The organism is Nocardia sp. NPDC055321, from assembly GCF_053645575.1.
The window spans coordinates 1-57671 of sequence record NZ_JBSHMS010000007.1; the positions used below are offsets into that span (position 1 = coordinate 1).

At 68.2% G+C, this 57671-nt stretch carries 48 protein-coding genes, 2 tRNA genes and 1 pseudogene (1 of these 51 running past the window's edge); 28 read left to right on the forward strand and 23 right to left on the reverse strand.

All coding sequences use genetic code 11. The features are described from left to right. Positions 1 to 78 precede the first annotated feature (78 nt). From ACWIGI_RS13010 to ACWIGI_RS13020, 3 genes are all read right to left on the reverse strand, one after another. On the reverse strand, positions 79 to 1059 hold the full coding sequence (locus tag ACWIGI_RS13010; RefSeq protein WP_454202580.1) for a ribose-phosphate diphosphokinase: 981 nt from the start codon (positions 1057 to 1059) through the stop codon (positions 79 to 81). Beyond that, entirely contained in the window at positions 1056 to 2537 is a 1482-nt protein-coding gene (glmU, locus tag ACWIGI_RS13015) for a bifunctional UDP-N-acetylglucosamine diphosphorylase/glucosamine-1-phosphate N-acetyltransferase GlmU (RefSeq protein WP_454202581.1), read from the reverse strand. Before glmU ends, ACWIGI_RS13010 begins: the two co-directional genes overlap by 4 nt. Positions 2538 to 2646: 109 nt before the next feature. Continuing rightward, a tRNA-Gln gene (locus ACWIGI_RS13020) sits at positions 2647 to 2717 on the reverse strand. Positions 2718 to 3129: 412 nt separating this feature from the next. Here ACWIGI_RS13020 and ACWIGI_RS13025 point away from each other — a divergent pair. From ACWIGI_RS13025 to ACWIGI_RS13045, 5 genes are all read left to right on the forward strand, one after another. Next, entirely contained in the window at positions 3130 to 3744 is a 615-nt protein-coding gene (locus tag ACWIGI_RS13025; RefSeq protein ID WP_354989606.1) for a TetR/AcrR family transcriptional regulator, read from the forward strand. 218 nt (positions 3745 to 3962) lie between these two features. After that, positions 3963 to 4610, forward strand: a complete 648-nt coding sequence (locus tag ACWIGI_RS13030; protein WP_454202582.1) for a TetR family transcriptional regulator — start codon at positions 3963 to 3965, stop codon at positions 4608 to 4610. 115 nt (positions 4611 to 4725) lie between these two features. Further along, the gene (gene mfd, locus ACWIGI_RS13035; protein WP_454202583.1) at positions 4726 to 8340 is read left to right on the forward strand and encodes a transcription-repair coupling factor; all 3615 of its coding nucleotides are present in this window, start codon (positions 4726 to 4728) and stop codon (positions 8338 to 8340) included. Next, positions 8337 to 9074 carry a MazG family protein gene (locus ACWIGI_RS13040; RefSeq protein ID WP_454202584.1) on the forward strand — a complete coding sequence of 246 codons (738 nt, stop codon included), beginning with the start codon at positions 8337 to 8339 and terminating at the stop codon, positions 9072 to 9074. The genes mfd and ACWIGI_RS13040 overlap by 4 nt, the downstream gene beginning before the upstream one ends. 107 nt (positions 9075 to 9181) lie before the next feature. Next, the gene (locus tag ACWIGI_RS13045) at positions 9182 to 9886 is read left to right on the forward strand and encodes a sensor domain-containing protein (RefSeq protein ID WP_454202585.1); all 705 of its coding nucleotides are present in this window, start codon (positions 9182 to 9184) and stop codon (positions 9884 to 9886) included. Between the two features lie 87 nt (positions 9887 to 9973). On the opposite strand, the gene ACWIGI_RS13050 is transcribed toward ACWIGI_RS13045, so the two are convergent. Beyond that, complete coding sequence (locus ACWIGI_RS13050; RefSeq protein ID WP_454202586.1) at positions 9974 to 10549, reverse strand: TerD family protein; 576 nt, start codon at positions 10547 to 10549, stop codon at positions 9974 to 9976. Positions 10550 to 10706: 157 nt separating this feature from the next. After that, positions 10707 to 11198 carry a hypothetical protein gene (locus tag ACWIGI_RS13055; protein ID WP_454202587.1) on the reverse strand — a complete coding sequence of 164 codons (492 nt, stop codon included), beginning with the start codon at positions 11196 to 11198 and terminating at the stop codon, positions 10707 to 10709. 537 nt (positions 11199 to 11735) lie between these two features. Here ACWIGI_RS13055 and ACWIGI_RS13060 point away from each other — a divergent pair. Then, on the forward strand, positions 11736 to 13136 hold the full coding sequence (locus tag ACWIGI_RS13060; RefSeq protein ID WP_454202588.1) for a stealth family protein: 1401 nt from the start codon (positions 11736 to 11738) through the stop codon (positions 13134 to 13136). Positions 13137 to 13194: 58 nt separating this feature from the next. On the opposite strand, the gene ACWIGI_RS13065 is transcribed toward ACWIGI_RS13060, so the two are convergent. The 6 genes and pseudogenes from ACWIGI_RS13065 to ACWIGI_RS13090 all read right to left on the reverse strand — a co-directional run bounded on the left by ACWIGI_RS13065 (position 13195) and on the right by ACWIGI_RS13090 (position 20858). Further along, positions 13195 to 14178 carry a phosphodiesterase gene (locus ACWIGI_RS13065; protein ID WP_454202589.1) on the reverse strand — a complete coding sequence of 328 codons (984 nt, stop codon included), beginning with the start codon at positions 14176 to 14178 and terminating at the stop codon, positions 13195 to 13197. Between the two features lie 131 nt (positions 14179 to 14309). Continuing rightward, a complete protein-coding gene (locus tag ACWIGI_RS13070) occupies positions 14310 to 15716 on the reverse strand; it encodes an MATE family efflux transporter (RefSeq protein ID WP_454202590.1) in 1407 nt (468 codons plus the stop codon). Between the two features lie 353 nt (positions 15717 to 16069). Continuing rightward, positions 16070 to 17116 (reverse strand): annotated as a pseudogene (locus ACWIGI_RS13075) (PLP-dependent cysteine synthase family protein); the annotation flags it as partial. Positions 17117 to 17357: 241 nt separating this feature from the next. Next, positions 17358 to 18743: a Y4yA family PLP-dependent enzyme gene (locus ACWIGI_RS13080; RefSeq protein WP_454202591.1), complete on the reverse strand. Its 1386-nt coding sequence runs from the start codon at positions 18741 to 18743 to the stop codon at positions 17358 to 17360. A 46-nt stretch (positions 18744 to 18789) separates the two neighbouring features. After that, positions 18790 to 19779: an ornithine cyclodeaminase family protein gene (locus ACWIGI_RS13085; RefSeq protein ID WP_454202592.1), complete on the reverse strand. Its 990-nt coding sequence runs from the start codon at positions 19777 to 19779 to the stop codon at positions 18790 to 18792. Further along, positions 19776 to 20858 (reverse strand): TauD/TfdA family dioxygenase, encoded by a 1083-nt coding sequence (locus tag ACWIGI_RS13090; RefSeq protein ID WP_454202593.1) that lies wholly within the window; start codon positions 20856 to 20858, stop codon positions 19776 to 19778. Before ACWIGI_RS13090 ends, ACWIGI_RS13085 begins: the two co-directional genes overlap by 4 nt. A gap of 221 nt (positions 20859 to 21079) precedes the next feature. Here ACWIGI_RS13090 and ACWIGI_RS13095 point away from each other — a divergent pair, with 221 nt between their 5' ends. From ACWIGI_RS13095 to ACWIGI_RS13145, 11 genes are all read left to right on the forward strand, one after another. Further along, on the forward strand, positions 21080 to 21838 hold the full coding sequence (locus ACWIGI_RS13095; RefSeq protein ID WP_454202594.1) for a lytic transglycosylase domain-containing protein: 759 nt from the start codon (positions 21080 to 21082) through the stop codon (positions 21836 to 21838). 297 nt (positions 21839 to 22135) lie between these two features. Further along, positions 22136 to 23422, forward strand: a complete 1287-nt coding sequence (gene eno, locus ACWIGI_RS13100) for a phosphopyruvate hydratase (RefSeq protein WP_454202595.1) — start codon at positions 22136 to 22138, stop codon at positions 23420 to 23422. Between the two features lie 37 nt (positions 23423 to 23459). Next, complete coding sequence (locus ACWIGI_RS13105; RefSeq protein ID WP_454202596.1) at positions 23460 to 24068, forward strand: FtsB family cell division protein; 609 nt, start codon at positions 23460 to 23462, stop codon at positions 24066 to 24068. Continuing rightward, positions 24065 to 24637: a DUF501 domain-containing protein gene (locus tag ACWIGI_RS13110; RefSeq protein ID WP_454202597.1), complete on the forward strand. Its 573-nt coding sequence runs from the start codon at positions 24065 to 24067 to the stop codon at positions 24635 to 24637. Before ACWIGI_RS13105 ends, ACWIGI_RS13110 begins: the two co-directional genes overlap by 4 nt. 5 nt (positions 24638 to 24642) lie before the next feature. Then, the gene (locus ACWIGI_RS13115) at positions 24643 to 25602 is read left to right on the forward strand and encodes a Ppx/GppA phosphatase family protein (RefSeq protein ID WP_454202598.1); all 960 of its coding nucleotides are present in this window, start codon (positions 24643 to 24645) and stop codon (positions 25600 to 25602) included. A gap of 279 nt (positions 25603 to 25881) precedes the next feature. Further along, positions 25882 to 27348, forward strand: coding sequence for a peptide MFS transporter (locus ACWIGI_RS13120; protein ID WP_454202599.1), 1467 nt, complete (start codon positions 25882 to 25884; stop codon positions 27346 to 27348). Between the two features lie 170 nt (positions 27349 to 27518). Further along, a tRNA-Leu gene (locus ACWIGI_RS13125) sits at positions 27519 to 27592 on the forward strand. A gap of 1603 nt (positions 27593 to 29195) precedes the next feature. After that, on the forward strand, positions 29196 to 30983 hold the full coding sequence (locus ACWIGI_RS13130) for a hypothetical protein (RefSeq protein WP_454202600.1): 1788 nt from the start codon (positions 29196 to 29198) through the stop codon (positions 30981 to 30983). A 62-nt stretch (positions 30984 to 31045) separates the two neighbouring features. Further along, the gene (locus tag ACWIGI_RS13135; protein WP_454202601.1) at positions 31046 to 31540 is read left to right on the forward strand and encodes a hypothetical protein; all 495 of its coding nucleotides are present in this window, start codon (positions 31046 to 31048) and stop codon (positions 31538 to 31540) included. A 784-nt stretch (positions 31541 to 32324) separates the two neighbouring features. After that, on the forward strand, positions 32325 to 33047 hold the full coding sequence (locus ACWIGI_RS13140) for a histidine phosphatase family protein (protein WP_454202602.1): 723 nt from the start codon (positions 32325 to 32327) through the stop codon (positions 33045 to 33047). A gap of 173 nt (positions 33048 to 33220) precedes the next feature. Next, a complete protein-coding gene (locus ACWIGI_RS13145) occupies positions 33221 to 34081 on the forward strand; it encodes an SDR family NAD(P)-dependent oxidoreductase (RefSeq protein ID WP_454202603.1) in 861 nt (286 codons plus the stop codon). Positions 34082 to 34137: 56 nt separating this feature from the next. On the opposite strand, the gene ACWIGI_RS13150 is transcribed toward ACWIGI_RS13145, so the two are convergent. After that, a complete protein-coding gene (locus ACWIGI_RS13150; protein WP_454202604.1) occupies positions 34138 to 35064 on the reverse strand; it encodes a 3-hydroxyacyl-CoA dehydrogenase NAD-binding domain-containing protein in 927 nt (308 codons plus the stop codon). After that, positions 35061 to 36035, reverse strand: a complete 975-nt coding sequence (locus ACWIGI_RS13155) for an enoyl-CoA hydratase/isomerase family protein (protein WP_454202605.1) — start codon at positions 36033 to 36035, stop codon at positions 35061 to 35063. The genes ACWIGI_RS13150 and ACWIGI_RS13155 overlap by 4 nt, the downstream gene beginning before the upstream one ends. Positions 36036 to 36283: 248 nt before the next feature. Here ACWIGI_RS13155 and ACWIGI_RS13160 point away from each other — a divergent pair, with 248 nt between their 5' ends. Both ACWIGI_RS13160 and ACWIGI_RS13165 read left to right on the forward strand, forming a co-directional pair. Then, positions 36284 to 37390 (forward strand): NADH:flavin oxidoreductase, encoded by a 1107-nt coding sequence (locus ACWIGI_RS13160; protein ID WP_454202606.1) that lies wholly within the window; start codon positions 36284 to 36286, stop codon positions 37388 to 37390. Between the two features lie 156 nt (positions 37391 to 37546). Then, the gene (locus tag ACWIGI_RS13165) at positions 37547 to 37966 is read left to right on the forward strand and encodes a hypothetical protein (protein ID WP_454202607.1); all 420 of its coding nucleotides are present in this window, start codon (positions 37547 to 37549) and stop codon (positions 37964 to 37966) included. A gap of 95 nt (positions 37967 to 38061) precedes the next feature. On the opposite strand, the gene ACWIGI_RS13170 is transcribed toward ACWIGI_RS13165, so the two are convergent. After that, the gene (locus tag ACWIGI_RS13170; protein ID WP_454202608.1) at positions 38062 to 38469 is read right to left on the reverse strand and encodes a type II toxin-antitoxin system VapC family toxin; all 408 of its coding nucleotides are present in this window, start codon (positions 38467 to 38469) and stop codon (positions 38062 to 38064) included. Positions 38470 to 38474: 5 nt separating this feature from the next. Next, positions 38475 to 38705 carry a ribbon-helix-helix domain-containing protein gene (locus ACWIGI_RS13175; protein ID WP_454202609.1) on the reverse strand — a complete coding sequence of 77 codons (231 nt, stop codon included), beginning with the start codon at positions 38703 to 38705 and terminating at the stop codon, positions 38475 to 38477. A 137-nt stretch (positions 38706 to 38842) separates the two neighbouring features. Between ACWIGI_RS13175 and ACWIGI_RS13180 the strand changes: the two genes are divergently transcribed. Both ACWIGI_RS13180 and ACWIGI_RS13185 read left to right on the forward strand, forming a co-directional pair. Then, positions 38843 to 39364, forward strand: a complete 522-nt coding sequence (locus ACWIGI_RS13180; RefSeq protein WP_454202610.1) for a hypothetical protein — start codon at positions 38843 to 38845, stop codon at positions 39362 to 39364. 307 nt (positions 39365 to 39671) lie between these two features. Continuing rightward, positions 39672 to 41018 carry a lipase family protein gene (locus ACWIGI_RS13185; protein WP_454202611.1) on the forward strand — a complete coding sequence of 449 codons (1347 nt, stop codon included), beginning with the start codon at positions 39672 to 39674 and terminating at the stop codon, positions 41016 to 41018. Between the two features lie 39 nt (positions 41019 to 41057). On the opposite strand, the gene ACWIGI_RS13190 is transcribed toward ACWIGI_RS13185, so the two are convergent. The 5 genes from ACWIGI_RS13190 to ACWIGI_RS13210 all read right to left on the reverse strand — a co-directional run bounded on the left by ACWIGI_RS13190 (position 41058) and on the right by ACWIGI_RS13210 (position 45416). Further along, positions 41058 to 41387, reverse strand: a complete 330-nt coding sequence (locus ACWIGI_RS13190; RefSeq protein ID WP_454202612.1) for a plasmid stabilization protein — start codon at positions 41385 to 41387, stop codon at positions 41058 to 41060. A gap of 293 nt (positions 41388 to 41680) precedes the next feature. Further along, entirely contained in the window at positions 41681 to 42901 is a 1221-nt protein-coding gene (locus ACWIGI_RS13195) for an acyl-CoA dehydrogenase family protein (RefSeq protein WP_454202613.1), read from the reverse strand. Between the two features lie 136 nt (positions 42902 to 43037). Then, positions 43038 to 43967 carry a glycoside hydrolase gene (locus ACWIGI_RS13200; RefSeq protein ID WP_454202614.1) on the reverse strand — a complete coding sequence of 310 codons (930 nt, stop codon included), beginning with the start codon at positions 43965 to 43967 and terminating at the stop codon, positions 43038 to 43040. Positions 43968 to 44102: 135 nt separating this feature from the next. After that, a complete protein-coding gene (locus ACWIGI_RS13205) occupies positions 44103 to 44687 on the reverse strand; it encodes a hypothetical protein (protein ID WP_454202615.1) in 585 nt (194 codons plus the stop codon). A 72-nt stretch (positions 44688 to 44759) separates the two neighbouring features. Then, entirely contained in the window at positions 44760 to 45416 is a 657-nt protein-coding gene (locus ACWIGI_RS13210) for a TetR/AcrR family transcriptional regulator (RefSeq protein WP_454202616.1), read from the reverse strand. Between the two features lie 96 nt (positions 45417 to 45512). On the opposite strand from ACWIGI_RS13210, the gene ACWIGI_RS13215 reads away from it, so the two are divergent. Beyond that, positions 45513 to 47015, forward strand: coding sequence for an amidase (locus tag ACWIGI_RS13215; protein WP_454202617.1), 1503 nt, complete (start codon positions 45513 to 45515; stop codon positions 47013 to 47015). 10 nt (positions 47016 to 47025) lie between these two features. On the opposite strand, the gene ACWIGI_RS13220 is transcribed toward ACWIGI_RS13215, so the two are convergent. Both ACWIGI_RS13220 and ACWIGI_RS13225 read right to left on the reverse strand, forming a co-directional pair. Beyond that, positions 47026 to 48555 (reverse strand): MDR family MFS transporter, encoded by a 1530-nt coding sequence (locus tag ACWIGI_RS13220; protein WP_454202618.1) that lies wholly within the window; start codon positions 48553 to 48555, stop codon positions 47026 to 47028. Positions 48556 to 48801: 246 nt separating this feature from the next. Beyond that, entirely contained in the window at positions 48802 to 49218 is a 417-nt protein-coding gene (locus tag ACWIGI_RS13225; protein WP_454202619.1) for an NYN domain-containing protein, read from the reverse strand. A gap of 227 nt (positions 49219 to 49445) precedes the next feature. On the opposite strand from ACWIGI_RS13225, the gene ACWIGI_RS13230 reads away from it, so the two are divergent. From ACWIGI_RS13230 to ACWIGI_RS13245, 4 genes are all read left to right on the forward strand, one after another. Then, entirely contained in the window at positions 49446 to 50120 is a 675-nt protein-coding gene (locus ACWIGI_RS13230; RefSeq protein WP_454202620.1) for a hypothetical protein, read from the forward strand. Between the two features lie 68 nt (positions 50121 to 50188). Beyond that, complete coding sequence (locus tag ACWIGI_RS13235) at positions 50189 to 50965, forward strand: helix-turn-helix domain-containing protein (RefSeq protein ID WP_454202621.1); 777 nt, start codon at positions 50189 to 50191, stop codon at positions 50963 to 50965. 160 nt (positions 50966 to 51125) lie between these two features. Then, positions 51126 to 51704: a DUF6636 domain-containing protein gene (locus ACWIGI_RS13240; RefSeq protein ID WP_454202622.1), complete on the forward strand. Its 579-nt coding sequence runs from the start codon at positions 51126 to 51128 to the stop codon at positions 51702 to 51704. A gap of 394 nt (positions 51705 to 52098) precedes the next feature. Further along, on the forward strand, positions 52099 to 54837 hold the full coding sequence (locus ACWIGI_RS13245) for an ATP-dependent RNA helicase (protein WP_454202623.1): 2739 nt from the start codon (positions 52099 to 52101) through the stop codon (positions 54835 to 54837). Positions 54838 to 55014: 177 nt separating this feature from the next. Here the strand turns inward: ACWIGI_RS13245 and ACWIGI_RS13250 are convergent, their stop codons facing one another. Continuing rightward, positions 55015 to 55452: an SgcJ/EcaC family oxidoreductase gene (locus tag ACWIGI_RS13250; RefSeq protein ID WP_454202624.1), complete on the reverse strand. Its 438-nt coding sequence runs from the start codon at positions 55450 to 55452 to the stop codon at positions 55015 to 55017. Between the two features lie 156 nt (positions 55453 to 55608). Here ACWIGI_RS13250 and ACWIGI_RS13255 point away from each other — a divergent pair, with 156 nt between their 5' ends. Next, positions 55609 to 56592, forward strand: coding sequence for a hypothetical protein (locus ACWIGI_RS13255; protein ID WP_454202625.1), 984 nt, complete (start codon positions 55609 to 55611; stop codon positions 56590 to 56592). Positions 56593 to 56725: 133 nt separating this feature from the next. Continuing rightward, positions 56726 to 57671: the 5' portion of a glycosyltransferase family 39 protein gene (locus ACWIGI_RS13260; protein WP_454202626.1), read on the forward strand. Its footprint extends 1022 nt past the window's final position; the window shows 946 of its 1968 coding nt (coding positions 1-946); the start codon lies at positions 56726 to 56728; its stop codon lies beyond the right edge, outside the window.

The following is a 57671-nucleotide window of genomic DNA, read 5'->3' on the forward strand; positions in this document are numbered from 1 at the left end:
CACCCTTTGCCGACAATCCACTGCCGCGCCCCCCCGCCGCACCCGGGGGGGGCGCGCTGGGGGAGTACTCGCTCCGAACTACGCGGAACCGTTGAAAAGTCCGGTGACCGAACCGTTCTCGAAGACCTCGCGAATGGTCTGCGCCAGCAGCGGCGCGATCGAGAGCACGGTCAGGGTCGGGAACTTCTTGTCCTCGTCGATCGGCAGCGTATTGGTGACCACGACCTCTTTGGCGCCGCAGTTGGCCAGGCGCTCGGCGGCCGGATCGGACAGGATGCCGTGGGTGGCGGCGATGACGACGTCGCCCGCGCCGGCGGCCTTGAGGACCTTGACCGCGCCGGCGATGGTGCCGCCGGTGTCGATCATGTCGTCGATCAGGATGCAGGTGCGGCCCTCGACCTCACCGACCACGCGGTTGGAGACGGTCTGGTTGGGGACCAGCGGGTCGCGGGTCTTGTGGATGAACGCCATGGGCGCGTCCGCGAGCGAGTTGGCCCACTTCTCGGCGACCTTCACACGACCGGCGTCGGGGGAGACGACGGTGATGTTGGACAGGTCGTAGTTGTTGCGGATGTGCTCGGCCAGCTGGACCTGCGCGTGCATGTGATCGACCGGGCCGTCGAAGAAGCCCTGGATCTGATCGGTGTGCAGATCGATGGTGATGATCCGGTCCACGCCCGCGGTCTTGAGCAGGTCGGCGATCAGGCGGGCCGAGATGGGCTCGCGGCCGCGGTGCTTCTTGTCCTGGCGGGCGTAGGGGTAGAACGGCAGCACCGAGGTGATGCGCTTGGCCGAACCGCGCTTGAGCGCGTCGATCATGATCAGGTGTTCCATGACCCACTGGTTGAGCGGGGCCGGGAAGCTCTGCAGCACGAAGGCGTCGGAGCCGCGAACCGATTCCTCGAACCGGACGAAGGTCTCGCCGTTCGCGAAGTCGCGGGCGGTCTGCGGGGTGACGTGGACGTTGAGTTCCTTGGCCACCGCCTCGGCGAGCTCGGGATGAGCGCGTCCCGAGAACAGCATCAGATTCTTGTGGTTATCGGTAGAGAACGCGGTCACGGACGTTCGCCATCCTTTTGCTCGTCGGGATCCTCATCGGCCGCGATGGCCTTTGCGGCCGCATCGGCGGCAGCGGTGCCGGGCCGGTTGCGCTGCACCCAGCCCTCGATATTGCGCTGCGCTCCGCCGGACACCGCGAGAGCCCCCGGTGGAACATTTCTACGCAGCACAGTACCCGCTGCGGAATAGGCCCCATCACCCACGGTGAGCGGGGCGACGAACATCGTGTCGCTTCCCGTGCGCACGTGCGACCCGACCACGGTGTGGTGCTTGTTGACCCCGTCGTAGTTGACGAAAACGCTCGACGCGCCAATATTGCTGTGCTCGCCGATGGTCGCGTCGCCCACGTAGGTCAGGTGCGGCACCTTGGAGTGCGCGCCGATCGTGGCGTTCTTGGTCTCGACGAACGCGCCGAGTTTGCCCGCGTCGCCGACCGAGGTGCCGGGCCGCAGATAGGTGAAGGGGCCGACGGTCGCGCCCGGCCCGATGCTCGACTTCTCGCCGTGCGTGCGGACGACCTTGGCGCCCGCGCCGACCACCACGTCGGTGAGCGTGGAGTCGGGGCCGATCTCGGCGTCCTCGCCGATGCTGGTGTCGCCCAACAGTTGTACTCCCGGGCGGATGATCGCGTCGCGGCCGATGGTGACCCCGCCGTCGATCCAGGTGGTGGCCGGATCGACGATGGTGACCCCGGCGCGCATGTGCCGTTCCACGATGTAGCGATTGAGCGTGGCTGCCGCGCCCGCCAGCTGCACCCGGTCGTTGACTCCGGTTACCTTGGCGGAGTCCAGAAGTCGGGCGCCGTGCACCGGGTGCCCGGCCTCGCGGGCGAGCTTGAGCACGTCGGTCAGGTACAGCTCGTAGCGCGCGTTGGCGGTGTCGATCCGCGTGATCATCACCCGCAGCACCGCGGCGTCGAAGACGTAGACGCCGGAGTTGACCTCGGTGATGGCGGCCTGTTCCGGGGTGGCGTCGGCGTGCTCGACGATCTCGAGCAGCTGCCCGTCGGCGTTGCGGACGATGCGGCCGTAGCCGTTCGGGTCCTCGGGGGCGAAGGTCAGCACCGTGACCGCCGAGCCCTCGGAGTAGCTGCGGTGCTCGTCGAGCAGCGCGTGCAGGGTGTGCCCGTCGAGCAGGGGCACGTCGGCGTACGTCACCAGGACGTCGCCGGTGAAGTCGTCGGGCAGTGCCGTCAGCGCGCACTGGACCGCGTGCCCGGTCCCGCGCTGTTCTTCCTGTACCGCCAGAACGATCTGGCGGCCGAGCTCCGCTCCCACCTTGCCCACCGCGTCGCCGACCTGTTCGCGGTCGTGGCCGATCACGGTGATGAGGTACGTCGGGTCGATCTCGTTCGCCGCATGCAGCGCGTGCGCGAGCATGCTGCGGCCGGCCATCGGGTGCAACACCTTGGGGGTCTTGGACCGCATTCGGGTTCCGGCTCCGGCGGCGAGAACGACGACGGCGGTCTGCTGTGGCATGGATCTCCCTCGGCTGCGCGTCATCGTGCTGAGTGCTTGTTTTGCGCTGGGCCACAGTTGTGCTGCGTCAGCGATGTGCGGGGCCAACCATAATGACCCCGTTCGCGAGCTCCGCCGCCAGGACTCGAACCTGAACTAACTGAACCAAAATCAGTGGTGCTGCCATTACACTACGGCGGATTGCACACCGGCGGACCGTACGGTACGCCGCTCTGCGTTTGTTAGTGGCACGCGCGTGTAGATACTCGCACATGGGACCGCGTAGTCGAAACTTTTCCCGGCTCCGCCTGTCCGAAATCGTGCGGACCCGCTCGTGACGGCGGTCCCGCCGGCGCGGCCGGGTTGCGCGCCGCTGTCGTGAACGCCGTTGTTTCACCGCTCTTCATCGCTGTACCCCGTTTGCGTGAGATCACTTGCCCCGGCACGGGATGCGGGGCGCCGGTCGTTGTTCGGCATCCGCGTGAGCAGGCTCGATGAGGCCGGTCTGGGACAGTGCGGGGTTGATCTGAAAGAGTTGTCCGAGGTTCGTACGGCATACAGGGAGGCGGAGGCGATGGCTTCGGGTGAGGCGAGCCGGGTGTCGCGTCCACGCATGACCGGGACGCAGCGGCGGCAGCAGCTGATCGAGATCGGGCGGGCGCTGTTCGCCGAGCGGGGGTACGACGCGGCCTCGATCGAGGAGATCGCGCAGCGGGCGCAGGTCTCCAAACCCGTGGTGTACGAACACTTCGGGGGCAAGGAAGGGTTGTACGCGGTCGTCGTGGATCGCGAGATGTCCACGCTGCTCGATATGTTGACCGCGTCGCTCACTCAGAACCGTTCGCGGGTGCGTCTGGAACAGGTGGCGCTGGCGTTGCTCACCTATATGGAGGAGCGCACGGACGGCTTCCGTATCCTGATGCGGGATCAGCCCGCCTCGGCGGCGGAGGGTACGTACTCCTCTCTGCTGAACGAGGCAGTTAATCAGGTGGCGCACATACTCGCCGGTGATTTCGAGCGCCGCGGATTCGATACCAGTCTGGCGGTGCTCTACGCGCAAGCGCTGGTGGGCATGGTCGCGACCGCCGCAACCTGGTGGCTGGACGAGCGGCAGCCGTCCAAGGAAGTGGTCGCCGCGCATCTGGTGAATCTGTGCTGGAACGGGCTCACGCATCTGGAAGCGAATCCTGAGCTGGCCTCGGAATGGCCCAGCGGCACCGGTATATGAGACCTAACGGTATGAGAATGTCCGTCTAATAGGGGCGGAACTGGACAGTTAACCAGTGAATTGCGAAGGAGGACGGGTCGAATGCTCGAATCGACTGGCATACGGCAGCCGGGTGGTACGGTTCACCCATCCTTCGAGTGCTGTTCGAACTGTGATGTCGGTCAACTTCGGGATGTCGGTCTACTTCAGGATGGCTGGTTTGATGACAGGCGGATCTGATGGCTAGGCAAGCGCGTGCGGAGATCACTCGCGATTCCGTGCTCGCGGGCGCGGCCGATGTCTTCTTGCGGCTGGGCTACGCGAACGCGAGCCTGTCGGAGATCATCGCGCAGTCCAATGTGACCAAGGGCGCCTTGTACTTTCACTTCGGCTCGAAGGAAGAGCTAGCTCGCGCGGTGGTCGATCAGGGCAACGAGCGCCTCGTCGGCGCGTGCCAGGGATTCTTCGATCCCAGAGTGCCCGCGCTCGAGGCGTGCATCGGAATCACCTACGTGGTCGCGGATCTGACCATGAACGATCCGATGGTCGGCGCCATGCTCAAGCTGACGCACCAGATCGGCGACTACCGCGGCGCGACGGGCGACAACATCGCCAAGACGTGGGGCGAGACCCATCGCCTGCTCGCCGAGCGCGCCATCGCCCAGGGGGATCTCGAACCCGAGCTCGACCCGGAGACCATCGGCCTGCTGCTGCAGGAGATGACCACCGGCGTGCACATCGTCGCGGTCAGCACCGAGTCCATCGACCAGATGGCCACGCGCATGGAACGCGCCTGGTACTTCCTGCTGCCCTCGATCGTCCCGGACGAGAAGGTGGCCTACTTCCGCGAGTTCGCGGCCCGCCGCCTGCGCCGCTACGTGGTCTGAGGTTTCCGCCCACGGGCGAGTGCGGGGTTCGGCGGGGTGGGTGGGGCCCGGAGCGAGGCTTATAGACTCGTCTGGCCTTCCCCTTACCCGCTGATCCGCGTCAGGAGTCTGCCTCATGTCGACCCATCGTCCACCACTGGCGGGACTGGCCGCGGTGGCCGGTGCCGACACCGCGTTGCAGCAGGTCAAGAAGCTGATCGGGCGCGAATCGGCGATGCTGGTGGCGCCGTCGGCGGTGCGGCCGTTCGTGGCCGCGACCATCGCGGGCGAGCGCCCGCTGGTGGTGGTCACCGCCACCGGGCGCGAGGCCGACGACCTGACCGGCGAACTCACCGAGATGCTCGGCGACAGCGTCGCGCTGTTCCCCTCCTGGGAGACCCTGCCGCACGAACGGCTGTCCCCGGGCGCCGACACCGTCGGCCGCCGCCTGGAGGTGTTGCGCCGGCTCGCCCATCCCGAGGATCCCGGGCACGGTGCGCCGCTGCGCGTGGTGGTGACCACCGTGCGCTCGCTCATGCAGCCCATGGCGCGCGGACTCGGCGACATCGACCCCATCACCCTGCGGGTCGGCGCCGAAGCCGATTTCGACCAATTGCTCACGCGGCTGGTCGAATTCGCCTACGAGCGGGTCGACATGGTCGGCAAGCGCGGCGAATTCGCGGTGCGCGGCGGCATTCTCGACCTCTTCCCGCCCACCGCCGATCACCCGGTGCGCGTGGAGTTCTGGGGTGACGAGGTCAGCGAGCTGCGCGCCTTCTCGGTCTCGGATCAGCGTTCGCTGCACGAGGTTCCGATCGAACTCGTCATCGCCCAGCCCTGCCGCGAACTGCTGCTCACCGAGGAACTGCGCCTGCGCGCGGCGGAGGTGGCGGCCGAGAACCCGGCGGACGCGGCCCTGCTGGAAATGCTGGAGAAGCTCGCCCAGGGCATCGCCGTGGACGGTATGGAGGCGCTGCTTCCGGTGCTGGCCCCGGGTGAGCTGGAACTGCTCGCCGACGTGCTGCCCGCCGATACCCATGTGCTGCTGTGTGATCCGGAGAAGGTGCGCACCCGCGCCGCCGATCTGGTGCGCACCGGCCAGGAGTTTCTGGAGGCGTCCTGGACCGCGGCGTCCTTCGGCGGCGCCGCCCCGCTGGGCGCGCACGGGCTCGATCTGGCCGCCTCCGGCTATCGGGACCTGGCCGAGGTGCACGCCAATGCCGAACGGCGGCAACTGCCCTGGTGGACCCTGAGCCCGCTGGTCGCGGACGATCCGCGCGAGATCGTGCTGCCGGTGCAGCCCGCGCCGGTCGCGCGCGGCTCCGAGGAACTCATCGCCACCGTCTTCGCCTCGCTGCGCGCGCACGTCGCCACCGGCGGGCGCGCGGTCATCGTGGTTGCCGGACACGGTACGGCGCAACGCATTCTGGAACGCCTGGCCGACGCGGAGGTGCCCGCCGCGGCCCTGGACGCGGGCGCGGAACCGGTGCGCGGTCTGGTCGGGGTGCTGTGCGGCTCGCTGCACGACGGCATCGTGTTCGACGACGCGAAGCTCGTCGTCATCGCCGAATCGGATCTGAGCGGCAATCGCGTCACCGCCGCGGGCGAGGGCAAGAAGCTGCCCGCCCGGCGTCGCAATCAAGTCGATCCGCTGGCCCTGAGCGCCGGCGACATGGTGGTCCACGATCAGCACGGCATCGGCCGTTTCGTGGAGATGATCGAGCGCACCGTCGGCGGCGCGCGCCGGGAGTACCTGGTCATCGAATACGCGCCCGGCAAGCGCGGCCAGCCCGGCGACCGGCTGTTCGTGCCCATGGACTCCCTCGATCAGCTCTCCCGCTACGTCGGCGGCGAAATGCCGAGCCTGTCCAAGCTCGGCGGTTCGGACTGGCAGAACACCAAGCGCAAGGCGCGCAAGGCCGTTCGCGAGATCGCGACCGAGCTGGTGCAGCTCTACGCCGCCCGCCAGGCCGCGCCCGGGCACGCCTTCGGACCGGACACCCCGTGGCAGGTCGAGATGGAGGACGCCTTCGCCTTCACCGAGACCATCGATCAGCTCACCGCCATCGCCGAGGTGAAATCCGATATGGAGAAGGCGGTCCCGATGGACCGCGTCATCTGCGGCGACGTCGGATACGGCAAGACCGAGATCGCGGTGCGCGCGGCGTTCAAGGCGGTGCAGGACGGCAAGCAGGTCGCGGTCCTGGTGCCCACGACGCTGCTGGCGCAACAGCATCTGCAGACCTTCACCGAACGGCTCACCGGTTTCCCGGTCACCGTCAAGGGACTCTCGCGCTTCACCGATGCCGCCGAGTCGCGGGAGATCATGGAGGGCATGGCCGCCGGTGAGGTCGACATCGTGATCGGCACGCACCGGCTGCTGCAGACCGGCGTGCGCTGGAAAGACCTGGGCCTGACCATCATCGACGAGGAGCAGCGCTTCGGCGTCGAGCACAAGGAGCACATCAAGGCGCTGCGCACGCACGTGGACATGCTCACCATGTCCGCGACGCCGATTCCGCGCACCCTGGAGATGAGCCTGGCGGGCATCCGCGAGATGTCCACCATCCTCACCCCGCCCGAGGAGCGGCACCCGGTGCTCACCTACGTGGGCGCGTACAACGACAAGCAGGTCGCCGCCGCCATCCGGCGCGAGCTGCTGCGCGACGGCCAGGTGTTCTACGTGCACAACCGGGTGTCCTCGATCGACAAGGCCGCCAAGCGGATTCGCGATCTGGTGCCCGAGGCGCGGGTGGTGGTCGCGCACGGCCAGATGAACGAGGACATGCTGGAGAAGACCGTGCAGGGCTTCTGGGAACGCGAGTACGACGTGCTGGTCTCCACCACCATCATCGAGACCGGCCTGGACATCTCCAACGCCAACACCCTGATCGTGGAACGCGCCGACGCCCTGGGTCTTTCGCAGCTGCACCAGTTGCGCGGACGCGTCGGGCGCAGTCGCGAGCGCGGGTACGCCTACTTCCTGTACCCGCCGGAGAAGCCGCTCACCGAGACCGCGTACGACCGCCTCGCCACCATTTCGCAGAACTCGGATCTGGGCGCGGGTATGGCGGTCGCCATGAAGGACCTCGAGATTCGCGGCGCGGGCAACGTGCTGGGCGCCGAGCAGTCCGGGCACGTGGCCGGGGTCGGCTTCGATCTCTACGTGCGCCTGGTCGGCGAGGCGGTGGAGGCGTACCGCGCCGCCGCCGACGGCAGGCCGATCACGGTGGACGAGGAGGCCAAGGAGGTGCGCATCGATCTGCCCGTGGACGCGCACATTCCGCCGGACTACATCGCCTCGGATCGGCTGCGCCTGGAGGGCTACCGCAAACTCGCCGCCGCACAGGACGATTCGGCACTGGCCGCGGTGGTCGAGGAGCTGGTGGACCGCTACGGCCCGCTGCCGGTGGAGGTCGGGCGCCTGGTGTCGGTCGCCAAACTGCGCCTGCTGGCCCGCGAGTACAACATCGTCGAGATCGGCGTCACCGGAACAACTCTCAAGGTGTCGCCGCTGCAGCTGCCCGATTCCAAGCAGTTGCGGCTCAAGCGCCTGTACCCGAACGCGACCTACCGGCCCACCACCGGCATCGTGCAGCTCCCGCTGCCGCGGGTGGAGGACAGCGTCGGCGCGTCCCGGGTGCGCGATGTCCAGGTGCTGCAGTTCGTCGCGGATCTGCTGCTCGCCCTGGACGGCAAAGCCGCAGGCGCGGTGGATGTGCGCGTCGCGCCGGCGGCCGCGGCCCGATGAGCACGCCCGAGGCCGCGGCGGTCGGCGCGTCCGGCGCGCGGGCGGCCGAGACCGACACCGCCCGCATGACGCACGCCCTGGGCGAGGCCGTCGAGGTGATGGACAGGCTGTGGAACTTCGGCGGCTGGGAGGTGACCCAGACCCACGATTCGCTGCGCCCGTACCTGCTCGAGGAGACCTACGAACTGCTGGACGCGATCCAGGACGCCGACGCCGACACGATCCGCGAGGAACTCGGCGATCTACTGCTCCAGGTGCTGTTCCACTCCCGGATAGCCGAGGCCGCAGGCGAATTCACCGTCGCCGAGGTGGCCGCCGCCCTGGTCGCCAAACTCACCCATCGCAGCCCGCACCTGGCCACCGACGCCATCGACCCGGCGGCGAGCCTCGAAGACAAGATCGCCGCCCAGGAATCGGCCTGGGAGGAGCGCAAGACCGCCGAGAAGTCCCGCCGCTCCTGCCTCGACGGCATAGCGATGGCCCAGCCCGCCCTCGCCCTGGCCGAGAAGGTCCGCTCCCGCAGCACGAAGGCGGGCCTGCCCGACGCCCTGATCCCCCCGGCCCTGCGGACCGTCGATCTCGGCGGCCCCGACAGCGCCGAGGAGCGCCTGCGCAAGGCGACCCGCGCCTTCGCCGCCGACGTCCGCGCCGCCGAGGACGCCGCCGAATCCGCACGCGGCCAACGCCTCCCGCTCGACGCCGAGGACTGGCGTCGCTACTGGCCGACGGCCTGAAATGGGCGCTTGTCCGGTTGTGGTGATGCGGGCGGCTGCCACGACGCCGGGCGATTCGTCCACTGCGCCCGCTATGCTTCTGCTGATTCGGGTGCAGAGGAGGAGCAATGCGGGGGCGTAGTGTCGCCATATGCCTGACGGTGCTGTTCGCGGTCACGGGGTGTAGCAAGGTCGTGAGCGGCACGCCCGCGCCCGACCCGGTGGTGGTGAAGATGCCGAAGCTCACGCCGGACAAGATCCCGGACGTGCTGCTGTCGACCGACGAGGTAGGCAAGATCGTCGCGGCCTCCAACCTGACGCAGAAGTTCGAGAACACGGTGCCGACCGTCCCGAACTTCACGTACAAGCCGGAGGAGTGCGCGTCGATGCTGTACACGGCCAACTCCGATACCTACGGCGACAAGTGGACCGGCTTCCGGCTGCGGTCGCTGCAGGAGCCGGGGGACAGCTACCAGCACGCCATCTACGAGACCGTCACCACCTTCAAGAACTTCCTGGTCGCCGAGGAGATGGTGAACCAGTACCGCGAGGTGCTGGCGCAGTGCGACGGGCGGCAGGTCACCAGCACGCCCAAGGACGGCAAGGACAAGCCCAGCACGCTCAAGGTCACCGCGGTCGAGCACAGCAGCGACCCGTCGGCGTACTCGGTCGACTGGACGCTGTCCTCGAGCGGCAGCGACTGGGTCTGCTCGGACACCATGCGCACCCAGGGCAACGCCCTCATCGAGATCTCCAGCTGCGCCTACGCCGACGCGCGCACCTCGGCGGTCATCGCCGACCGCATCGCCACCAAGATCCGCCAGTTGAACTGAGACGCGAAGGCGCCTGTCCCGCAAACGAAAGCGCTGCCCGGCCGGATGACGTCCGGCCGAGCAGCGCTCGTCATCGCGCGGCGATGATTACACGTTCACCCCGTAGTCGCGAGCGATGCCCCCGAGCCCCGACGCGTAGCCCTGGCCGATGGCCCGGAACTTCCACTCGGGTCCGTGCCGGTACAGCTCACCGAAGACCATGGCGGTCTCGGTCGAAGCGTCCTCGGTCAGATCGAAGCGGGCAAGCTCGGCGCCATTGGACGCGTCGACGACGCGAATGTAGGCATTGCGAACCTGGCCGAACGACTGGCGCCGATTGTCGGCGTCGTGAATCGATACCGGGAAGAAGATATTGGTGATCGTCGGCGGCGTACCGGCCAGATCGACATTGATCACCTCGTCGTCTCCGTCGCCGGCGCCGGTGAGGTTGTCACCGGTGTGCTCGACACTGCCCTCGGGCGAACGCAGGTTGTTGTAGAACACGAAATGCGCATCCGACAGCACACGCATATTCGAGCCACAGATCAGCGCGCTCGCGTCCAGGTCGTAGTCCGCACCGGTCGTGGTGCGCACATCCCAGCCGAGGCAAACCGAGACCTTGGTCAAGTTCGGGGCCTGCTTGGACAGCGAAACATTTCCGCCCTTGGCCAAACTGACGCTCACATCTCTCCTTCCCCGCGGTGCCTTCACACCGCATCCCTCCTGATTATGGTCGAAGAGAAGGCCCATTGTGTGCGTTCAATTCGGCACCGAAGCCCGGTCCGAAGTTCGGTGCCGGAAATGTCCGAATTGGCGCACGCAATGGGCCTCGCTCGCGACCTCAGTTACGCTCTGTCGCCATGGATTTCAGCGTCGATACGCGTCGCTCCAGATAGCGCAGTTCGGTGGGATCCAGCACGGTCCGCTGGATGCCGGAGGCCACCGTGAAGGCGGACTGGCGATGATCATCGATGGTTTCCACCTCGATGGCGACCGCCACGTAATCCTCGGCGCCGGGCAGCGGATCGGCCACCACGCTCGCTCGTCCGCTCGCGCACAGCGCCACATCGCCGCCGCCGAGAATCAGCAGCGCCACCGCGGGCCGCGCACGGAGGCGGGCCAGTGACCCGCGATCGGACTTGAGACTGAGCAGGATCCGTCTGTCCCCGGCGCGCACCGGCCAGGAGACCGGAATCGCGTGCGGGGCCGGATCCGTGGTGACCAGAACCGCGATGGTGTCGAGTGGCCAGTCTGGAAGAGTGTCGAGTTGGGGATGTTCCGCAGGGGCCTCCGTTGTAGAGGGCTCCTGACGCTCCCGCGCTTCGGCTACCATATCGTCACCTCACGATCGGGTATGAACACAGCGGGCTGGACTGTGTTGCCAGCAAGTGTATGCCGTTGCCACAGTGGCGCGCTGGGGTCCGTGTCGCGTGCCCGCCCGCACGTGTGCGTCACAAACGTCGGTTACGGCTGTGAAAACACCTTCGGACCTGCGCGGTAATGGATTGACGCGGGGCCGGATCGGTTGCATCATTCGTTACAGTCCCTCGACTACTCGAGGTCTTGCGAGTAACCGGCCGATGACCGCCCGGTGAAGCCGTCCGCCTGCTCCGGCGTCGACGAACGCAGCTTGTTCCGAACAACACGACGCGTCAGGCGTCCGTCCCAGAGTGAGGTGAGTGCGAATGATTTTCCGGCCGTACCTGCGACGACCGTGGATATCACCGCGCACCGCTCTGCCTGCCCCGTTCTTCTGAATGCCCAAGGGTTTTCGTGGCTCGCGCCGGCCCCCGTGACAGGGGCCGGCGCCGGGTTGCGCCGGTGTGGGGTCCATGACGTGAGGTGAAAGCGCGAGAGAGCGGAGACGGTGATGGTGGAAATGGTTTCGGTGTCGGCGGCGGTGGTCGACGATCTGCGGCATCTGCGCGGGGAGATGACGGCGGCGGAGGTGCCGTACCTGCTGGTGCGCGACGCCGAGAACAGGCCGGTGCTGTCCGTGGACAGCTCCCATCGCGCCGCGCTGCGGCGGGTGCTCGGTGCGGCGGTGGTGGCGGGATTCGCGGTCAACGAGAAGCAGCACAACGTGTTCCGGCTGGGACGCGACCTCGACACCGCGCATCACGTCGAGATCGAGGTGTGGGAGTACCACGGTGACACGGTGGAGTGCCCGCGGCCGAACGCGTTGACCCGCAACGTCTTCGATCTCGCCGATGTCGAGATCTCCACCGTCCTGCTGTACGACGCCAGCTGGCCCACGCTGTCCGGCATGTTCGCGCCGCATCCCACCGACGTGGGTTTCGACATCGACATCGTGTTCTCCTGGGTGGACGGCACCGACCCCGAATTCCGTGCTCGCCGTGCGGGAATGATGGCCCAGGTGGTGGTGGGCGAGGGTGACGAGGCTGATGCCCGCATCCGCCAGATCGACGAACTGCGCTACGCCCTGCGCTCGGTGCACAAGAACGCGCCCTGGATCCGGCGCATCTTCATCGCGACCGACTCGCGGGTGCCGGATTGGCTGGCGGATGATCCGCAGGTCACCATCGTGCGCGCGATCGACCACTTCTCCGACGTGAGCGGCCTGCCGATCTTCAATTCCCATGCGGTGGAATCGCAATTGCAGCACATCGACGGGCTGTCCGAGCATTTCCTGTACTCCAACGACGACATGTTCTTCGCCCGCCCGGTGCGCCCGTCCATGTTCTTCACCCCCGGCGGCATCAGCCGCTACATCGAGGCGGGCACCCGCATCGGCCCGGGCTCGAACAACGAGCGCCGCAGCGGTTTCGAGAACGCGGCACGGATGAACCGGCAATTGCTGAACCGGCGCTTCGGGCACGTCATCACCAGGCACCTCGAACACACCCCGGTGCCTTTGCGGCGCAGCGTATTACACGAGATGGAGCAAAACTTCCCGGAGGATTTCGCGCGCACCCGCACCAGCCGCTTCCGCGCGGCCACCGATATCTCGGTGACCAATTCGCTCTACCACTACTACGCCCTGCTCACGGGCCGCGCGGTACCGCAGGAGGCGGGCCGGATGCGCTACGTCGACACCACGCTGTACACCGGCCTGGCCCTGCTGGAGGGCCTGGAACGGCGGCGCGACGTGGACTTCTTCTGCCTCAACGACGGCAGCTTCCCCGAGGTGCCCGAGGCCGAGCGGGTGCGCGCGGTGTCGCGGTTCCTGGAGACGTACTTCCCCGAGCCCGCGCCGTGGGAGAAGCCGGACACCTCGACCGTGGTGGCCTTCGAATCCGGCGCCGCCTGAACGATTTTCACGGTGGCCCGCCCGCCCGGGGCGGGCCACCGGTCGACCACGTCGTGCGCTATTCGACCCGGTGCGCGGACTCACCGTCGGATTCGACCGTGCCGCGGCCGGATTCGGCGGCGCCGTCGCGGCGGCGCATGACGTGCGGAATGCGCGCGGCCGGCGGAATCACGATGCCGGCGGCGGCGAGCTTCTCGGCCGCCTGGTCCGGCGTCGCGGGCTCCCCGACGGTCGGCCCGGCCCCGATCGGCACCACCGAGTGCACGACGGTGTCCGGGTACACGTGCACGTAGTTGAACGCCTGCGCGGCATCGCGACCGCGCAGCCCGCCGGTGGGTACCGACAGATCCTGGCTGTAGCAGGTCGCCGACGCCACGGACACCGGGATGCCGGCGAACGAGGCGCTGGTCGAGAAGTGCAGGTGCCCGGCCAGAATCGCGCGCACGTCGGTCCCGTCCAGCACGCCGGCCAGGCGGCGCTGATCGCGCAACTCCACCGTCACGGCCAGATCGATGACACAGGGGATGGGCGGGTGGTGCATGGCCAGAATCGTCCCGAAGGGCGCCGGCTCGGCCAGTTCCGCACGCAGCCACTCCAATTGGGCATCGGTGAGCTCACCGTAGTGGTGCCCGGGCACCGAGGTGTCCAGTGCGATGACCCGCAGCCCGTCGAACAGGTGGACGCTGTCCAGCGGTGTGCCCGAGGCCTTTTCGTCGAGCAGCTCCTCGCGCATCGTCTCGCGGTGATCGTGATTGCCCGGCACCCAGACCACCGGCGCCCCGATGCGCCGGGCGACCGGTTCCACCACCGCGCGCAGACGCCGATAGGCCCCCGGCTCGCCCCGGTCGGTGAGGTCGCCGGTGAACACGATCGCGGTGGGCGTGATGCGGCTCGCCTCGGCCTGATCCAGGAGCAGGCGCAGCCGGGCCTCGGCGTCGACGTCGCCGTACAGGTCCTCGTCGGCGGCGATCAGATGGGTGTCGCTGATGTGGAACAGAACATGGTCCGCCCTCGGGTATTCGGCGACTCTCGAGATGTACACGGACATCCTCCCCGGCAGTGTGGGTGCCTCGGCTTGCCGTTTCCGTCCGTCAGAATAGCGAAGCCTTTTCTTTCAGCGTGCCTGCGTCCAGTGACGGCACGCTTGCGAGAAGGTGAGATTTGGATGTCGGCTCAATGCCCGAGGCTACCGGCCAGCACTCGCGGAGTCTGCTGCTCACGTGTCTGCAGCAGAGCGAAGTAGCGGCGCAGCATCAGCGCAGCTGTGGTGGCGAGTCCGGCGGTCAGGCCCCACCAGACCCCCGCCGCGCCGAGTCCCGCCGGGAAGGCGAGCAGCAGCGCGGTGGGCAATCCCACACCCCAGTAGCCGACCAGGGAGAGCCGGAAGCCGGCCTTGGTGTCCTTCAGGCCGCGCAGCAGGCCGACGGCGACGTTCTGGGCCGCGTCGAACAGCTGCAGCACGATCGCGATGAGCAGCAGTCCGTGCGCGAGAGCGACGGTGGCGGTGTCGGAGTCGTCGAGGAAGGGCAGCAGCACCAGGTTCGGCGCGGCGACATAGGCGATGCCGGTGACGGCCGCGACCACCGCGACGTAGCGCAGCGCCAGCCACGCCAACGCACGCGCGTGCGGATACTCATCGCGCGCAACGGCCTTGCTGACCAGGATGGACGCGCCGTGCGAGAGCCCGATCGCGACCTGGAAGACGATGTAGACGACCTGGTAGACCACGTTGTGCGCGGCCAGCGCGGCCGCGCCGAGACTGCCCATGACCAGCGCCAGCACCGAGAACATGCCGGCCTCGGAACCGTAGGTCAGGGCGATGGGCGTGCCCAGTCGCAGCTCGGCGCGCACCGTGGCCCAGTGCACCGGCCACATCCGAAGCGGCAGTGTCGCACCGAGTTCGGCGTCGCGGCGCACCATGACCCAGAAGACGCCGAAGGTGATCAGGAAGACCAGCGAGGTGGCGACGCCGATGCCGGTGAGCCCGAGTTCGGGCAGCGGGTACCAGCCGTGCATGAAGGCAAGAGCCAGTACGACATTGAGCGCCACCGAGCCGAGCGTCACCATGAGCAGGGCCTGCGGCCGCTGCATGCCGACGGTGTACTGCCGCAGCACCTGGAACCACAGGCAGGGCAGCAGGCCCGGCGCCAGCGCGACCATCATGGGCCGCGCCTGATCCAGTACCGCGCCGTCCTGGCCGAGCCATTGCAGGGACCAGCCGAGCCCGATGAGCAGCGCGCCGCCCAGCAAACCGGCGAGGGTGGCGATGAAGAAGCTCGAACGCACCACCTCGCGCACTTCGACATCGGGCTTGCGGCCGCGCTTCTCGGCCCGGCTGACCGCGATCGCCACCTGGTTGCCGGTGCCGGTGATCAACCCGACGCACATGGTGCGAATCTGGTTGAACAGCACCAGCGCCAGGCCGCCCGCGGCCACCTGCCGCACCCCCAGCGTGCCCATCAGGGCGATGTTCGTGGTCGAGATCGCGACCTGGGCCAGCTGGGTGAGCGCGATGGGCGTCGCCAGAGCGGTCAGCTGCCGCCCGTCGGATAGCCGAGCCGGCCGTGCGGCGTATGTCATTGGGCCAGTGCCTCGTCCGGCCGCGGAGCGGTGGCTGCGGGGGGTACCAGGATCGTGTGCGTATCGCCCGGGCCGGGCCCGCCGCGCAGGCCCTCGAGCAGGTCCGAGATCATGGCGGCCCGGTCGACGAGCTGCTTGCGATGCTTCTCCAGGGCGCGGTACACGCCGTCGTCGTCGCCCTGGGCGAGGAGCTCGCCGATGCGATGGGCGGGCATGTCCGTCAGCTCCAGCAGCCGGATCAATTTCGCCTGCGGCAGTTGTTCGTCCACGTAGTCCCGCAGCGCCGTGCCGCCGAGCCCGTTCTCGATGGCGAAGGTGTCCGGCAGCGCGTAGTGCAGATCGCGCAGCACCGCGATCTCGCGGGGATCGGGCCGGGCGGGCGGCGCGCAGGCCCGCAGCCTGGCCAGGATGGCGGCCTCGCGCTCGCGGTCCAGCAGGTCGCGGTCGCTCATCCACTCGTCGTCGAAGACGGTGTCGAGGTACTTCTCGCCGTCGTCGTTGATCACGACCACCACGACCGAGTGCGCGGGGTAGGTCTCGAGCCGGGTCAGGGCGGTGTACACCGAGCTGCCCGAGGAGCCGCCGATCATCAGCCCGAGTTCGGCGGCCAGGACGCGGGTGGCGGCGAAGGCGTCCGCGTCGGAGACCTTCACGCGGTCGCTCGGGTCGATCAGGTGCAGGTCCTCGTCGACGTGCAGGCCCGGCTCGGCGCCGAGCGGGGTGCCGGTTCCGGACTGCCAGTAGTCGTGCGCGGGACCGCCGAAGGCGATCGAGCCCTCGGGCTCCACGCCGACCAGGCGCGGGGTGCGCCCGAGTTCGCGCAGTCCGCGCGCGGTGCCGAACAGGGCGCCGCCGGTGCCGACGGCCGCGATCAGCACGTCGATATTGTCGAGATCGGCGGCCAGTTCGGCGGCGAGCGCGTAATAGCCGATTCCGTTCGCGGAGTTGTGATGCTGCGCGGGGAAGTAGGCGTCCGGGCCCTGCTCGGCCGCCATCTGCTCGGCCAATTCCTCGCGCGCGTTGGTGGACAGGGCGTCGTCGTCGCCATCGCCGACGAATACCAGCTCGGTGCCCATCGAACGCATTGCGTTCAGCTTGGACTTGCACGCGTGGTGGTCGACCACGGCGGTGAACCGATATCCGCGTTCGCGCGCGACCACCGCCAGCCCGAGGCCGGTATTGCCGGAAGTCGACTCGATGATGTGGCCGCCGGGCCGGAGCAGTTCGCGGCGTTCGGCCTCGAGGATCATGGCGCGGGCCATGCGAATCTTGGCCGCGCCGGTGGGGTTCATCGTCTCGAGCTTGAGAAAGACCCGGGATCCGGTCTCGGTGCTGACGGCGAGCTCGAACAGTGGTGTCTGTCCGATCAGCTCAGACACGCGCCTGACGATAACCGGCATTTCAGTAATTCTCCTCGGCGAAGTTCTTCAACGTGGGTGATGTGGGCGAGCCGACACGCGGGCGGTTCATAAGGGATAGCCCCGGTCCGGCGGCAATAACGGGCGGTGGCGGATTTCTCGTCACACCCGCGGAGCGCGGAGGTTCATGTCGTGCATTCGCGAAGCAAGCAAAACGATAGTGCAGTCGGGGAGCGGCTGCCAGTGCTCCGTTGGTGTGGCGATGCCGGAATGGGGCAATTTGTCAGCATTCGTCGGATTTACCGTCCAACGTCCAGCGCAATTCCCCGTTCGCGGTGTGCAGGACCACCTTCGCGGGAACGGGCAGCTCGTGAAAGGCCGACTCATTGCTGTCCATCTGATATCCGGCCGTATTCGGGTATACGAGCAGATCGCCGATTTCGGCGGGCCGGGGCAGCGGAATGCGCCGGCGGCTCAGCATGTCGTCTTCCAGGCAGGAAGCGCCGCCCACGCAGGTGGGGGTGAGCTCGCCCGGGCGCGGCGGCCACAGCACCGGATCGGGCAGGTACTCGCTGGCGAACCACTGCTCGGACAGGCTCAGACTGGTGCCGTTCACGGTCAGGATGGCGTACCGATGTCCGTGCGCGGTCCGGGTTTTCACACCCTGCACCCCGAAGACCGAACAGCCGGCCCGATCCAGCAGGGCGCGCCCGGGCTCGATCGCCAGGCGAATTCCGGACGCGCGCAGCTGATCCGCCAGCTGCCGGTACTCCAGGATGGCCGCGAGCATGGCCGGACCCGGCACCGGGCAGTGGTAGGGGTAGTACGTCTCGGTGCGCGGCGCTCGATCGCCGTGGAACCAGCGCGGATTCACCCCGTCGAGGAAGGCACGCCAGGTCTCGGCGGCGACGTAGTTCACCCCGAAGCCGCCGCCGATGGAGATGGTGGTGACCGGATGTCCGAGTCCGCGCGCCTCGCGGCAGCGCTCGATCAGGGTCAGCGCCAACTCGGCGCGGTCGGCCACGTCGTAGCCGGTCAGGTGAAAGCTGAAGCCCTCCAGTCGAATCGATTTCTCGTCGGCCGCGGTGAGCGCCAGATCGAGTTCGTCGCAGGTCAGGCCGAAACGGCTGCCGCTGTTCGGCGGCATGACGCGCAGCATGACGCGCGCGGGTTCGTTCCCCTTCGCCACCGCGCCCAGTCGCGCCAATTCGCCGAGGTCGTCGATCGCCACCAGGGCCCGATGCCGCGCGGCCAGCTCCAGCAGGCGCGCGGACTTCGACGGTCCGGTGACCATGAGGTCGGCGCCGCGCACGCCGCCGCCCAGGGCCGCGACGAACTCCTGCGCGCTCGAAACATCCACGCCCGCACCGGCTCGGGCGCACGCGCGCACCACCGACGGCGACTTGTTCGCCTTCTTGCCGTAGTAGATCGCCCCCACCACGCCGTGGCCGGTGAACACGCGCTGGAAGTCGCGGATGTTGCGGACCACGCGCTCGGGATACATGAGATGGAACGGGCCGCCGATCGCGTCGGCCAATTCGCGCAGCAGCGCCGGATCCGCGAGCATCCTCCGTTCCCAGGCGTCGCGGTGCGCGGGCATCGGCGCCGCGGTGATGGGGGATGCCTCGTGCACCGACTCGTTCCGCACGGTCGCGGTCTCGCTCTTCACGGTGTCGGTCAGCGCTGTCTCCGTTCCTCGGGCGCGCGGGCGGCGGTCAGTCCCACAGCGACACCTCGGTGCCGCGGCCCTCGGCGATGGCGCGGGTGGCCAGGGCGTGCGCGACCGCGATATCGGTCAGCACCAGGCCGCTGTTGTAGACGAAAACGCGTTCCTCGTCGGCGATTCGGGCGCTGGCGCGGCGGCTCAGGATGTGCGGTAGCTCGGCGTCGACCCGGCGTAGGTTGCCGTCGGGCCCGGCCATGTCGGTGCCGGTGAGCGCCATCTGCTCGGCGCTGGTGGCGACCACCCGATCGGCCTCGTTCAGGGTCGAGGGCGCCAGGCCGTAGCCGACCAGGACCACCGTCGAACCGGGGGCCAGATCCGTGGCCTCGATGGCGACCCGGGTGCCGGGGCCCGCGGTGGCCAGCACGATGTCGGCGGCGCCCGCGGCGGCCCTCGGATCGGTCACCAGCTCCAGGTCGACGTGCGGATTGTGGTGCCCCAGTTCGCGATACACCGACTCGATGCCCTCGGGGTGGGTGCCGTAGAGCATGAGCCGGTTCAGGTGCGGGTTGGCGGCCAGCAGATGCGGCAGCGCGTTGCGCCCCTGGGTGCCGGTGCCGACCAGCAGGACCGAGCGGGCGCCGGGGCGCGCCGCCTCGCGGGCGAGCAGCGCCGAGACCGCGGGCGTGCGCAGCGCGCCGACCCGCGCGCAGTCCATCATGGCGATGGGAATACCGGTGGCGTCGTCGTACAGGGTGATCGTGGTGTAGTACCGCTTGGTGCTGCGATCGTGGTGCGGATCGAACTTGTACGAGGTCTTCATGGCGACCACCCGGCGGCGGCCGTCGCGGCCGAGCATGGCGTAGGCCACCGACCAGCCGTCGGGGTGGGCGACGCTGAGTTTGCGCGGATTATCCGAATCACCGGATGCCAGTGCGAGATACGCGTCCTCGACGGCGCGCACCACCTCGGCCGGGCTGATCGGAACATCGGCTAGGTCGCTGCGGCTGAGTACGCGCAGCGGGGTGGGTCTGGTAGTCAACTGCGGTGTCCTCGGATCGTACGGAAGGGGGCCACCACCCGCTGGCCGTATCCGTTCTCGGTGGCTTCTGCCGCGGCGCGGCGGCGCTGGGGCAGCCGGATGTTCACTCGCTTGAGCCAGCGATCGGTGCCGTCGTAGCGGGGGGTGAACGGCACCCGTCCGTGCACCACGACATCATTGTCCACGAGCAACAGTTCCCCCGGGGCCAAAGCGGCGGTGATGCAGACCCTTTCGAGTTCCGTTGCCAAACGGTCATAGGCGGCCAGGAATTCGCCGTCCGCGCCGTCCAGCGGGGTGTAGGCCGGGTCGAAGCGCAGGGTCAGCTCGCCCCCGTCCTCGCCGAGGGTGGCGACCGAGGGCGCGGGTTCGGTCTCGAAATCGTCGCCGTAGGAGATATCGGGCAGAATGGGCAACTCGCGCCGGCTCAGCCGTTCCCGTTGCGCCGCATCGAGTTCCACCCGCCGCACCGAGGAGACCGTGGTGCCGACCAGGTCCGGATTGCGCAGGCAGCCCAGCATGAGCAGGTTGGCGCGCTGGGGGTGGAAGGCGTCCTCGGTGTGCGGGCTCAGCAGGGTGGTGCTGCTGGCGCCGGATTGCTCCTGTTCGTGGCCGGGCGTCGGCACGATGTTGTTCACCAGCCGCCCGCCCTGCTGGCCCTGCCAGCCGAACGGTTCGCCCGCGCACCGCGCGAGCAGCAGCATGGTGACGTCCAGGGCGAAGGAGGTCGATGCCCGGTCCGGGTCACCGGCCCATTCGGCGGCCTGACGCCAATCGACCGGCGTCGTACCGAGTTCGGCATCGCTGAGCGGTAGCTGTCCGATGACGGTGACACCGGCGGCGGTGGCGGGCGCGCGCATGACCTGATGCACGACTTCGGGCAATTCGACGTAGCGGTCTTCGATGTGGCGCAACAGTGTCGCGTCGGAGAGGGTGGTGGTTATCGCCGGGCTAGCGCCCAGTGTGACGGTGATCTCATGCGCGAGCGCGCGTACCGTGCGTCCGGCGTCCGCTGGCAGCTCGCGTCGTTCGAGTTCCGAAGGGTGAAGCGTCTGACGTTCGGAGAGAACGCTTTTCGCCAAGGGGGTGCCTTCCTGGCCTCGGAGTGAAGTGCGGTTGTATGGGTCCCGCAGGGAAGCTAGTGCGCCCCGGTAAATTTGGCAAGGCTTACCTAAGCGCATGTCAGAAAAATAGCTGAGAGGTATCAAAGAATAGCCGTGCGGGTCACCGGCACGTATCGATCAGGCCGACTCCTGCGCGCCCGCGTTGACGTTCCTGGAAGACGCGCCGATCCATATGCATGATGGACAGGGTGCGTTCCACCAAGGCCGGTCTCGGCGCTGTCATGTCCCGCGCCGGCCTGCTGGGCACGGCCTCCCTTCTGATTCTGCTGACCGGTTGCGGCTCAGTCGATCTCACTCCTATTCCCGAGGGCACGCCACCCGGGCCGGGCGCCGCCCTGCCGGTGATCGATCTGGATGCTCCGGGCCGCACCGCGATTCAGCTGCACGCCTGGGCCGAGGACCAAGCCGACAGCATGGGTATGCCCGCTGTCTCGTTGCAGGCGTACGGCTATGCCGCCGCGGTCATGGCGCGCTCGCGGCCCGACTGCGGCATCGGCTGGACCACCATCGCGGGCATCGCGAGCGTGGAGAGCAGGCACGGCACCCATCGGGGCGCGAAGGTCGCCGACGACGGGAAGGTGTCGCCCGCCATCCGGGGCATTCCCCTGGACGGTTCGCCCGGTGTGGCCCTCATCAAGGACAGCGACGGCGGCAAGCTCGACGGCGACACCGTCTACGACCGCGCGATGGGCCCGCTGCAGTTCATTCCCGAGACCTGGCAGCGTTTCGGCGTCGACGCCAACGGTGACGGGATCGCCGATCCGGACAACATCGACGACGCGGCCCTGACCGCCGCTCGCTACCTGTGCGTCAGCGGCGGCGACCTCACCGGCGCGCCCGGCTGGGAGAAGGCGCTCATGACCTACAACCAGTCGACCGCCTATATGAAGAAGGTCCGCGACCGCGCCGCCGCCTACAGCGTCGGGCGCAAGGCGTAGCGGCGAGTCGCACCAGGCTGCAAGGCGTAGCGGCGAGTTGCGCTCACCACGAATGGCGTAGCGGTGAGTCGAGGTCGACGCGCCGGGTTCGCGGCCGTCTCGTTCTGGACTGAGTGGAGCGGGGGAGCGAAGCGGAGGAGCGGAGGGAGGGAAGAACGAGACTTCGGGGCCGCGAACCACGCCGGAGCGAAGCGGAGGCCAATGGCACAGAGGGCGAAATAGGCACTGCTAGGCTCGGGGCCTGCACGGGTTGTTCCGTGCGACCTGCCGAGTCAGTAGCCGAAGGAGTGTCGTTTCGTGGCCATCATCGAACAGGTCGGAGCCCGCGAGATCCTGGATTCGCGTGGTAACCCCACCGTCGAGGTCGAGATCGCTCTCGACGACGGCACCCTCACCCGCGCGGCCGTGCCGTCCGGCGCGTCCACCGGTGAACACGAGGCCGTCGAGCTGCGTGACGGTGGCGACCGCTACAACGGCAAGGGTGTGCGCAAGGCCGTCGAGGGCGTCCTCGACGAGATCGCGCCGGCCATCATCGGCCTGGACGCCGTCGAGCAGCGCACCGTCGATCAGGCCCTGCTGGACCTGGACGGCACCCCGGACAAGTCGCGCCTGGGCGCCAATGCCCTGCTGGGTGTTTCGCTCGCGGTGGCCCGCGCCGCCGCCGAGTCCTCGGGCCTGGAGCTGTTCCGCTACATCGGCGGACCGAACGCCCACGTGCTGCCCGTGCCCATGATGAACATCCTCAACGGTGGCGCGCACGCCGACACCGGCGTGGACGTGCAGGAATTCATGATCGCCCCGATCGGCGCACCGACCTTCAAGGAAGCGCTGCGCTGGGGCACCGAGATCTACCACTCGCTCAAGTCGGTGCTCAAGTCCCAGGGGCTGTCCACCGGTCTGGGCGACGAGGGCGGCTTCGCCCCGGATGTCGCGGGCACCCGCGCCGCGCTGGACCTGATCTCCACCGCCATCGACAAGGCCGGCTACAAGCTGGGCACCGATGTCGCGCTCGCGCTCGACGTCGCCGCCACCGAGTTCTACACCGCCGGTTCGGGTTACAAGTTCGAGGGCGAGGTCCGCACGGCCGCCCAGATGATCGAGTTCTACAGCGAGCTCATCACCCAGTACCCGATCGTCTCGATCGAGGATCCGCTGGACGAGGACGACTGGGACGGCTGGGTCGCGCTCACCGATCTCATCGGCGACAAGGTGCAGCTGGTCGGCGACGACCTGTTCGTCACCAACCCCGAGCGCCTGGAAGAGGGCATCGCCAAGGGCGCGGCCAACGCGCTGCTGGTGAAGGTCAACCAGATCGGCACCCTGACCGAGACCCTGGACGCGGTCGACCTGGCGCACCGCAACGGCTACAAGACGATGATGAGCCACCGGTCCGGCGAGACCGAGGACACCACCATCGCCGATCTGGCCGTCGCCGTCGGCTCGGGCCAGATCAAGACCGGCGCCCCGGCTCGTTCCGAGCGCGTCGCCAAGTACAACCAGCTGCTGCGCATCGAGGACGCCCTCGGTGACTCGGCGCGCTACGCGGGCGATGTCGCCTTCCCGCGTTTCGCGTTCGAAGGCTGATCGATCCAACGAATACCGCCGAGTATCGAGGGGTGAGATGACGGAGCGACGGGCGCGCGGCACCAGTCCGGCAGGACGCGGTGACCGCCGCCCGTCGCGTTCGGCCAAACCCCGCTCCGGCGGCGCCAAGACCACGCGCGCGGGGTCGGGCGACGGCACACGGCGCGGCGGTGCGAGCGCGGCCAAGGCCGCGGTCGGCCGGCGCACCGCCCGGGCGAAGAAGCAGCGGCCCGAACGCAAGATCCTCGGCCTGTCCACCGGCCGCGCGGTCCTGCTGGCCGCGGTGCTGTGCGGGCTCGCGCTCACCCTGGCCGTGCCGCTGCGAACCTACTTCACCCAGCGCACGGAGGCCGCCGAACTCGCGGCCCAGCGCGAACAACTCATCGACGATGTCGCGCGCCTGCGCGATCGTCGTGCCGAACAACAGGATCCGGCCTACATCAAGCGTGAGGCCAAGGACCGATTGCGGCTGGTCATGCCGGGCGAGACCGCCTACATCGTGCAGGTGCCGGGCATGGAACAGCCCGCCGTGCCCACCCAGCCCACCAAGACCAGGGAACCCGATCCCTGGTACACCGAGCTGTGGCGCAGCATCTCCGCGCCGCAGCCCGCAGCAAGCACAGTCGAGGAAGGACAACCCAGGTGACCGCATCCGAGAACAGCCGCCCCGGGGACGAAGCGCCCAGCGAGCGGGATCTCGAGATCGTCGCCAAACAGCTGGGACGTGAGCCGCGCGGCGTGCTCGCCATCGCCTATCACACCCCCGACGGTCAGCCCGCCGTGGTGAAGACGCAGCCGAAACTGCCCGACGGCACGCCGTTTCCGACCCTGTACTACCTGACCGACCCCCGGCTCACCGCCGAGGCGAGCCGGTTGGAGACCACCGGTCTGATGAAGGAGATGAGCGAAAGGCTCACCCGCGACGCGGAATTGGCGGCCTCCTACCGCGCCGCGTACGACAGCTTCATGGCCGAGCGCAACGCCATCGAGGATCTCGGCACCGATTTCGCCGGCGGCGGCATGCCCGATCGGGTCAAATGCCTGCACGTGCTCATCGCGCATTCGCTGGCCAAGGGCCCGGGCCTGAACCTGCTCGGCGACGAGGCGGTGGCGCTGGCGGCCGAGAACGGGTTGCGCGGCAGCGCGATTCCGGCAGACTGGCCGCAGGCCGAGCAGTATCGGGGCACGCCGGAAGATTCGATCTCGGAGGAGTAGTTGGCATGAGTGAGCGGATCGCCGCGATCGACTGCGGCACCAACTCGATTCGACTACTGATCGCGGACGCGGTCCGCGAGGGCGAGGCGCCGCCGCGGCTGACCGACGTGCATCGCGAGATGCGCATCGTGCGGCTCGGACAGGGCGTGGACGCGACCGGCGCGCTGGCCCCCGAATCCATCGAGCGCACCCGGGTCGCGCTGGCCGACTACGTCGATCTCATGATCGAGCACAAGGTGACCCGGGTCCGGATGACGGCCACCTCCGCCACCCGCGACGCGAGCAATCGCGAGGACTTCTTCGCCATGACCGCCGCCGAACTCGGCCGGGTCGTGCCGGGCGCGCAGGCCGAGGTCATCACCGGTGACGAGGAGGCCCGGCTGTCCTTCGCCGGCGCGGTCGGTGAATTGTCCAGTGCGCAGGGGCCTTTCGTCGTCGTCGATCTGGGCGGCGGTTCCACCGAGGTGGTGCTGGGGGACAGCTCCGGCGTGCAGTCCGCGTATTCGGCCGACATCGGCTGCGTGCGCATCACCGAGCGCGCGCTGCACGGCAACCCGCCCACCCCGGAGGAAGTGGCCGCCGCGCGGTTCTTCGCCTCCGAGCGGCTCGCCCAGGCGTTCGGTGTGGTCCCGGTCGAGCGGGCGCACACCTGGGTCGGGGTCGCCGGAACCATGACCACGCTGGCCGCGGTCGCGCTCGATCTGCCCGAATACGACTCGGAGCGGGTGCATCTCACCCGGCTCTCGGGCGCGGATCTGCGGGCGGTCTGCGACCGGCTGATCAAGATGAACCATGACGAGCGGGCCGCGCTCGGGCCCATGCACCCGGGCCGGGTGGACGTGATCGGCGGCGGTGCGGTCATCGCCGAGGTACTCGCCGACGAGCTGGCGCGGCGGGCGGGGATCGACGAGTTGATCGTCAGCGAACACGACATCCTGGACGGGATCGCGCTGTCCATCGCGTAATCGGCGATCGAGCGCGGCGCGGCGGCGGGTGTCGGCGCCGGTTCGAGTGGCTTCTTCGGGGCCGTGGCTACCAGCCGCGGCCCCGTTTCCCATGTCCGGGACCACCGCGCGAGTGCGCCACAACTCGCGATCGGACAACGGCAGCTATTTTTTGCCCGGACTGGCAAACTGAGGACTGCTGCCGATTCTGATTCGACCTGTATGCACGCGGGAATTCTCGAGACATACGTCAACAGCTGAGGTTGCTGTCAGATTGCCCGATATGGGAGGGTCTGGATTATGTCGGAAGTAGCACGTGAGGACGTCGCGCCGGTCGAACGGACGCTGTTCGGGCATCCCATCGGACTCACGAATCTCTTCGGTGTGGAGCTGTGGGAACGGTTCTCGTTCTACGGCATGGTCGCGATTCTCGGCTATTACCTCTATTACTCCACCACCGAGGGCGGCCTGGATCTGCCCAAGGCCACCGCCACCGGCATCGTCGGCGCGTACGGCGGCCTCGTCTATCTCTCCACCGTGCTCGGCGGCTGGATAGCGGACCGCGTGCTGGGTATGGAGCGCACGGTCTTCTACGGCGGCGTGGTGGTGATGGCCGGGCACATCGCCCTGGCCCTGCTGCCCGGTCTCGCCGGCGTCGGGGTGGGCCTGGTGCTCGTCGCGCTGGGTTCCGGTGCGCTCAAAGCCAATGCGTCCTCGCTGCTGGGCACGTTCTACGCCAAGGACGACGCCCGCGTGGACGGCGGATTCACGCTGTTCTATCTCGGCATCAATCTCGGCGCGTTCATCGGCCCGCTGATCACCGGTGTGCTGCAGCGCAATATCGGCTTCCACTGGGGTTTCGGCGCGGCGGCGGTCGGTATGGCGCTGGGGCTGACCCAGTACGTGGTGTTCCGGCGCAACCTCGGCAACCACGGCCGCGAGATCCCCAATCCGCTGCCGCGCCAGGATATTCCGCGCGTCGTGGGGTTCATCGCGGTGCTGGGGATCCTGGTCGCGGTGGCCGCGCTGACCGGTCTGCTGACGCTGTCGAACCTGCCCGACGTGACCACGGGCGTGATCGCGCTGGCCGCGCTGACCTACTTCGTCATCATGCTGCGCAGCCCCAAGGTCGAGCCGATCGAGCGCACGCGCGTGCGGGCGTTCATTCCGCTGTTCATCGCCAATGCCGTGTTCTGGTCGCTGTTCCAGCAGATCTTCACCGTGCTCGCGGTCTACTCCGACGAGCGCATCAACTGGAACGTCTTCGGCTGGAACGCGCCGCCGAGCTGGATCAGCTCGATGGAACCGGTGTGGATCATCACGCTCTCGCCGCTGTTCGCGCTGCTGTGGACGCGTCTGGGCAACCGCGCGCCGAGCACCCCGCGCAAGTTCGCCCTCGGCGTGATCGGCATGGGCATCGCGTTCATGCTCTTCGTCCTCTACTCCGGCACCGAGGGCAAGGTGGTCCCCATCCTGTTCGTCTTCGTGGTGCTGGGCGGCTTCGCGATCTCCGAGCTGCTGCTGTCCCCGATCGGCCTCGCCGTCACCACGAAACTGGCCCCCAACGCCTTCCGCGCCCAGATGATGGCCCTCTACTTCTTCTCGGTGGGCATCGGCACCTCGATGTCCGGTTCGCTGTCCAAGTTCTACGACCCCTCCCACGAGTTCGCCTATTTCGGACTCACCGGTCTGGTGGCGGTGGCCGTCGGCGTGGTCGTCTGGTTCGTGGCTCCTCGAATCAGCGCACACATGGAAGGCGTCCACTAACCCGCTCCACCCTCCCGAAAAAGCCCTCCCACCACCGAAAACCCGCCCCCACCCCCAACTCCCGGGGAGCCCTCCCCGCGGCCGTCGCGCGCCCACCCCGTTTTTCGCCCCAGAATCCCCGGTCAGCCTCCTTCCAGCCAGACCGTACGGCTCGGTACTCTGACCCAGACGCCCCCGTAGCCCAATTGGCAGAGGCAGCGGACTTAAAATCCGCACAGTGTCGGTTCGAGCCCGACCGGGGGCACTCTTGATGAGGCTCGCCTCGTCGGCGTAGCGGCTGCCGATCATCTCGCGCTCGCGACTGGACCGCGGCACCGGCTCGATTGGCCGGTGGTCCCACCGACGCGTGGAATGTGTTGATCGAGCCGGGGGTGTTCGTCAACTGAGAGCTGCGCTCCTGACCGGGGTCTCGCACCGCAACCATCTAAACCGCGCTCTGCCTGCGATTTTCGGTAACATTCAGTTCTTTCTTGACAACCGTCCGTCACTTACGTGATGATTTTTGCGACGCCAGTCTTGTGCCTTCACTCAGAAGCCTTCGGAATCTGCCCTGTGTGATCAGGGTTCAGTCGTTTCCGGCTACGAGCCCTCGATCCACATCAAGATCGAGGGCTGTGCTGTACGAAGAGCCTACGGTTCTCGTCTCCCTCCTGTCGGCCTGATCGTTGGGCCGATCTCATGCACCCACAGGCGGGTGTCGGTTGTTCGAGGTGCATCGTCTGCGTGGTGCGTACTCAGGCGACCAAATTCTGGCCGAGGGCCGCTCTCGTCTTTCGTCCGGTATCAAATCCACATACCTGTGGTGATCTCTATCTAGCGGCGACCTCAAAGCTGTTGTGAGACCTCAATTCATCCTGTCCAGATCTGAGAGGACGGTCGAACATCTTGTCCGGCGACGATAAAAGAACATCTCTTTACAGCGAGAAATCGCACTTCTGCGGTAAGTCCAGGTTCTGCCTTCTCGGGCGGCAAAGTACCTATTCCGATGAAGCGGTGCGATAATGGGCACACTCTCCGAAACGCGTTGGGAGACTGGCTGGTTGGCCAGCGTGACTCCTGCAATTGCGGTCGATCGTCCGACAGCAGTGACATTCGGCTACGAAGATCCCAAAGTTCATACCTATGATGTGAGGTCCGGGGTCGAGGCAGCCCGCGTATACGCACGAATCCGCGCCTCCCAAGGCATGTTCGACTCGGCACATCGCGAGCAAGCCGGGCGGACGGCTCACTTGGCCGACCCCAAGCCCGCGTCCGTTCTGCCGCAGTCGTCCAGCCCTGATGTGGCTATGCTACAAGCGAAGCCGATCGCTGACCCAGAAGCCGGATCTACGCTCGACGACGATGGATTTGTGGTCCCTAAACCAGGCACCGTGCCCAACCCGGGTGCTCACACACGGCCGAATACCATCCCGGGGCCGAGTCCCGATTCGGAGGGCAACCCAGCTCCGGTAGACGTCGGTGTCGGTGGTGGGCCAACCACCTCGGTGCTGCTCAACGTTGTTACCGGAACTGCGCCACTGCCCTCTGGCGCACAATCTGGGAATCAAGCATTGGAACAGGCAGCACAGTCTGCTCCCGATTCGAACGCAGCGGTGCTGGGCGCGTTGACCAATACCCAGATTCGCCACGATACTACGGGCGGCGGTGGTACTACTGTTACGGTCACTGCCCTTGGACAGCAAGGTACTACGCCTTCTGTTCGATCCCTCCCCTCTGCTTTGGATGGACCGACTTCTTCTGCGTTGCTTAACGGCCTCACCGGAACGGGCCTACTTCCCCCGAGCGTGCGAGCTGGGAATGAGGCGCTACAGCTAGGATTTCGAAACTCGCCCGACTCGAACGCTGCAGTGCTCGGACTACTGACCAACACTCAGATCCAGCAACACACCACCTTCGCGAGTGGGAAGACGGTTACTACAACTGCCGTCGGTGCACCCGACGGGAATGTGTTCATTGGCATCATTGAACGTCCGGTTCCTGCTCCACCTAAGTCGTCTCAAAACAAGATACCGGCCAATCCCCAGGCTCAGGCAACCCGCGATTGGGGGGCAGAGATGTGGAATCTCGCTTTGAGTGCGAGCCGCTTCCAGAATGACCTGAGCGGGGGTGGCGGCTGGTCGAGATTCACAGACAGTTGGAGCAAAGTTGGTCGCAGTATCGCTGACTTTGCCACCTGGTCAAGTTCGGATCCGCAAACCCGCGGTGACGCACTGGTCGAGCTCGGTAGTGCTGTGATCCGTTTGGATGACCTGAAGGAACACGGACCTGAGTATTGGCAGACCAAGCTCGAGCTCGACCTTGCCGCCGGCGTCATTCTCGACGGTGTCTTCGGTGCATTCGCTCGGGGTGCTACCGCTGCCGCAGGCGTGGCAGACGACGCCGCTGTCCAGGCAGGGAAGGGGGCGCGCACTGCTGCTGACGAGGTAGCGGCGCCGCAGGTTAGCAGGGGCGCTGGTCAACAGACTGTGGACAACCGTGCCAAGGTAGTCGAGTCAGAGCAACCTGCCGTAGCGATTCACCACGACCCGCCAGTAACGGGTGAGGTACGTCTCGGCGGTGCCGACTTGCCCGAAGGAAGGCAACCGGGCGTTCCGGCTAGGGAAGCTGATACACCCGCACCAGGACATTTGACTGAGGGTGCCAAGCCCGGAAACAAACCCCCTGGCTCCTATGTCGAGGAGGATCTTACCAATACGCGTACAGTCCACTCCATAGATCCTGAAGAGGATTTTGCTGGAAGCAGTGGAACGCGAGTCCAATCCGATACGCGGGCAGAGTTTGGATTGAGCGAAGGCAATGGAAATACTATTCCAAGTAGAGGAACGAACGATCCTGATGACGTGGTCGAGGCTGCGGCAGCTCGGGCCGCAGCGCGGGCCAGGCTTCTTGCCAACGCCGATAATCGTTTACAGAAAGCCGGTGTAGACCCAGATGATATCTATGGCTCGTTGCCGGCGGATCATGCGGGACGTGACAGGGTGGCAAACGTTGTTGTTAACAACCCATTTAGTAAGAAAGCTCCCGGTATGGATTCTCGGGCATATCAGTTTGCGCTGAATCATGGTGGCAGGGGAAATCCATGGCGATTTGCGAATGCATATGAATACTATAAGACGAAATTTGGAGAATCGATAGATCGGTTCGACCCAAAGCTATATCCAAATCAGTCGAAATACGCGGTCATAACTAGGCAATTCGATGATTCGGCCGTAGCGGCCGATCTGGCGCGTGATGTGGAAGATGTGATAGCGACAGGGCGGGGCTCAATATCTGTGGATCCGAAACTCAAAGGTGATGATCTCGCAGAGGCGGTGCAGAAGGCTGAAAATCTTGGTTTCGGCGATTCGGTGGCGGCCGCGTATCATGCGCCGAAGCACATCGATGAGGTGCCCATAGCGGAGCAGGTTGGTAAGTCCGTTATCAAGGCGTATCAGGACAGTGCGGCCAAGACAGTGCATGCTGGGAGGTTGGTTTCATATGAAGCGAAGGCGGATGGTACTCAGAGACTTGTATACCATCGAGACATATCAGGAGAAGAGGGAGTTAGTGTGACAGAAGCAATTGTTATCGTGGATGCTACTGGGGCCGTGCGAATCGCCACCTATGGGAGTCCAAAGGCGGTGCAGCCCCGATGATTATTTCCTACCCAAGTTCCAGGCGAAGTATGACAGTAGCGTTACATAGTTTCCGTCAGTCCTTGAATATTGATGAGTCGGAATCCGGTGACGATTCACTTCGGATCTCCTACTTTGCTAATGGTATGGCGATGTTGATAGGTGTGCGAGTTGGAATGAAGGGCGAAGACGCGCCATCTTCCGTCGAAGTTGACGATTTTCGTGCGCAGGTCGAATCCTTGTTGATTGCAAATCGAAGAAGCTTCTTCTCCTATCTTTATAGGTCGATGGACTTGGCGATCCGATCCCCCATTGAAGGCTGGTATGAGCCTTGTTTGCGCAGATCCGCCATTCAGCTCGTGCTGGATGATTATCCGAAGGCTGCGGAAGTGCTCGATTCCGAGGACCGTGAGACAGTGGAAGAAATCGATGAATGGCTCAGAGATCGAGCGCCAGAAATCTCTCGGCTGCCAGACAGCGTGATACCCCATGAGATGCCCGCAAGCCACTGGTGGTGGCGACTTCCCTCCATGTCTGCAAAATCGGATACGCCTGACGTAGGCTTGGAACAGTTCTGAACCTGTCTAGTAGAATCGGCATTTGCCCTACAGATGAATCCGAGTGGGTGCTGCAAACAGCTCGCGGCTTTGAGAAAGTTTGCTGGAGAGGTAAATGAACTGCCGTATCGGCACCGCTGAGGCGGCGCGCCTGCTACTGGCCATGTGTAGTTGCTGTGCTCGCCGCCTGTGGGTACTGCCGACACAAAGGCCTGTGCAGCTCCGCGGGTCAGTCGCTACGTCAACGGTATCGGGATATTAGGTGAACACTCAGGTGGGGCCGTGCCGCCGGTTCGAATCGGTAGGATACGGCAGTTCGAACCGACGACCCGGTGCGTTGAAAGACAGGTGTGAATCGGGCAGTCTCGCCAGCAGAGGCGTGGCGACTTGAGGCTGACCAGTCAGTGCACGTCGCCACGGCGCCCGCTCGATAGGTTCGCCGCTTAACCCCTGCATGTAGATGTTGTACGCCCCATCTCGGGGCACGTCTTGTGCGATCACTGGACCCGTCTGCCGGTGAACCGCAGGCGTTCCGTGTGGGTGAATGTGGCGCTGTACATGGGGTGCTGGTCGATAGCCGGGTTGTTCGCGCCGGCTTTCGCCGGCGCGGGTATCGCCCGGGCGCGGTTCGTGTGGGAACGATCCCGATCACTGGGATACCTCATAGTCGATTTGGGTGAATTGCTGTTTTTGTGAGACGCGACACCCCGGATGTCGGCATATCGGCATACCCGGCGTGGCGTTCCCACGATGAAAGGCATTCCCACAGATGCGAATCCGATCTATTCGCTTATCCATTGCGATGATGGCGACCGCGGTCGTGGCCACAACCCTCACCGCCGGCGCGGCGTCCGCCGACCTCGACCTGGGCAGCTCCGGGAGCGGTACGGGCAGCTTCGGCGGCGTCGGCGCCGGCGACATGACCATCACCCTGGTCCGCCACACCCAGTCCGCCGGTAACGCCTCCGGTCTGATCGACACCAAGGTGCCGGGGCCCGACCTGACCGCGCTCGGCCGGACGCAGGCCGACAAGGTCGCGGTCCAGCTGGCGGGCAACGACTACGACTGCGCCTTCGCGTCCAACATGGTGCGCACCCAGCAGACCGCGGGACCGACCATCGCCGACCAGAAGCTGAGCCTCAACGTGCAGCCCGGCTTCCGCGAGATCGAGGCGGGCCAGTACGAGGGCACCCCGGAGGCCGACTCGCTGTCGGGCTACCTGCAGGCGCCGATCAAGTGGCTCTCGGGTGACCTGAGCGCGCGGATTCCGGGCTCCATCGACGGCAAGGAGTTCGACGAGCGCGTCGACCAGGGCCTGCTCGATGTGCAGCGCCGCGGCTGCGCCAACCCGGTGATCTTCTCGCACGGTGGCACCATCATGTTCTGGGCGATGATGAACGCCGACAACGCCGACAAGGGCAAGCTCGGCACCGACCCGATCCGCAACGGCGGCCGCGTCGTCCTCAAGGGCAACCCGCAGAAGGGCTGGACCATCACCGAGTGGGTCGGCCACCCCGACCTGAGCTGATTCCATCGCGCCGCGCCCCGGATGTCATCGACACGATCGATGGCGCCGGGGCGCTGTCGTGTGCGGATCCCGCTGCGGTTCGGGCTCTTCCGTGCGACCGGGCCTATTGTGAAACCGACTGGTGTCAATTAACGTGGCGGGCTCCAGGTTCCGTCGGTGGTTGGGGCAGAGGCATGAAGATCGGTTCCGGTACGAGCAACATCGGCATCGCGAGAGTGCGTGACGCCCGGGTGCTGATCGTCGGCGCGGGCGGGGCGATCGGGCGGCGGGTCGCGGCGCGGTTCGCCGAGCGCGGTGCGCGCCTGGTGCTCGCGGACCGGGACGTCGACGCGCTCGCCGAGTTGCGGTCCGAGCTCGCCGGGCCCGGGCGGTCGATCGCCGTCCTGGGCTGTGATGTGCTCGACGACAACGCGGTTCAGGAACTGATCACCCGCGCCGAAGCCGAGGCCGGGCCCATCGACATCCTGGTCGCGACCGCGGGTGTGGAGTTCAACGCGCAGTTCCACACCTCGTCGTTCGACGATCTCGACCGGCAACTGTCGATGCATCTGCGCGCGCCCATGCTGCTGATCCATTCCGTGCTGCCGGGCATGCTGGAGCGCGGACGCGGGCACATCGTCGTCGTGTCCAGCCTCAACGGCAAGATCCCCTTTCCGGCGAAGGTGCCCTACTGCGCGGCCAAATCCGGTGCGATAGCGATGATTCACGCGCTGCGCCGGGAGTACGCCCACGCGCCGGTCGGGTTCTCGCTCGTACTGCCCGCCATCGTCAGCGGCGCCGGACAGGCGCAACGCGCGCTGGACGAGTCCGGGGCGCGGCTCCCGCGCCTGGCGCCCACCACCACCCCGGAGCGTTGCGCGGACGCCGTGCTGGACGCGGTCGAGCGCGGGCGGGCGGAGGTCGCGGTGTCCTCCAGTCCCAACGCGCCGCTGGCGGGGTTGCAGTGGTCGGTTCCGGTGCTGGTCGACAAACTTCTGGAACTGTCGGGGATGTCGGGGTTCTGGCGCCGGGTGGGTGGGCTGGACGCGCGCTGAGGGTGCAGACTTGCTGCACCACAACGTGATCGGCCGAGTGAGGTGCGTTCTCGAACTCAGTTCTGCTGCGCAGCAAGGGCTTCGAGAACCGCCACCTGTTGCCGGTCGCGGTTCTTCTCCGCCTCGGCGTAGGGCGTCGACCCGAACGACTCGTCGATCTGGGCGAGCAGTTTCCGGCGGAGTCCGGGGGTCAGCAGCACGGGTCGGACGGCCGCGTGCAGCCACAGCAGCTGCATCCCGGTCGCGAAATGTTCGAGGAAACCACGGAATCCGCCCGGGCCGCCGCCCAGGTGGAAGGACCGGAACGGCCCGGCGGTGGCCCAGCGCGGGCCCAGGGAATTGGTCACGATGTCGTCGAGCTCGGACACCGTCACGACCCCGGCGCGGACCAGGGCGACGGACTCTCGAAACACCGCGGCCTGGATGCGATTGGCGACGAACCCGGGGATCTCCTTGCGCAACCGGATCGGCGTCTTGCCGAGGGAGGCGTAGAAGTCGATCGCCTCGCGCACCGCGTCTTCCGACGTCTTCTCGCCCGGCACGACCTCGACCAGTGGAATCAGATGCGGCGGATTGAACGGGTGGCCGATGAGCAGCCGGCTCGGATCCCGCATCCCGGCGGCCTGTTTGGTGGCCGTCGTTCCCGAACTCGAGGACAGCATCAATACATCTGCCCGCGCGTGCTTTTCGACATCGCGCCATAGCCGGACCTTGAAATCGCGGCGTTCGGGCCCGTTCTCCTGGATGACGTCGGCCGCGCGCACCGCGGCGGCGAGATCGCTCTCGCACCGCACGCGCTCGGGCAGGCCCGCCGTGTCGAGTCCGAGCATCCGCAGCGTCGGGATCAGTCGAGCGAGACCGTCCCGAACCCGCTCGTCCACATCGGGCGCGGTGTCGTGCACGGTCACCTCGTGCCCGTGCGCCGCGAACAGCGCAGTCCAGGAGATGCCGATGACGCCCGCGCCGATGACGGTGATGTTCACGAGGTGCTCCCGGGGTTGAGATCGACGACCTCGCCGCGCATCCACGGTTCGAGGTCGGTGAGGAAGACCGAGTCGCCGCCGCCGTTCTCCTGCATGCGAACCCACTCCCGCAGGGCGGCGCGCGCGGGGCCGTCCAGCACCCCGGCCGCGTTGACGGCGGCCTCGTGGCGCAGCCCGGCGGCCGGGGACGATGCGAAGTCCTCGTTGATGATTCGCTTCTGCGCCGCGACGTTGGCCCGGTTGCGCCGGGCGTAGCGCTCGCCCAATTCCAGTGCGCGATCCAGTAGTTCGCCGGGCGCGACGAGCTCGGCGACCAGGCCCATGTCCAGTGCCTCCCGCGCGCTGTAGGCCCGCCCCTCGAGCAGCATTTCCAGGGCGCGGGCCGGTCCGATCAGCTGGGCCAGCCGCTGGCCGCCGACGGTGGTGGTGAGCCCGATCAGCAACTCGGGCAACAGGAATCGCACGTCGTCGGAGTCCGCCGCGATGCGGACGTCGAAGTAGGCCGACAGCTCGAGCCCGCCGCCCCCGCACGGACCGCCGATCGCGGCGATCCACACCGCCGGCGAACGCATGATCGCCAGCGCGAGGTTCCGCAGCCGCGAGACATGCATCAGCCCCGCCAGCGGTGTCCGCTCGAGCATCCGGTGCGCGCCGGGCACCGCCGCGGCGGCGTCGAGCCCCCGCATGAGCCCCTCGAGCACGCCGGGCGAGATCGAGTCCCCGGCGTCCTGCGCGGCATCAAGGATGTCGGCGATATCGAAGTGCGTGATGTAGCGCCCCGCCACCCCGCCGGTGACCACGACCGCCCCGACGCCGTCGTCGATCGCCACCGCCTCGGCGAGCGCGGCGAGGTCGGCCTGCATCCGGGCGGTCATGAAGTTGTAGGGCGGCGCGGTGACCGCGGCGATCAGCACGCGGCCGTGCTGCGTCAGCTCGAGGGTGGTGAGGGCGAGCCCACACGCGTTGCTCACGGGATACTCCTGGGTCGGCGGTCACGACTGCGCCCCATGGTTCCACATTGTTAGACATGAGTGGCTAAAACGTTGGTCACATCGGGATGCGCGAGGCGGGACACCGATGTTCGCGCGTCTTCACCTCCCGAATTCGAGTCGTCGCGCGCCGGACGGGTGACGGGGCGGCCGACTCCGGGAATGCTCGGGACGACGCGGGCGTTCGGCAACTCGACGCCGCGGTGGCGAGTTGGAAGGAAGTTTTGCGTATGTCACAGGAATCGGCCGGGGAACTCTCGATCGCGCTGGACGAGCTGTTCGGGGAGGTTCAGCTGGGTGGGTTGCGGTTGCGGAACCGGTTCGCCATGGCGCCCATGACCCGGAGCAAGTCGCCGGGCGGGGTGCCGAACGCGGAGAACATCGGGTACTACCGGGACCACGCGGCCGGTGGGGTCGGGCTGATCATCACCGAGGGGACCTACGTCCGGGGGCCGGCCGCCGGGCCCGATCTCGCGGTGCCGCGGTTCTACGGGGAGGAGAGCGCCGCCGGGTGGCGCGAGGTCGTCGAGGCGGTGCACGCGCAGGGCTCGGCGATCGTGCCGCAGCTGTGGCACATGGGCGCCTCGCGCGGCGGGAGCCCGAAGTTCGAGCCGGAGGTTCCGACGGTGAGCCCGTCGGGAATCAAGGCCAGTGGCAAGCCCGTCGGCCGGGCGCTGACGCACGATGACCTGGACGCGCTGATCGAGTCCTACGTGGAGTCGGCGCTGCTGGCGCAGCAGCTCGGGTTCGACGGCATCGAACTGCACGGCGCACACGGCTACCTGCTCGACCAATTCTTTTGGGCGACAACCAATCTCCGCACCGACGAGTACGGCGGCTCGCTGCGGGAGCGCGCGGCGTTCCCGGCTCGCGTGGTCGCCGCGGTACGCGAGGCCGTCGGGCCCGCCTTCCCTATCATCTACCGCTTCTCCCAGTGGAAGGGCGACGACTACACCGCCCGCATCGCCGAAACCCCCAGCGAGCTCGAAGAACTCCTCACCCCGCTGGTCACCGCGGGCGTGGACGTCTTCCACGCCTCGGTCCGCCGCCACTGGGTGCCCGAATTCACCACGCACGCCGAGGATGTCAGCCTCGCGGGCTGGACCAAGAAGGTGACCGGCCTGCCCGTCATCACCGTCGGCTCGGTCGGCGTGGACAAGGTCTTCCTGGGCGACGGCATCGACGAGACCCAGGCCCAGCGCTTCGCGGTCCTGCGCGACCAGTTCGCTCGCGGCGAGTTCGATCTCGTGGCCGTCGGCCGCGCCCTGCTCGCGGATCCCGAGTGGGTCAACAAGGTTCGCGACGGCCGCCTCGCCGACATCGTGCCCTTCCGCTGAGCCCCGCTGTCCCGGATGCCGTGCGACCCGGCATCCGGGAATAGGGCATGTGCCCGATGGTGCCGTCCCGGCGCGCGTCATAGGTTCGGAACCGATATTCGAATCGGTTTCCGGCACAGATCGTTCCGGACCCAGACCGGAGGAGATTCACCAGCCATGACGCGAAACATCAAGTCGTTCCATGGAGTTCGCATCGCCGCGGGTGCGGCGGCCCTCGGCGTCGCCGCCGTCGCGAGCGTGCTGACCGCGCCGACCGCCGCCGCCACGGTGACCGGTATCGCGATCGCCCCCGGCCTCACCCTCGGTCTCCACAGCCAGGGCACCGGCTGCTCCTACACCGTCACCGCGACCGTCGACGACAACACCAAGCGCGTCTACTTCTACGAAGAAGGCCAGGGCCCCAGCGGTTTCGCCGATGCCCAGCCCGTCGACGGCCAGGCGAAGGTGACCTGGACTCCCACCTCCACGAAGCCCACCTACATCTACGCCTTCCAGCCCGGCGCGACCGCCCAGATCCGCCAGCCGGTCGACATCGGCACCGGCGTCAACCTCGGCTCCGCCTGCCTCGCCTACTGATTCGGTCGGCGGCCCAACGCTTCGTGGCACACAATGCTCGCGGAAGCCGATGGTCGAATCGGCTTCCGGGGTAAGCGTTTTCGGCGATAGTGTGACTACGGCAGCAACGTGAAGTTATCGACATGACGTGGGCGAACAACCGAGAAATGGCGTCGGTCTGTTGTCGCTATCAGCGATAGTTTTCGGCGTTCGGCCGCCGCGATGACCGACGCGTCGGCTGTGCCCAATGGCAGATCCCGGTACTTCGCAACGAGTTCGGCGATGCGGAGCCAATCGCTCGCATGCACGGGTTCGACCGCGAACAATCCCTCGGCCAGGTCGCCGAGGAACCGAACCTCGGCTTCCGTGCCCAGGCGGGTGCTGATGAGGTACGCGGCTTCGGTGATCACCAGGGTCGGTACGACCAGTGGGCCGCGGTGGGTCTGAAGCAGGTCCAGGCAGGACTCATGGTGTGCATCGTCTGCGTCGACGTAGGCGTACAGCGGGCCGGCGTCGACAATCAAGGCGCCTATCGGCCCCACTCCTTCTTCAGGATTTCATCGATACGGCTCGACACATCCGAACGCCCGCTCCGGCCCGCACCGGCGGCCCCGAACTTTCGTCGTCCGCCGGACGGTACGCACAGGTACTGGGCGATCGCTTCGCGCGTCACCTCCGAGACGGTGACACCGCGGCGCTCTGCCTCGTGGCGTAGCTGCTCATCGAGCTCGTCGGGTAGTTTCACCGTGGTCCGCTTCATGGTATGCCAGCATACCCTCGGTGCTGCAAATGACTTGCGGAACGGCGGACTTGTCGGGAAGCTGTGGTAGCTATTTGCGCGTGAGAAGTGAGCGTGAGCGCCGGTCCGGCGCTGCGAGTTCGAAGGTGGGGAAGACAGTGTCCAAGAGAAGCTGGCTCGTTGGTGCCGTCGCGGTCGTCGCGGTGCTGGTGGCGGGGTGCAACGGGTCGGACACGACCTCGGCCAAGTCGACAACCACCAAGGCGGGCGCCACCTCGACCTCCGCGAAGTCCACGGCGCCGGCCGCGCCGCTGCAGAACCGGCGCGCGGGGAACGGGGAGATCGTGCAGCAGGCCGGGCTCAACGGGTCCGGCACGCTGGAGATCGACAACGGCAACAGCAAGGACTACGCCATCGTGGTGACGACCGGGAGCCCGTCGTCGCCGCAGGCCACGATCTACGTGCAGGGCAACTCCAAGGCCACCCTCTCGGGCATCGCCGGTACCTACTACGTGTACCTGAAGACCGGAACCGACTGGGACCAGGCCGCACTCGGCTTCACGCGCGACCAGGACTTCCAGAAGTTCGACGACTCCTTCGACGCCGACTCCGACTGGGAGATCACGCTGAAGCCGTCGGTCGGCGGCAACGCCAGCACCAGCGACGTGCCCGCGTTCTGACCCGCGTGGCGGACGGGCGAGGCTGAACGCCGAGCTGCCCGATCGCCGAATCAAGGCAACCCGAAATGGGGTGTCCCGTATGGGGCACCCCATTTTTCATGCGCGACAGTCACATTCCCGGCCACGACCTTCTGTGACTTGTGCGCCATCCGGCCCGCTGGGTAATGTGCCCCACATCTTAGATGCTCGTGTCCAACAATGATGCTGGGGTGTACGCGATATGGCCGCATGGAACAGGCGACCGCGGGGGAACGCAACGAGATCGCGGGGGTGGCCGGCGCTCGTTCTCCTGCTGCTCGCGGCGACGATGACGACGGCGGTCCCGCCCGCCGGCGCCGCGCCGTACGACGGCGTCGTGCAGCCCGCCCCGCCCTTCCTGAGCACCCCGGTGATTCCGGAGTTCGACCCCTTCTACCGCCCGCCCGCCGACGTGCTCGCGGCCGCGGCCCCCGGTGAGATCCTGTCCGCCCGCCAGGTCAACGTGGCGACCTACAACGTGCTCCCGCTCAACGTCGACGCCTGGCAGGTCTCGTACCGCTCCAACGACAGCCGTGACCAGCCCATCGGCGCGGTCGCGACCCTGCTGAAGCCGCGCGGCGAGGTACCGCGCGGAACGCGAAACCTGCTGTCCTACCACATGGCCGAGGACTCGACGGGCCAGTACTGCGCCTCCTCCTACGCGATCCAGCAGTGGGCGGTCCCGGGCTTCGTCACCGGCCAGGCGGTCGCCTCCATCGCCTTCCTGGAGGTCCAGGTCGCGCTCCAGCAGGGCTGGGCGGTGGTGGTTCCCGACCACCAGGGCCCCAACGCGGCCTTCGCCCACGGCCCGCTGGCCGGGCGCATCGCCCTGGACGGCATCCGGGCCGCCGAGAACTTCGGCCCGCTCGGCCTGGACGGCACGGCGACGCAGGTCGGCATGATGGGCTACTCCGGCGGCTCGGTCCCCACCATGTGGGCCGCGGAACTACGCAAAACCTATGCGCCGGAACTGAATATCGTCGGCGCGACCTCCGGCGGCACCGACGCCGATCTCGGCGCGCTCGTGGATCTGGCCAACAACAACGCGGCCTCGGGCCTGGTGCTGGCGGGCATCATCGGATTGGCGCACGAGGAACCGGAATTCGCGGCCTTCCTGCGCGAGAACACCAACCCGCTCGGCCAGTTCCTGCTCGCCGCCAAGGATCGGCTCTGCGTGACCTACCAGGCCGCGAGCCTGCCGTTCATGAACATCAAGGGGCTCTTCACGACCCCCGGCGATCCGCTGCTCGCACCCGCCGCCCAGGCGGTGCTCGAGCGCACCCGCATGGGTAGGTCGGTGCCCGACATGCCGGTCTTCCTGTACCAGGCGAACATGGACTGGCTGGTCCCGGTCGGCCCGGTGAACACGCTCTACGGCACCTACTGCCAGGATCCGGACGCGAACATCACCTACACCCGCGACCACGCCAGCGAACACCTCAGCCTGGAGGCGATCGCCCTGCCCAGTGCGATGATGTGGATGCGCGACCGCTTCGCCGGCAAGCCCGTCGCCAGCGGTTGTCAGCTGACGGACGTCGGCTCGATGGCCCTGGACCCCGGCACCTGGGGCGAATGGGTGTCGATCGTCGGCGGCGAACTCGCCGCGTTCCTGGGACAGCCCATCGGCGCTCGCTGATCGGGTGACAGGGCTGATCCGCGTCCCGACCGACGCGGATCAGCCCTTGCCGAGCGCCTTGGACAGCTGCGCCTTGGTCATCGTCGAGCGCCCCTTGATGTTGCGCTGCTTGGCCTCGTTGTACAGCTGGTCCCTGGTCAACCCCTTGGGCCCGCGCGTCCCGGATCGCTGCCCGCCACGCTGCTGCGGCGACTTGCCCTCCAGGGACGTCCGGCTGGCCGTCTTCGTCTGCCCGGCCCGGGCCCGGTTCTTGTTGACCGTGCGCGCGGCGATCTCCTTCGCGCGCTTCTCGCTCGTCCCGCGATCCTCGGCGGAATCACGAATGTGCTCGTACTGGCGTTCCTGCTTGTCGGTCCATTCCTCCGGCATCTCGAACCTCCCGCATCGCATCGGCTCGCCCACGCGTGGGTCCCGCGGCCGCCGTTCGCACGACGTAGTCCGCCGCCCGTACATGGGTTCACCGGCGCGATACCCCGGGCTCGGGTACGCAAACACGGTCCGCGCGGCCGCCGATGTGCGGGCATTCCTGAGCTTCGGGCGGCTCGTCCTCGGCGGTGCGGCTCGCGGCCCGGCCGATTCGAGCGCATCGGGCCGACGGCCGATCTGACAGCGCGCCTCCCCGGCCGCGCGTCGGCCGGGGGCACGCGCGGCCCACTGCGGCGCTACCGCGCGAGCAGCCCCTTCGCGATATGCGTGACCTGGATTTCGTTGCTGCCCGCGTAGATCATCAGCGACTTGGCGTCGCGCGCGAGCTGTTCCACCTTGTACTCGGCCATGTACCCGTTCCCGCCGAACAGCTGCACCGCCTCCATGGCGACCTCGGTGGCCGCGCGCGAGGAGTACAGCTTCATGGCGGAGGCCTCGGCGAGCGAGACCGGCTTGCCCGCCGCGGTCCGCTCGATCGCGTTGAACACCATGTTCTGCACGTTGATTCGTGCGATCTCCATCTCGGCCAGCTTGAGCTGGATGAGCTGGAACTGCGCGATCTCCTTACCCCAGAGCTTGCGGGACTTCGCGTAATCCACACTGAGCCGGTGGCATTCGTTGATGATGCCCAGCGCCAGGGACGCGATCCCGATCCGCTCGGCCGCGAAAGACTCCTTGGCACTGTCCTTTCCATCGCCCTTGGCCGGATTCTCGGTCTCGCCGAGCAAGCGGTCCGGGGTGATGCGGACGTTGTCGAAGAACAGCTCGCCGGTGGGGGAGGAGTTCATGCCCATCTTCTTGAACGGGGCGCTCTGGGTGAAGCCCTCCATACCCCGGTCCAGCACGAAGGTGAGCACCTTGCGGTCGCGCTTGTCGACGCCGTCGCCCTCGTCGAGCTTGGCGTAGACCACGGTCACGTCCGCGTGCGGGCCGTTGGTGATGAAGGTCTTCTGCCCGTTCAGGATGTAGTCCGCGCCGTCGCGGCGCACGTAGGACTTCATGCCGCCGAAAGCGTCCGAGCCCGAGTCGGGTTCGGTGATCGCCCACGCGCCGACCTTGGCCATGGTCACCAGCTCGGGCAGCCAGCGCTTCTTCTGCGCGAGGGTGCCGCGGCTGCGGATCGTGCCGACGGTCAGCCCGAGGCTCACGCCCATCGAGGCCACCAGCCCCAGGCTGATGCCGGCCAGTTCGCTGTTGAGGATGACCCCCATGCTGCCCGACCCGCTGAACCCGCTGCCGCCCTTGCCGGTGGTGCCCGCCTCCTCGCGCGCGAGCGCCTTCTCCAGCCCCTCGCGGGCCATCTCGTCCAGGCCGAAGGTCGCGTACAGCTTGCGGATGATGTCGAACGGCGGCAGCGCGCCGCTCTCCAGCTGGTCGACGTGCGGGCGGACCTCCTTGTCGATGAAGCCGCGCAGAGCGTCGCGGAACATCAGGTCTTCGTCGGACCACTGGTACATGCGCTGAACTCCCGAGGGGATCGCCGGAACTGTCTCCCCGAATATAGAACACGTTCTAGATTGTCCGGCCGTGCGGAGCCCGCCGCGCCCGGTCGGCTCGGCCCGAATCCGCGGCGGTGCCATCGACCTACCGGGCTCAGGGCGCGGGCGGAACCCCGGGGCTCGCCTCGGCCAGCACGGTGACGTGCCGGATGGTGCCCGAGAGCCCCGGCAGTTCGCGCGGCCTACTCCAGGTCTGGAAATTGTCGTAGCTGTCGCTGTAGAGATAGGTCCCGTCGATGTAGGAGTCGAAGAACATGCGCCAGCCCCCGTTCGGCAGCCTGGTGACCGACTGCCCCTCGCGCGGCGTTCCCCATCCGGCCCAATCCTCTTTGGCGACAAAGGTATACGGCCCGACCGGGGCGTCGGCGGTCGCGAGCTCGATGAGCTTGGTCGTCTCGTTCTTCGTGAAGGCGTAGTAGCGCTTGCCGATTCGGGCCACGGTGGTGTCGATGTACCCGTACGAGGTGTCGTCGCCGGGCTCGGGGCACAGCCCGATCATCGGCGTCGGCTCGGTCCACGCGGTCGGGGAGGACGGGTCGGTGGTGGTCATCAGGTTGGGCGTGAAGCGATACCCGTCCGACAGCGACACCATGACGTGGATGCGCCCCTCGCCGTCGATGAGCCACTCCGGGGCCCACGCGGAGGTCACGCCGGGCAGGGTGAACTCGTAGTCGTACAGGTGCGCCCACGTCACCCGGTCCGTGCTGCGCGCGAATCCGATCGTGTGCCCGTCCCAGGCGGTGGTGTACGCGAGGTAGTAGACGCCGTCGGTGTGCCGGAACATGCACGGGTCGCGCATCAATCCGGTCGGCGGGGTGTAGGCCCGCGCTTTCACCAGCTCGAAGGTCATGGCGTCGTTCGACTCGTAGACGTAGAGATCGGTCTCGCTGTCGTTGGTGAACGCCGTCATGGTGTACCGGCGCGAGGGCGCCTGCGCGGTCGACACGGCGGTGGACCCCAGCGCGAACAGGGCGGGCAGACCCACCGCGGACGCCAAGAGTGTGCGCCGACTCATGAACCCCATCAGTCACCTCCGTCTCGCTGGCAACATCGCTTGTCATCATGGCTGGCGATGCGCCTGCGAACGGCGCGCGACACTCCATACGTCACGGACCGAGATCCCGGGGGTGGCGCACTCGGGCGCGGATAGGGCCGCAGGTCAGTTCTGCGGCCAGAGCACCGGGCTGTCCGTCCAGGTCACCGGGTCCTGCGGGCACAGGCTCGCCGACCGGGTGGTGTGCGCGGGACCCGTGCCGGGGTCGAAGGCCCACTGCGCGATCGGCCCGGCGGCCTGCCAGTAGAGCGTGCCGTTCCGCGCGACCACCCGGTACTGCTGTTCCCCGCCGTCGATCAGCTGCGCGCCCACGCAGTAGTCGGTGTACTCCGAGCCCGGCTGTACCGCGCCGGCGCTGAACGACCCGGCGGGCCTGGTGCGCGCCCCGGGATTGGCCACGGTGCTCGGCCCGCCGACCGCCGCGCCGCGCACCCACTCCGGCGCGCCGTGTCCATCCGAGGAGCAGGTGTAGGCGGAACCACCGGCGACGACCCCCGTGCCCGGGGCGTAACCGGTTCCCGCCCAGAGACACTCGGCGCCGGGCGCGGGCGCGGCGGCGACCACGGCCGTGCCCGCGAAGCTCACCGCGGCGGTGGCGGCGATGACCGCGGCCGCGCCGCGCAGCCACACGGGCCGCCGGTTCCGGGTCGAGACGGTGCGGGCGGGGGACTCGAATTCGCTTGTGTGCATATGTCAACGGTAGGAATTCGGACCCCTGACCGGCGTCGAACCGGGGAACTGTTTTCCGCTGATACCCGGGTACTAGGGGTCTCTCGGGGTTCGCCCGGGCATGGCCGCGGTCAGCAATTCGACCGTCGCCTCGAACGCCTCGTTCACCCGCTCGGTGTCGCCGGTGGTGATGAGATCGAGCTGGAGCCCGCGCACCTGCGCCAGGATGAATGTCGCGGTGCGCGAGGTGCTCTCGGCCGGCCAGTCCAGCCGCGCGAGTTCGCGTTCGATGACGGTGAGCCAGTCGGTCACCAGCCGGGCCGCCGGGCGATTCGGGGTGCGCGCCGCGGTGGCCACGAGCTCGAACAGGACCAGAAACTGCCGCTGCTCGCGCGGACGGCACAGGTGCCGCCAGGCCGCGCGCAGCCGATCGGCGGGCGAGTCGATGTCGCGGATCTCCCCGGCCAGCAGGCGCTGTTCGAAGTCGTCCCGAATGTGCTCCAGAACCTCGGCGACGAGAGCATCCTTGGTGGCGAAATGTCGGATCAGGGTGGCATGGCTGACACCGAGGGCCTGTGCCGCCGGACGCAGGGACAGATCGCCTATGCCGTGGTCGAGGACGTACTCCGTGGCGGCCGCGAGCAGCTCGGGGCGGCGGTGCCGGAACCGCAGTGCCCGGCCGTCGACCTTCTTGCCGCTCACCGGCGCGTCATCTCGCTCATCACGCGGCAGCCTATCCGCTTCGCCCATGCGGAAATTTTACCGTTCCAATCGGTTACGTAACCGGTCGGTACGGCTATTCTTCTCAGTGCGCCCCGCCCCCCGGTTGTACGAGGAGAAGAAGCAATGAGGTTCGACGAATACCGCTCCTACGACGCGGTCGGCCTGGCGGAACTGGTCGCCAAGGGTGAGGTGCGCCCCGCCGAGCTGCTGCGCGCCGCGCTGGACCGCTGCGCCGAGGTCGACCCGGCGCTCAACGTGATCAGCCTGCTGATGGCAGAGGTCGGCGCCGAACTCGCCGAGCGGCCCACCGGATCGGGACCGCTGGCCGGGGTGCCGTTCCTGCTCAAGGACCTGGTCCAGGACTACGCCGGATATCCGACCTCCGCGGGCACCGGCCCGCTGCGCTCGGTGCGCGCGACCCGGCACAGCCTGGCCGTCGAGCGCTGGCTCGACGCCGGCCTCGTCGTCTTCGGCAAGACCACGACCCCGGAATTCGGCAGCAAGGCCATCACCGAGACGCGAACCTTCGGCGCCACCCGCAATCCCTGGGATCCCCGGCGCACACCCGGCGGATCCTCCGGGGGGTCGGCGGCGGCCGTGGCCGCGGGCATCGTGCCGGTGGCCGGGGCCAGCGACGGCGGCGGTTCGATCCGCATTCCGGCCGCCTGCACCGGCCTGTTCGGACTCAAGCCGGGACGCGGGCTGGTGTCGAGCGGCCCCAACTACGTCGACCCGCTCTTCGGCGCGGTATCGGAGGGCGTGCTCTCGCGCAGCGTGCGCGACACCGCGGTCATGCTCGACATCCTGAGCGCCCCCGACCCGGGCGCGGCGTTCGCGGTCGCCCGCCCGGACAACCCGTTCCGCACCGCGGTGTCCGAGCCGGCGCGCCGGCTGCGCATCGGGTTCACCCACGAATCCCCCATGGGCACACCGGTGGACGCCGAAGCGGTGCGGGCGGTACAGGACGCGGCGCGGCTGCTGGAGGAGCTCGGGCACACCGTGGAACCGGCGGCCCCGGCCATCGACGGCAACCAGCTCGCCCTGGATTTCATGAAGGTGTGGACGGCACTGGCCGCGGCCGAACTCCAGCACGCGTGCGCGGTGAGCGGTGCGTCCCCGGCCGATTTCGATATCGACACCCAGGTGCTGGCCGCGGTCGGCCGTTCCGTTCCGGCCCCCGACCTCATCGCCTCGCACGCGCGCTGGAACGACTACACCCGCGCGCTCGGCGAATTCCACGGCACCTACGACCTGTTGCTCACCCCGACGCTGGCCGAGCCGCCGCTGCTCATCGGACAGAACCGCACGCCCGTCATCGCCGAGACGGTGCTGCCGCCGCTGCTGCGCCTGGGCGCGGGAAAGATCCTGTCCCGCATCGACTTCTACATCGACCTCGTGACCGCGAGCCTGTCGGCGGTGCCGTTCACCCAGCTCGCCAACATCACCGGGCGGCCCGCCATGAGCGTGCCCACCCACTGGACCGAATCCGGCCTGCCGCTCGGCGTGCAGTTCGTCGGCCCGCCGAGCAGCGAGTATCTGCTGCTGCAGCTGGCCGCCGAAATCGAGAACGCGCGACCGTGGTTCGGGAAGACCCCCGACGACCCCGGCCGCGCGTTCTCGAAATAGGTTCGCCGACTCAGTCCTTGACCAGCATCGGGGCGACGGCCGCCTCGGCGGTGATCGCCTCGGCCCCGCCGGCGACCGATTCGGCGTCGTCACCGGGGACGTCCGACTCGGCGCCGTGGCCGTGCTCCGGATCGGCCGAGCGATTGGGCAGCAGGATCGCGGCCACGATCACCAGCAGCGACAGCGCGGCCGAGACGCCGAACGCCAGGCGCATGCCGTCCAGCTGCGCGGACACCGGGTCCGCGCCGTCCTCGATCAACGACGTACTGCGCGCGGACATCACGGTCACCACCAGGGCGGTGCCCAGCGCGGCCGCGACCTGCTGCAGCGTGCCCAGCATCGAGCTGCCGTGCGAGTACAGCTGCGGCGGCAGCGCGCCCAGGCCGAGGGTGAAGACCGGGGTGAACGACGCGGCCAGCGAGATCATCAGCAGCACATGCAGACCCAGCAGCTGCCAGTACGGCATGGACGCGGAGATCTGCGTGAAACCGGCCAGCGCGGCGGTGATTCCGATGGCGCCCGGGATCACCAGCACACGCCCGCCGAAGCGGTCGAAGATCCGGCCGACGGTCGGTCCGAGCAGGCCCATGGCCAGACCGCCGGGCATGATCAGCAGACCGGTCTCGAGCGGGCTCAAACCGCGCAGGTTCTGCAGGTACAGCGGCAGCAGGATCATCGAGCCGAGCATGGCCAGGAACGCGATCGCCATCAGGGTCAGCGCCTTGGCGTAGGTGCCGACCAGCAGGACGCGCAGGTCCAGCAGCGGAGCGCCCTTGCGCTGCAGGCGCACCTGGCGGACACCGAAGATCACGATGAGCGCCACGCCCGCCAGCACCGTCAGCGCGGGAGCGGTGACATCGTCGGGGCTGAACTTGCTCAGGCCGTACACGAGCGAGCCGAAGCCCAGGGCCGCGAACGCCACGCTCGACACGTCGAGCGCGCCGGTCTGCGGTTCCCCGATGTTCTCCAGCTGCCGCAGCCCGAGCCAGGTCACCACGCCCGCGATGGGCAGCATGAGCACGAACAGCCAGCGCCACGAACCGATCTGCAGCACCAGGCCGGAGATGACCGGGCCCATGGCCGGCGCGACCGAGATGGCCAGGGTGACATTGCCCATGACCCGCCCGCGATCGCTCTCGTGCACGACCGTCATCAGCGTGGTCATCAGCAGCGGCATCATCACCGCGGTGCCGCCCGCCTGAATGACGCGGCCCACCAGCAGGATCGCGAAGGTGGGCGCGATCGCGGACAGCGTGGTGCCGAACAGGAAGACGCCCATGGCGATCGAGTAGGCGCGGCGGGTGGTGACCCGCTGCAGGAACCAGCCGGTGGCCGGGATGACGGCCGCCATGGTGAGCATGAACGCGGTCGAAACCCATTGCGCCGAGCGCTCGGTGACGTGCAGGTCGTCCATGAGGCGCGGAATCGCGTTGACCATGATGGTCTCGTTCAGGATGACCACGAAGGTGGCGAGCGAGAGCACCCGGATGACCGTGGGAGTCCGCCCGCTGGTCGCTGGGACGGATAATTCGGCGGGCATGCGGGTACCTCCGGGGCTGTTCGTGAGCGAGGGCGACAGGTGACCCGAGAACGAGCGAGCTGTCGTTCCGGCGTCACACAGAATGAGACGGGAACTGTTCGCTCAACTAATCGGATGTGCCCGAGTATTCCGGGTCACACCGACAGAATTCACTCGATTTTCCGCGTCAGCTGATCTTCAGCACACTCGGAATCCCATGCTCACCAGCGCTTTCTGGTCACGGTGAGATTCGAAAGGTGGCCCAGGTCACGGCGCCGGCGAGGTATCCGGTCCGGGTGCGGTGGACTCGATGCGGTCCAGCAGCCAGCTCGGTCCCGCGGTGCGCGCACCGAGTTCGGCTACGCGCTCGCGCAATCCCCGGTCCGCTGTCACCACGGTGACCGATCGGCCGGCGGCGCGGGCCGCGGCGACCGCCTCGACGATGGCGTCGTCGCCGGAGGCAGGAGCGGCGATGACCGTGATCGCCGGGCCCGCGGCATCGGCGGCCGCCTTGGCCGCGCCCTCCAGAACCACCGTGATGGCCGCGGGTTCGTCCCGCGCGTACTCCGCGAGCCTGGTCAGCAGGCGGCGCGCGGCGCCCGCGCGATCGCGCCACCACCCGTCGGGCCGGGAGCCGACCACGTTCGCGGCGTCCACCACGATCAGCGCGTGCCCGTTCGTCATGCGGACAGTGTGCGCTGTCGGGTAGCGGGATTCGCCGGCGCGGGGCCGGTGTCGGGATCGGCCTGTGGCGCCATGTGATTCGATGATGTGTCAAATTTTCGTGCCCGCCCAACTTGGGTGGGTACCCCGTGCTGTGGATCGAGCCCGGGTGCTGCAGAATCAGACCAAACGGCACCACGTCTTGGTGCTCACTTGGCGTGCGCGCGTGTACGCGTATCCTCACCCCCGTGTTGGGCTTTAGTCGTCGTATATCCGCGCATGGCACGCTGGCGCGCATGATGGCTGGCGCGAGCGGCACGCAGCGGGACTGTGCGGCGCTCTGTGTTGCCATCGAACGCCGGATGGCGATTCGTTTGACCGTGGGACCCGTTGCGGGAGAAGGGCATCGGGTCGTCGACCTACTCGCCTCCCTGCTGCGGCACAGCCGGACCGTCGCCGGGGTGTGGGAGCTCGATCCCAGCCTCGTCGACGAGCTACCGGGTACCCTGCGGCTGCGAGAGATAGAAGCCTTCCTCGCGCTGGCCCGCCGCATCGTGCGTGAATCGGATCAGATCAGTCCGCCCGATCCCACCGCCGTCGATCGGCGACGGGTTTGGGACGATCTCGATATCCTGCTGATTCGAGCCGATGCGCTGGCCGAGCAGATCGTGCGGGTCGTGCCGAGACAGTACGACACCGTCGAAGGGTCGCAAGAGATTTCACGCATGCGCCTGGCGACCCATGCCGACACCCTGGTCGAAGCGGCGCTGCTGATTCGATCCGCGGTGCGCGAGGCGCTGCGGGTGGCGAGTCCGGACGCGGACGCGCTGCGGCTGGCCGCAACGGCCGATGCCGTGCTGGAGCTGGCCCACGGGCTGGCAGAGGACTCGTGTTCCATTGCGCGCCAACGTATTCAAAGCTGATACGAGAGAAAGAACAGGGGAACGCGATGCGAGCCGTTCCGGCCGATTCCGGCGGAAGTGAACATAAGATGCTGGGCAGCTACATGCAGCGTCAGCGGCTCGAGCAGGGACTGACACAGGCGCAGGTGGCCGCCCGATTGTTCATGTCGAGCTCAGGGTTCGAGAAGTACGAGAACGGGCAGCGGGTGCCGACGGTCGCCACCGTGCGCTCCTGGTGCACCGCGCTCGGGTTGCCCCGGTACAAGCGCCGCAAGGTGTGGTCGATCGTCATGGGCGAGGACCTCTCGGTCGCGGCGGGGGCCCTGGAACCGGTCACCGCCGCCGAGCTCAATCTCATGAACCGGATGCCCGGGCCGGCGTTCCTGCACCGGGTGCCCGAGTACTACGTCCTGGGCGCCAACGCCATGGCGATCGACATGTTCCCGTGGCTGGATCCGGCGCTGGGCACACCCGAGCAGCCGGTCAACGTCATCGTGCAGATGATGACCGATCCGCGCGCCCGCGAGATGCTGGTGAACTGGGGCACCATCGTGCACCGGCTCGTCTACATCCTCAAGGAGAACTCCCTCGGCATCGTGCCGGAGGCGCAGATCGCCACGATTCGCGAAGCCTGCCGGTCGAACCCGCTCTTCGATCGCATGTGGGACACCGCCATGCCGCCGGCGACCTATGACGACGACACCGTCATCGTGCGCTCGCCGGAGGGTGAGGACATCTACTTCCAGATGGATTCGCTGCGGTGGGCGCATCCGTGGCGCGATATCGAGATGTTCAGCCTGACCATCCGCAACGACGAGGATTTCCCGCATCTGCACGAGACGCTGCCGGGCATCTTCGCCTGGTAGTGGGGGTTCGATACCGCCGGAAGCCCGCTCCGCCGGTATCGGGCCGTCGCCGCCCCCATTTTCGGGGGCATACCCGTTGCTAACGAACGCCCCCGAGCCGTCGGATGTCATCAGTGAACATCAGTGTTCGTCGGGGTGGAAACGAATACGGGAGAAGCAGATGCGAGCAGTAGTCATAGCCCTGGCCATCGTCGCGGCGGCCGCAGGGATCACCGGGTGCGAGGATGACCAGGTGCCCGCCGGGGCGCCGGGCGGAACCGCCCCCACCACCGTCGCGACGGCGCCCGGCGCGCCGGGAACGGCGGTCGCGACCACGCTGCCGACCCGCGACGACGCGACCGTGGACGCCCGCGACTACGCGCAGGGCGAGCAGTACTACTTCCAGTCGCCCAGCGGGAACATCATGTGCGGCTTCCTCGACACCGGCGGGATCGGCGTGGGATGCCAACTCGCCCAGGTCAGTTCGGTACCCGCCGAACTGCCCGGCTGCGGATACGCCGAGAACAAGAAGGTCGCCGCCGAGATCTTCAACGGCTCCCCCCGCTTCCGCTGCCTGAGCCAGGGCATGTTCGTGGGCAGCCCGACCGACGGCACGAACAAGGGCGGCGGCAAGGTACTCGGCTACGGCCAGACGATCATCGTGCGCGGCACGGCCTGCACGTCGAGCGAGTCCGGCGTGCGCTGCGACACCGCCGGGCGCGGCTTCAAGGTAGCCGCCGAGGCCCAGTCCCTGTTCTGACCGCCGCGGGTACGGTTCGGCGCACCTCGTTCGGTCGGCGGGGTGCGCCGCCGTTGACGCGACGGTGTGGGGCGGCGGGACCGACCCGCACAACGTCGCGTGCGCGGGGCCGAGTTCGAGCAGGCGCGGCGTTCGGTGTCGGACGCGGTCGGCGCCCGAGCGCCCGCTGGGGTTTCGAGAGACCCACGTGCGCCGATGTCGGCGGGTCGGGGCTCGGGCGCATGGGCTGGACGACGATCGGGCAGGGCGGCGCGTGCGGTCCGCCGGGGTTGGGCGGGACCATACTGTCGGCGATCGCCCCACGGGCTCAAATCGGGCATGCCCATCGATCGTCCGGGGAGTGGCCGATGGGCTGGGAGCGCCGGGGTGCGGGCGGGGTTGGAGACTGGTGGGGATGAAACTGCCTGAACTGCCTGAACTGCCGGTGCGGGGCGCGCTGGACGAGATCGTCGGGACCCTGCGGGACTCGGGGGTCGGCGTGCTGGTCGCGCCGCCGGGGACCGGGAAGACCACGCTGGTGCCGTTGGCGCTGGCGGCGGGCACGGACGGGCGGGTCGTGGTCGCCGAGCCGCGGCGGCTGGCGGCTCGGGCCGCGGCGGCGCGTATGGCCGCGCTGCTGGGAGAGCCGGTGGGGGAGAGCGTCGGGTACTCGGTGCGCGGGGACCGGCGGGTGTCGGCGCGGACCCGGGTGGAGGTCGTCACCTCGGGGCTGCTGGTGCGGCGGTTGCAGGGGGATCCGGAGCTCGCGGGGATCGGGACCGTGGTGCTGGACGAATGTCACGAGCGGCATCTGGACGCGGATCTGCTGCTGGCGTTGCTGCTGGACGCGCGGGCCGGACTGCGACCGGACCTGCGGGTGCTGGCCACCTCGGCGACCGTCGCGGCGGACCGATTGGCGAATCTGCTGGGCGGGGACGGCGGGCCCGCGCCGGTCATCGAGGTGCGCGGGCGGGCGTATCCGGTTGGGCTGGAGTATGTTCCGGCCCTGCCGAAGGAGCGGATCGAGGCGCAGGTGGCGCGGGCCACCCGGGCCGCGCTGGCCGGTGGGGACGGGGACGTGCTGGTGTTCCTGCCCGGCGCGGCGGAGATCCGGCGGACGGCCGGGCTGCTCACCGGGCTCGGTGATATCGATGTCGTCCCGCTGCACGGGCGGCTGGCGGCGGGTGCGCAGGACGCGGCGTTGCGCCCCGGTGCGCGGCGGCGGGTCGTATTGTCCACGGCCGTAGCCGAATCCAGCCTCACCGTGCCCGGGGTGCGCGCGGTCGTGGACTCCGGACTGGCCCGGGTGCCGCGCGTCGATCACCGGCGCGGGCTCTCCGGCCTTGCCACCGTGCGGGTTTCGGCCGCGGTCGCCGAACAGCGCGCCGGTCGCGCCGGTCGCGAAGCCCCGGGCCGCGCCTGGCGCTGCTGGCCCGAGTACGAACACGCCACCCTGCCCGCCTATCCGGACCCCGAGATCCGCACCGCCGACCTCACCCGCCTGGCCCTCGAACTGGCCTGCTGGGGCACCCCGGACGGCACCGGTCTGCCCTGGTGGGACGCGCCGCCGGTCGGGGCACTGACCGTGGGGCACGAGACACTGCGCGCCCTCGGCGCGGTCGAACCGGCGGCGGACGCCGCGGGCCCGGATCGGACGGGCGCCCTGGCACTCGAGGAGGATGATTCCCTCGATGCCGATGCCGATGCCGATGCCGATGCCGATGCCGATGCCGATGCCGGAGAACGTGATTCGACGCCTGGCCGGTCGCGGCATCGCGGTGCTGCGGTTCGACAAGGTGGCGAAGCGGTGGGCGAGGCGGGGCCGTCGGGCACGACACTCGCACCCCGCCCGGCCCATCCGGCGACCATTCCCGTCGGTGCAAACGCCGACCCCAGGCGCGACTGGGGAGCGGTGACCCCGCGCGGACGCGACATGGCCGCCCTCGGCCTGCACCCGCGGCTGGCCCGCGCACTGCTCGACGGCGCCCCCGAGGTCGGTGCCCGCGCGGCGGCCGAAGTGGTGGCGCTGCTCGACGACGACACCCTCGCGCCCACTGTCGATCTGGCCGCGGGAATCCGGGCCCTGCGCGCCGATCCGCCGTCACGCTGGCAGCGCGAGGTCGGCCGTTTGACCCGCCTGGTCGACGACCGTTCGGCCCGGGAAAACCGGTCGATGCGCGGCGACGACCCGGCTTTCGTTGTGGCGCTGGCCTATCCGGAACGGCTGGCGCGGCGGCGTGCCGCTGGGTCCGCGAGCTACCTGATGGCGGGCGGTACGGCGGTCGTGCTGCCGCCGGGGTCCGGGATGGGGGACGCGGAGTGGCTGGCGGTGGCGGGCGCCACGCGCGACCCGGGGCGCGCCGAGGGGCGGATCCGGCTGGCGGCGGCGACCGACGTGGAGACGGCGCGGCGGGCCGCGCCCACCCTGCTGTTGACGCGGGACGAGGTGGACTGGTTCGGCGGTGACGTGGTGGCGCGATCCGTGCGGCGGCTGGGCGCGATTGTGTTGTCGGAGAAGACATTACGAGATCCGAATCGCGAGCTGGTGACGGCCGCGCTGCGCCGTGGGCTGGCGAGCGGCGGGCTCGGCCTGCTGCGGTGGAACGCCGACGCGATCGGCCTGCGCCGGCGGCTGGAATTCCTGCACCGCACGCTGGGTGCGCCGTGGCCGGATGTGGAAGACGCTGCGCTGCTGGCCGATACGGAGAGCTGGCTCGGACCCGAGCTGGCCACCGCCACCCGCCGCGCGGATCTGGAACGGATCGACGCGGGGCATGCGCTGCGGCGACTGCTGCCCTGGCCCGCGGCGGCGCGATTCGACGAGCTCGCGCCCGAGCGCCTGGAAGTGCCCTCCGGCAGCAAGATTCGGCTCGACTACACCGGCGACGTGCCGGTGCTCGCGGTCAAGGTGCAGGAGATCTTCGGCTGGGCCGAGCCCCCGCGCCTGGCCGACGGCCGGGTGCCGATCCTGCTGCACCTGCTCTCACCGGCGCAGCGCCCCATCGCCGTCACCGCGGACCTGTCCTCGTTCTGGCGCACCGGCTGGCCACAGGTCCGCGCGGAGTTGCGCGGCCGCTACCCCAAACACGCCTGGCCCGAGGATCCGTCGACGGTCTCCGCCCACCGCGGCACCGCCCGCCGCGCCAATTCCTGAGCCCGGCACCGTCGTTCGGCGCCCGGTGTGCCGATTCCGTGCCCGCGCCCCGACTCGGCGCGGAGTCGATTCCCCTTCACGGGAACGAGTCGAGCCCGCAACGGCGCGGGCCGCGGGCTCGGTGAGTTTCTCACGCCCCGCCGAGGGGTGTACGGGCTCGGCGGGGCGCGACTCGGGTCATTCGGCCCGAGGGATCAGGGTGTTCTGGCGTGCCACGGTCCACCAGCGGCCGTTCTCCTTGACCAGGACGTACAGCGCCACCATGGCGGGCTCGGGGTGCAGGAGTTCGCCGGCCGGGGTGGTCTCGTAGGCGAGTTTGTGCGCGAGCGCCAGATCCGTTCGTACGAAGGTGATGTCGGCGACGTCGTAGCGGGCGTACTCGTCCTTCAGGAAGCCTGCGAACCCGGCGCGGGACGCCTCGCGCACCGTGTCGACGCCGTGCATGACGCGGCCGACGGCATTGCCCACCGCGGCGTTCGCCGCGAAATCGGCCGTGAGCAGCTCGGCGTCGTTGCCGTTGAACGCGGTCTGGGCGTTGGCGATGATCTGCTCGATGGCGGCGATATCGGCCGTGTGGTCGACGCCGGTGTCTTCGATGACGGGTGCGGTGCTCATGAGTAGATCCTGTTAGCTCAACTTAGGTTGAGGTCAAGGATTCGGGCGTTGGGATGTGGGTGATCCGGGTCACCGCGACCGCGCTTGCATATACCCCCAGGGGGTATTACCTTTCTCTTCGTAGGAACACCGAGAACGTCGAGAGAGGCCGAGACAATGACCACCCACGAACACGCCGCCCACACTCAGGCCCCCGCCGCTCACGACGCCCATGCCGCTCACGACGCCCATGCAGCCCATGGCGCGCACGGCACACATGCCGCCCACGGCGTGCATACCGCCGGTAATCACGACGCCCATGCAGCGCACAATGTTCCGGCCGCCGGCGATCCGCACGCCGGGCACGCGGGTCACGCGACGCACGGCGACCACGCCGCGCACACCGCTCCGGGCCACGACGCCCACGCCGCCCACGGCGGCGGGCTGCCCGGCGGCCTGCAGATCACCCAGGACGGCTACACGCTCGAACTGGCCGAAACCATCACGCGGCCGGGCGAATTCGACCTCCGCTTCCGGATCCTCGGTCCCGACGGGCATCCCGTCACCGACTATGCCGCCATCCACGATCGCGAACTGCATCTCATCGTCGTCCGCCGCGAACTCACTCGCTTCTGGCACGTGCATCCCACGCTCGACATCGACGGCACCTGGGGCGTGCGGCTCACCCTCCCCGAGGCGGGCGCCTACCGCGCCTTCACCGACGTCCAACCCCGCGAGCTGGGCCGGACCATCACCCTGGGCGCCGATTTCGCCGTCGCCGGCGACTACGATCCGCAGCCGGTGCCCGAGCCCAATCGCCTTGCCGTCGTGGACGATTACACCGTCACCCTGGACGGCGACCTCGTTCCCGGTCAGGGGGAACTGCTCACCCTGACCGTACGCAAGGGCGGTGAGCCGGTGACCGATCTGCAGCCCTACCTCGCCGCGTTCGGGCACCTGGTGATTCTGCGAGCGGGCGACCTGGCCTACATCCACGTGCACCCGAACGGCGAGCCCGGCGACGGCGTGACCGCCCCCGGCCCGGACGTCACCTTCCACACCGTCGTCCCCGGTCCCGGAACCTACCGGCTCTTCCTGGATTTCAAGCACGGCGACACCGTTCGCACCGCCGCCTTCACCCTGCCGACCCGCCGGCCCTGACCCCGTCCGCCCGCCGTCGCACTCACAGCCAACTCGCAGCGGAGCCGCAGATTCGCCACATCCGGCGGATCTAGGCTCCGCGAGTCGAACTGGGCCGAATGCGAATCCGAGCGATCGGGGAAGGGCTGTGGGCATGACGGAGACCGGGGTGCGGGCGGACACGGCGGTGCGGCCGATCGGCGGTGAATTCCGCTGGGCGGCATGGGTGTCCACCCCCGAGGGCCGGCCCCGGTGGGAACGCCCCGCGCTGGCCGCCCTGCTGGCGGGCACCGCCGCGCTGTATCTGTGGGGCCTCGGCGGCGCGGGCTGGACCAACGAGTACTACGCGGCCGCGGTGCAGTCGGGCACCCGGAGTTGGAAGGCGTTGCTGTTCGCCGCGCTCGATCCGCAGAACGCGATCACCGTGGACAAACCGCCCGCCGCGCTGTGGGTGATGGGCCTGTCCGGACGGGTGTTCGGCTTCGGGTCCTGGTCCATGCTGGCGCCCCAGGCGCTCATGGGCGTCGGCGCGGTGGCGCTGCTGGTCTTCGCGGTACGCCGGTGGTCCGGTCCGGCCGCGGGGCTGCTGGCCGGCCTGGCCCTCGCGGTGACGCCGGTGGCGGCCATGATGTTTCGCTACGACAACCCCGACGCGCTGCTCACCCTGCTGCTCGTCGCCGCGGCGTACTGCACGGTGCGCGCGATCGATGCCGAAGGCGCGCACTGGTTCTCGGCGAGCACCGGGTGGCTGACCGGTGCGGGCGTACTCATGGGCCTGGGCTTCCTGACCAAGATGATGCAGGCGTTCCTGGTGCTGCCCGGCCTGGCGCTGGTGGTGCTGGTCGCCGGTGCGGGCGGCCTCGGTGCGCGGTTGCTCAAAGTGGTGACAGCCGCCGCGGCCGTCGCGGTGTCCGCCGGGTGGTACGTCGCGCTGGTGGCGTGGTGGCCCGCGGGGTCGCGCCCGTACATCGGCGGCTCCGATGACAACAGCCTGTGGGAACTGGCCGTGGACTACAACGGTCTCGGACGGATCCTCGGCAACGGTGGGGGCCATCCCGCCGTGTCCGCCCCGCCGTCGGGCGCCGAATTCGCCGGTGGCT

Bases quoted from the DNA above. Each gene is read 5' to 3' on its own strand.
- ACWIGI_RS13245 (WP_454202623.1), top strand. From the start codon at position 52,099: ATGAAACTGCCTGAACTGCCTGAACTGCCGGTGCGGGGCGCGCTGGAC.
- ACWIGI_RS13250 (WP_454202624.1), bottom strand. From the start codon at position 55,452: ATGAGCACCGCACCCGTCATCGAAGACACCGGCGTCGACCACACGGCC.
- ACWIGI_RS13200 (WP_454202614.1), bottom strand. From the start codon at position 43,967: ATGGGGTTCATGAGTCGGCGCACACTCTTGGCGTCCGCGGTGGGTCTG.
- ACWIGI_RS13160 (WP_454202606.1), top strand. From the start codon at position 36,284: ATGTCACAGGAATCGGCCGGGGAACTCTCGATCGCGCTGGACGAGCTG.
- ACWIGI_RS13190 (WP_454202612.1), bottom strand. From the start codon at position 41,387: ATGCCGGAGGAATGGACCGACAAGCAGGAACGCCAGTACGAGCACATT.
- ACWIGI_RS13120 (WP_454202599.1), top strand. From the start codon at position 25,882: ATGTCGGAAGTAGCACGTGAGGACGTCGCGCCGGTCGAACGGACGCTG.
- mfd (WP_454202583.1), top strand. From the start codon at position 4,726: ATGTCGACCCATCGTCCACCACTGGCGGGACTGGCCGCGGTGGCCGGT.
- ACWIGI_RS13095 (WP_454202594.1), top strand. From the start codon at position 21,080: ATGGACAGGGTGCGTTCCACCAAGGCCGGTCTCGGCGCTGTCATGTCC.
- ACWIGI_RS13060 (WP_454202588.1), top strand. From the start codon at position 11,736: ATGGTGGAAATGGTTTCGGTGTCGGCGGCGGTGGTCGACGATCTGCGG.
- ACWIGI_RS13070 (WP_454202590.1), bottom strand. From the start codon at position 15,716: ATGACATACGCCGCACGGCCGGCTCGGCTATCCGACGGGCGGCAGCTG.
- ACWIGI_RS13240 (WP_454202622.1), top strand. From the start codon at position 51,126: ATGCGAGCAGTAGTCATAGCCCTGGCCATCGTCGCGGCGGCCGCAGGG.
- ACWIGI_RS13030 (WP_454202582.1), top strand. From the start codon at position 3,963: ATGGCTAGGCAAGCGCGTGCGGAGATCACTCGCGATTCCGTGCTCGCG.
- ACWIGI_RS13045 (WP_454202585.1), top strand. From the start codon at position 9,182: ATGCGGGGGCGTAGTGTCGCCATATGCCTGACGGTGCTGTTCGCGGTC.
- ACWIGI_RS13055 (WP_454202587.1), bottom strand. From the start codon at position 11,198: ATGGTAGCCGAAGCGCGGGAGCGTCAGGAGCCCTCTACAACGGAGGCC.
- ACWIGI_RS13165 (WP_454202607.1), top strand. From the start codon at position 37,547: ATGACGCGAAACATCAAGTCGTTCCATGGAGTTCGCATCGCCGCGGGT.
- ACWIGI_RS13025 (WP_354989606.1), top strand. From the start codon at position 3,130: ATGACCGGGACGCAGCGGCGGCAGCAGCTGATCGAGATCGGGCGGGCG.
- ACWIGI_RS13195 (WP_454202613.1), bottom strand. From the start codon at position 42,901: ATGTACCAGTGGTCCGACGAAGACCTGATGTTCCGCGACGCTCTGCGC.
- glmU (WP_454202581.1), bottom strand. From the start codon at position 2,537: ATGCCACAGCAGACCGCCGTCGTCGTTCTCGCCGCCGGAGCCGGAACC.
- ACWIGI_RS13145 (WP_454202603.1), top strand. From the start codon at position 33,221: ATGAAGATCGGTTCCGGTACGAGCAACATCGGCATCGCGAGAGTGCGT.
- ACWIGI_RS13215 (WP_454202617.1), top strand. From the start codon at position 45,513: ATGAGGTTCGACGAATACCGCTCCTACGACGCGGTCGGCCTGGCGGAA.
- ACWIGI_RS13140 (WP_454202602.1), top strand. From the start codon at position 32,325: ATGGCGACCGCGGTCGTGGCCACAACCCTCACCGCCGGCGCGGCGTCC.
- ACWIGI_RS13175 (WP_454202609.1), bottom strand. From the start codon at position 38,705: ATGAAGCGGACCACGGTGAAACTACCCGACGAGCTCGATGAGCAGCTA.
- ACWIGI_RS13235 (WP_454202621.1), top strand. From the start codon at position 50,189: ATGCTGGGCAGCTACATGCAGCGTCAGCGGCTCGAGCAGGGACTGACA.
- ACWIGI_RS13205 (WP_454202615.1), bottom strand. From the start codon at position 44,687: ATGCACACAAGCGAATTCGAGTCCCCCGCCCGCACCGTCTCGACCCGG.
- ACWIGI_RS13105 (WP_454202596.1), top strand. From the start codon at position 23,460: ATGACGGAGCGACGGGCGCGCGGCACCAGTCCGGCAGGACGCGGTGAC.
- ACWIGI_RS13210 (WP_454202616.1), bottom strand. From the start codon at position 45,416: ATGGGCGAAGCGGATAGGCTGCCGCGTGATGAGCGAGATGACGCGCCG.
- ACWIGI_RS13255 (WP_454202625.1), top strand. From the start codon at position 55,609: ATGACCACCCACGAACACGCCGCCCACACTCAGGCCCCCGCCGCTCAC.
- ACWIGI_RS13225 (WP_454202619.1), bottom strand. From the start codon at position 49,218: ATGACGAACGGGCACGCGCTGATCGTGGTGGACGCCGCGAACGTGGTC.
- ACWIGI_RS13040 (WP_454202584.1), top strand. From the start codon at position 8,337: ATGAGCACGCCCGAGGCCGCGGCGGTCGGCGCGTCCGGCGCGCGGGCG.
- ACWIGI_RS13185 (WP_454202611.1), top strand. From the start codon at position 39,672: ATGACGACGGCGGTCCCGCCCGCCGGCGCCGCGCCGTACGACGGCGTC.
- ACWIGI_RS13115 (WP_454202598.1), top strand. From the start codon at position 24,643: ATGAGTGAGCGGATCGCCGCGATCGACTGCGGCACCAACTCGATTCGA.
- ACWIGI_RS13220 (WP_454202618.1), bottom strand. From the start codon at position 48,555: ATGCCCGCCGAATTATCCGTCCCAGCGACCAGCGGGCGGACTCCCACG.